This window comes from Desulfosporosinus youngiae DSM 17734 (assembly GCF_000244895.1).
Taxonomy (GTDB): Bacteria; Bacillota; Desulfitobacteriia; order Desulfitobacteriales; family Desulfitobacteriaceae; genus Desulfosporosinus; species Desulfosporosinus youngiae.
This window is the reverse complement of the sequence record NZ_CM001441.1, coordinates 2,497,149-2,554,819: the sequence shown is the minus strand read 5'-3', so window position 1 is coordinate 2,554,819 and position 57,671 is coordinate 2,497,149. Positions and strand designations below refer to the sequence as shown.

Here is a 57,671-nt window from a genome sequence, read left to right as displayed (position 1 = left end):
CTGAAACAGTCTTGCCAAGGCCTTTGGGGTATTGTTCTGTGACGAAAATAGGAATATCTAATTTCTTGGCAACGGAAATTAAGGTGTTGGTGTTTTGAATGACTTGTTCTCCGTACTTCATCACAGGAAGTAATTTCGCTTGAATATCGATGACCACTAGCACGACTTCGGCCTCATTTAGAACATATTTGTTCAAGGTTAACACTCCTCTCCAATATTATTCGGACATGATTCCTAAAGTATCATCGCTGCTAATCACTTGTGCTTCGAGATTATATTCAACACACCGGCGATTTCTCCTTCAAGCGCTTATTATTTCTTGTTAAACTTTTATTGCCTCCAGTAAGGCCTTGGCTTTTTGTTCAGTTTCTTCGAATTCAAATTCCAATTCAGATTCACAGGTGATCCCGCCGCCAACCCCCAAATGGTACAGCCCGTCTTTATAAACTGCGGTACGAATCACGATATTAAAATCACAGCTATTATCGAACGAAAGGTAACCGATCGCCCCGGTATAAAGCCCTCTGCGTGAATGTTCCACTTCATCAATGATTTCCATGGCTCTCCGTTTCGGTGCCCCGGTGATTGATCCGCCGGGGAACATGGCCAGCAAAAGATCCATCGAAGTCATACCTTCCTTTAGTTTTCCGACAATCGTCGACACCAGGTGGAATACCGTCGCATAGGCTTCAACATCGAACAACTGGGTAACTTCAACACTGCCCGGTTCACAGACCTTGTTCAGGTCGTTCCGCTCCAAATCAACGATCATCAATAATTCGCTTCGGTCTTTCGATGAATGCAACAACTCCGTCCGCAGGGCGTCATCTTCTTCCGGGGTTTCCCCTCTTCTTCTGGTCCCTTTGATGGGGCGTGTCTCCGCAATCCCGTCCCTTAATTTTAAAAACCGCTCCGGCGAAGAACAAACAATCTTAAAATCCCCGAAATTCAGATAGCCGCTAAAGGGTGCGGGGTTGTTCTTATGGAGCCGTAAAAATACCTCATAGGGCTGCATCTGACTTTCCATGATGATTTGACGGGTCATATTGGCTATATAGATATCCCCTTCAACAATATAGTTAATGACCGTGTTGATGGCCTCGTAGTATTGCTCTTTCTCGAAGTCAGAACGAAGGTTAAAACCTCCTTTTTTCAGCTTAGCCGGTGATAGGTTCGTTGGGCAGGAATAAAGTCTTTCTTCGAGCTCCTTTTCCAAAGCGCCCAGACTGTCTTCCCCGTGATACAAAGGGTGGGCGGCAGTCAGATAAATTGTTCTGTTCCTGTGGTCCTCGATAATAAAGTGCTCATAAAAGATAAATAGTCCTTCCGGAATATCAACATCTTTAAGATGGCGGGATGAGACGCCCTTCGGCCTCAACCCGAAATCATAGGCCAGATAACCGATGGCTCCTGAAAGCAGCGGCAGCGCCGTGGGATTCTCTTCCTCATGAACCTTTAAATACTTGGAAATATAGTCGGCAAAGCTCCCCTCCTGAAAGACACTGTTGACAAACAGTTCACCGTTTCTGTCCTCAACCTTAAGATAAGGATGGATGCCGATAATCGAATAATTTCCGTACCTATTTTCCAAAGAAGAATCCAGGAACACGGTATCTTCTTCGTCAGAATAACAGGAATAGATGTCAACAGCAGGATAGTAGCGGCTCCACTCCTTGTAGTCGGCCATCCTCTCTCCTCCTTTTTTCAGCAATCTTTACAAAATTCTTAAGTACCTCATAGCCATATTGGGTCAAAATTGCCTCAGGATGAAACTGTACCCCGAATATCGGCAGCTCCTTATGGGATATGGCCATGATGGCTCCGTCGTCAGCCCTGGCATCAACCTGCAAACAATCCGGCAAAAAATCCTCTGCTATAACTAAGGAATGATAACGGGTCACTTCAAATTTATCCGGAAGCCCCTGTAAAACACCTGTATTGTAATTGTTGATCCCGGTGATTTTCCCATGCATTGGCCGAAGACCCTTGCTGACTTTGGCTCCGAATGTATACCCAATCAGCTGATGACCAAGGCAAACTCCTAAAATAGGAAGGCGCTTGCCAAAAGCACGAAGCAGGGCAGCCGAATGTTCACAGTCTTCGGGACGCTTGGGGCCGGGAGAAAAGATGATTCCCTCGAGGTTTTCAATTTGTTCTATATAATCTGATGTAGCTTTGTCACTGGGAATAACTTGAACAGAGCAATTCAGCACTTCAAAATAGGCCTTTAGGTTATAAACAAATGAGTCATAATGATCAATAATTAAATACATTTTGCTCCCCTTTCTTAGACCCTATCCGAAATTTCAGGAATAAAAAAACCGAAAACACTAACAGAATTTCTGTTATTGTTTTCGGCAGTCTTCCAATTGAATTGGGCACACCCTTAATATTAAATTTGACTTAATTATAATAAAATTCATTCATTTGTCAAGCTGTTAGTTGACTAACCACGGCAGCGGCTCCTTCATCTTCCAAAGGTGAGCTGGTTGCATATTTTACAATCTATGGATATAATATTAAATAAGGACTGACATGTTGCATGCACGCCAGCCCGGCAGATTGTCTAACCGAACGGTTAGCCGGATTTACGGGTTATAAGAAATAACCGCAAACCTTGCCAGGGGCGGTTATTTCTTTTTTATGATCATAACAATTCACTGGCTTCAGGCCGCCTCATAACACGAGGCGGCCTGTTTTGTTCCTCACAACAATGTGTATAGGGGCGTCATTTTATCAAAAAAAAGTTAGTCTGCTATCTGAAGCAATATATTAGGATCTTTGATCTTGCTGTCCTCAGCCAGGAAAACAATTTTGGAGATTATTTCGGCAGTTTTCGGATCATCATCAAGAAAGGGGAGAAAGATACGCCCTCTGTGTTGGGAGTGGACGGGCAGGATATGCACAGCTCCGCCGGCCATTTTATGGACAACAGCACTGCCCAGGTGGACTGTATACTGGCCAAGTGTCCCCTTAATGAAGGCATGGGAGCCTTTTAATTCCACATTGGTCAGTTTTAGTAATCTCAGCATTTCCGCTACAATGACCCTGCGCATTTCGATGGTCGACAGGCTGGCTTCAGGGTCTACCCCTCCGACGTGAGCCACACTGACTACGAGATCCACATCCCGCATGACCTCGGAAAAGATTATTTCAGGAATTTCTGTAACCGGTAAGCCCTTGCCGGTTTTTCTGTCCCAGAAGGCTATGCCTTCAATGGTCGGAGCCTCAACCTCAGCGGGAGAAAACCAGTCGGCCATGGCATAGATTTGGGCGATGATATTTTCCTTGTAAAAGACCTTTTGCAGACCTTCTTCGTAGCTGACCGTCCAACCTCTGCCTCTCAGGAGCGCAGCCGCCTTTTTCGGCTGAATTTGATGACCGTCATACCTGTGGGACAGGGTACGACCCTCCAGCTCATCTCTATTCGGTTGATAGAGTTCTCTGAATACCTGCTTAAAGGGTTGGACAATCCTGCGGTCATAAATATCCTTTTGGTAGGCAGCCCATTCCTTACTTGCGTAAAGGTGAACAGGGTGAGCTATCAGGCATTCATCCTCCTGTCGCAGCTGATAGCTTTGGTTTTGGGTATCAACCAGGGCATTATTTCTGAAAAAGCCCAGTTTATGGCCACACTGAAAAACAAGGTTCTGCAAAAGGGGATAGATAATCGGATTTTGAGCAAGATTTTGCAGCTCCTCTGCCGTAAACCTATCCCCGGCTTCCATCCCTTTCTCCAGAGATAACCTGGCTCGGGCAAATTGATCCTTGAGTGATTTTTGGACCGCTTTTATCTCCTTAACATAGTCATGATTCTTTAACTTAGCCGGAACATCCTTCAGGACTTTGCCGCCTTTCACAGCGCCGATTGAAGCTCTGCCCAATTCGTCAATAATAATCTTAAGTTCGATATCCTCAACAGCTACAGGTTCCAGATAGCTGGCAATGTCTTTGAGCTTTTCTGTTTCCATAGACCAGATAAATCTGGTTGAGTCTTGAAAGCCTGCATTCCGCGCCAAATTCTCCAAGGCAATGGAGACTGCTTTTCCTTCACTTTCCCGCCGCTGCGCCCCGAACTGCTTGCTCTCTTTCAGAAACAACTGCAAGAACTCATACCGGTTCAGCAATTCAGTTTTGTCACCGCTCAGTGGTATGAGGCCATAACAGAGCACATAATCCTTGTTGCGTTTTTCCCTGATGACTTGTTCTGCGTCTTGGACATCGATTCGCCCTAAAACAGCATCGGCAAAAAGCTGGGCACGTTTGTGCTGTCCCCCTCCGATATATTTGGCACTGTCATAAACAATTTTAAAACGCTTTTCACCCAGGGCGGCATAAGCCTCCTTAAACCAGACAATATCAAAGGCCCCGTCTTTAAAATCCTGGGGGGACACCGGGGAATAACGGGCCACCAAGGTTTCTTTCTCCGCTGAGAAGGTTTCGTTAACATGAGCATGGAAATACCAACAGGCTGATTTAAGCCCCGGCCAATCCAGATACTTCTCTACAATATCCAGCCATTGGGGCGCATACATCCCGGCATCAATCAATTGCTTCTCCGTTACCTTAACATCCTTAAGCAGCTCGCTCAGGGTGCTTTCATCCTCACCGTCCTCCGGATACAGGCATCTCAGCAGGTGACTGAAAATCTCCTTTTTGGTGCTGTCACCCCCCACGGAATTGTACCCTCTTACATAAGTATCCTTTTCAGCTCCTACCAGGATATCCACAAAGAACCTGGTACCGGAGCAATGATCTATTTTGGCGGCCAGATGGCTGACTTCAGTGGTCATATCCCCTCGTTTTAATTCAAGGCCAACGATCCGTTCAATAACCTTCTGACCGACTTCATTAAGCTTGAGACAGCCGGCCAGGTCTTTATGCCCGCCTCGTTTACTATTAGTCAGACTGTTTAAATTTTCGCCGCTTAAAGGCCTGCCGCAAAACTCGGCGTATAATTCATTCTCATCCACTAGTCCCAGAGTGAAAGCTTTTTCAAATTCGGCCAATTGCAGTGAGGCCGGTGATTTGAAACCTGAAGCTTTATACAAGGCATACCTGATTTGAAAACCGTCCCGGAAGCTTTGTTCATTGTAAATATTCGCGCTCAAATTATGATGCCAGAAGGAAATCTCCTGGGCATTGACCAGGCAGGAAGAATGTCTTCCATAATAATAAAAGGATCCTTTGTTACTCCTCTTTTCATAATCTTCCGCGAAACGATGGACCGGAGTCTCTTGATAAATATAGGCGGTCATCTCCCGGCAGAGCGGAAATACCTCCTCTGGGGCCTGCTCACTGAGCAACGCAGAAAGAATACTCCGAATATGACCCAGGTAGGGTATTTTCTTGAAAATCCCCTCTATTTTCTGATGATTTACGGCGAACAAATCAGCCATCAGCTTTTCAAACCACTCTCGCTGTTTTTGCTGAAACGAGTTGCGCATAAGATAATGAAATAAGAGGGCCAATAATCTTTGGGCTGTCAGATGATTATCTTGAGCTGCCTCCCTCCACACTTTCGGAAGGGGATAATCATCAAGGGTAAAAACTCCTTTAACACGGCATTTAAAACTTCTGAGATCGTATAGACCGCCGAGCACCACTTTGGTCATTGACCCATTCCAGTCTTCAACCTCATATTCATAATCCTTATGCTGATCAATCAGACCACTTAGAGCCAGGAGGATCTCTTCGATTTCCTCATAGGTTAAAGAAAGAATATCCTTAGCTGAGAAGCCTTCGGAACAGCTTATTTCTGGCAGAGAAATCTCCTGGGTTGGCTTATAGAGTCCGAAGCCATTGGCTGCTGTATAAACAGGTTGAGCATGGTTGGTTATTTTGTCAGCCAGAACCTTGGTTTTCTGAGATGTTCCGGCCAGCACTCCGGCCATCACGCGGCAATCCGGCAGTATTTCCTTGTAGGTTGGATCATTTTCAACGGCTGAGATCATGTCCAGGGCTGCCAGGTGTTTATTCTCATTTCTGTCATCAACCAATCGTTGGATACTCCCTAATAAGTCTGAGGGAGAACGGCGTAACAACAGGGAAATCGCGTTTTTCCTCAAGTCGCCTGATTTATAGTGCAGTAAATCTTCGATGATTCGGTAATCCTTCTGGGCAAGTTCCAATTCTTTAACTATTTCAAGAGCGGTTGTTCTTACATAGGAGCTTTTATCCCCCATCAGCTCGACAAGCGCTGTTTTTTGTTTGCTTGTGCGGGGAGTTTTCAAAAAGGCCTGCAGGAATTCCCGGCGGGTATCGGGACTCATTTTATCCCGGTAATCGAGGATTAAGTCAACCTTTTCAGCTGACGTTTCAGGGGCAAAGGCCAGCAGCATCTTGGCAATTATTTCATCAGATGATGTGCTAATCCGGCACCAGGGAAAAAGGCTCTCCCTGAAGACCAGCCCTTGGCGGGGAAGGTTATCCAGCATAGTTTTCAGCTTGTCGAATAATTTCTCCCGACTGACAATACTCCCGATTCTATCATATTTGACGAGTCCGGCCTGATATTCCGGGTTCAAAGATCTTAGGCCCAGATCAGGGAAAAGATTGCCGAGTACCCAGCATTTTACCTCTTCCTCCGGATCATCCAGCAGCGGTGCAGCAAGTCCATGCTGTAAAAGGGGAGAATTTGTCTGTCCTAAAAAGAAGAGGGCGGCCATTCTTTTATACTTTTCCGGTGCACTGAGCAGAGGTTTCAGGCAGCTCTCGATGAAGCCTACTTCCTCAAAGGCCAGGGCCCAGAGCCCCATAAAAATAAGCAGGGCGTCGCTGCCCGTCAGGCATTCCTCCCGATAAGCCTCTTCGGTCAGACATCGGTAAGCGGCTACCAAACACTTTTTAATGACAGCAGGTTTCTGAGCCCCAATGCCAAGTCCCGTCCAAACATCAAAAGCCCGAACAACCGAAGAAAAGCGGGCCAGATCATGATCGAGAATGATTTTTAGAATATACAGGAAGCCTCCCTTAGATCCTTCGTCCATTTTTTCAACTATAGACTGGCGCAGTCCCTCTTGCAATTTAGCCGCCAGAAGCAGGTCTCCAACCCACTTGTGTGCTTGACTGCTGTGGCTCATAAGCAATCCCTTAATCATTTCATGAGTCATAAGACCTGTGTTGTTATCGCCAAACACAATATCCTGAAGCCAATCAAGCACCCCTTGATTGCCCTCATCTATTTCCAGTGCCAGCAGGTCAGCGATGACCGGATTGTTGGCAAAGACATTGTTTTTTTGAGTGAAGTAGCGCTCATAGGTAAAATCATTAGCGACCAGATCAATCATACAATCCAGCTTTCTTACATTGGCAGAAAGATAGTGCACTTGGAATGATTGGGTCCGGAAGGAACGCCGGTCATATCCTGATGAATAGATATAGTCGGGACCCCTGTCCCAAATTTTTTTAAACTTCCCGGCCCATTCCTTTCCCAGAAGCTTTACTAAAACTTTAAATTCGCCCGCGGAAAAAATACTGGCAATCTGTTCAGTGTCTGCCTGCCATAATAGTTTCTGAAGTTCATTCAACTTTTTATCCGCTACATGATGGGTATTTATATTAGTACGGAAGCAGGCTAAGATGGCCTTAAACAGTTCATTATTTCTGCCCAAAAACAAACTCAGTTGAGAGTCTAGCCTGGCAAGGTACTTTTGCTTGGCTTCATTGTTGGTTATGTAATACATTTTTCAAATCACCTCACCACATTCTGCCGGCAAGCATTGTGAACCGGATAAAGGTCAGGACATCCCCTTCATTTAAGGAAAGCATCTCATCAAGCTCTGAAATTTCTTTTTCATCGCTAAATACCCGATAGATACCGTCCTCAAAGGCTGTAAGAGCTGCAGCGATTGCTTTTGTCACATCGGCCTGCTGACTGTTCTTAGGTTCGCCAAAGCCAACCTTGCCGGTTTCCGCCTGATTCTCTATCTCCTCAGACGATAGATAGTTCATGATCCAAGGCTCGCGAGCTTTGTTATTGTACTCAACAACATTAATCTGTACAATCCCGGAGATAAGTTCTCGTAAGTTGAGGGGGACCTTTGGCAAAACCAGCTCTTTTTTCGTAATATAGTCTTTACGTTTCCCCGCCTGCTTAATAGAAATAAAAATTCTCCTCTTTGTCATCCTTCATCTTTACCTTACTTTACTCTTCCACATCTTTTTTGAATCTCCTTATGAGCAGTTCAATATTTTCGCTATTGCTTTGGATTTCATGCAAAGCCTGTCCATTATAATTTATACAAGTATAATTTGGCTCCTATTTATATTCTATCACTCGTATTTATATAATCCTTGAACGGCTTGTGTTTTATAACACAGTCAATAACTCACTGAATCGTGCGGCTGACGCTGCGAAAACCTTGAAATCCGTAAATATATAAGGAAAATATATTATTTAATCCAAAAAGATTAAAAACTATGTAAAATGGTACCAGTCAGCTTTTAAATCTGATTGGCACCTAGTTCATCCTATTGTTTAAAAACTTGATCGATGAGCAAATCCGGCATAATTACAGTTCCGCCAAGAATATACTTCATCTTCATCATCCCTTTGTTATAGTTGATATCATTGATAATATCCTTGCTGGTCGCGCCGGAAAGGAGAAGCACCGGATGCTGTCCTATTGCTGCAAGGGCTGACCCAGATAGTGCATCCGGGAAGGATTCGCCATTAGCTAAGAAGGTGACCGAATAATCGAAGCTGAATTTTTTGAACACCTCCTGATTCGTATCATAGAGAGTCTCACCAGAGACCCGCTCCGGGGCCGGAAGATCATAAGTTGCAGGACTATTAATTACGGCCGTTCCCCCGATAATATAGGCTTTGTTCACGCCATTATTTCTGACATAATCGAGAATAGGTGCAGGTAAAGCATTCCGTCTTGTCAGTAATATCGGACTCCTTTGGCTGGCTGCATAGGAAGCAATGGACAAGGCATCCGGAAAACTTTCTCCTGAGACAACAAAAACCTGCTCACTCGGACCGAGATAATCTGCGACAGCAGCCGAGGTATCATACTGGGTTGTACCCGCTAAACGTACCACTTGAATATTTCTTGACTTAAGATTCTCTTCAATATGGCCGGACACGACTCCCGTACCTCCGACGATAAACACTCTTTTTACTCCGAGACGTGTTATTTCTGCCTCTGCTGTTGGAGATAAGGTGTTTTGATCTGTTAAAAGAATCGGAGCCCGAAACTTTGCCGCTAAGGGTGTTGAACATAACGCATCGGGAAAGTTTCCTCCATAGACAAGCACAGCATAATCCGATTGCTGCCATCCTTTTTTGGCAATTTCAGTACTTGTTGCATAACGGTCTATACCGCCTAACCTGTTAAACTCTCGATCTGTGTTAAAGGTTAAGGTATACATTGACTTACTGTTTACACCGGTATATCCCACCACAGCGTTCTCGGGAACGGTAAGAGTGTATTGGGTATTGTAATCCAGCTCACTTTTCGGTGTTATCAATAAGGTTCTATTAACTAACTGCACATCTATCGGAACCTGAACCGTTCCGGTTTGGAGTTTAATACCTGACAAATTGTTGCCTGGGAATACCATTTGTGAAAACTCGACAGCAACGGGATAATTAGTAGGAAGGTCACTGGAGTTTTCAGGAGGAAACCCTGCGACTGCCTCCGGTTGTTCGGCTGCTTGTGATACCAGAGGCAGCTTTTCGACATAGTGCCCGGTTAGGGAAAAACTTTTATTCGTATTCTGAGAAATTGAAATCAATTTACCCTTTTGAATTGATATCCCACGAATCGTGTCAGTGGACGTAAGTGAACTAAGTTTCTTCAGGGATTGATTAAATAAGGCATCATAATCATAGACATCGATATTTGTATCCGAAGTCTGAACAAAAAACTTTTGATTGGTTATATCAAAGGCTGCACGAGTTATATCCTGAATGTCTCTCAATTTATTCAGCTTAGAATCCAGGATAGCATCGTAGCTCAGTACATACTGTCCGTCAGGTGAAACACCCGTTACCCCAGTGACTATATCCATAACTTTGATGGTGTCAAATTGCCCATGGTTCAAAGTAATGATGTTAGTAGCCATGGAATAACCATTCACATAAAGCTGGTTAGTTACCGGATTTAGAGTCATGGAGTAAATGCCGTAATTCTGGTCAAAGGTGGCAACCCTACGTTTGGTTGCCTCTGAATAACTGCTGATTTTAGCAGAATTGTGAGTACCGCCGAGAATATAGATGTAACCATCGGTACTCACAGCAATATCGAGCGGATCTGCCTCTAATTGGATCTCGTCCGAGATTGTGAAAGTATCCGTGTTAATTATCTCTACCAGACCTGGCGGAGGTTCAATGGGGTTCCAGTCTTGATGAGGTCCTTTAAATAAGGTAACGTAGAGCTTGTTATTAGCAAGAGCCAGCTTTTCCGGTTGTGCTGAAAACTCCAGACTTTTAACAACGTGAGTTTCGTAATTTAAGGAATACAATCTGCGGTTGTTTGCATCAGTCATATAGACTATAGGCTGGTCAGGACTATAAATAAAAGCAGTAGGTTTGAAATCGATAGGAATGGGAGGAAAATCATTATATTCCGGGTTGGATACATAGGCTGCCGGAGCTGCCAGTATTTCCAGTTGGTGCTGACCTGTTTTAGTTTTGGTCAAAGCAATGAGCCGGTTCCTTTGAAAATTAAGCTCTTGAATAGTCCCGCTGGTGTTAAGCAGGGCATAGTTTTTAAAGCTCATAAAACCACTATTATTGCTCTCATAGTCCTTGCCATAAGCTTTAATAATATTCCGTTCGGCTGCGTAAAAATTAGTGCTGATCGGATCAAAAGCAACATCACTCAACATATACCCCAGCTTGGTCACTAAATTAAGACTAGCATCCATGACCTGCCCCGAAGTATCGAACACATATTGTCCATCCGGAGACGCTTTGATCCGAAAATTAGCAAAGGGCGGAGTGGGAATATAAATACCACTGCTTAAATCATAATCTGTATACGGGATACTCGTTTCTGGACCATAAAAAGAATTCATGAGAATACCCTGGAAGATATCAGCAACTATCGGCTGAGGCTTTGCTGCTTGTGGAATCAGATAAAGCCGACTTGATTGTTGATTTACAGCCAATGCTGAAGTTCCGAAAATTCCAGAGGCAAGCGTTATCCGCTCTTTTGTTGACAGAGAATAGGAGACATAGCCGCCATAATATGAAATAAAGATATAACTGTCTTTGACAGCGATGAAGAAGGGGTCAACGTCGATATTCAATTCATCAACTTGAGTAAAGGTATCCGTATCAATGATCGCAATTTTCCCTTTTGTGTCTGAATGATGAATTGAATCTGTAGAAAAGGCCACGAAGAGTTGCTTCTGGTCATAAGTCATCATTTTTGGTTTCAACTCAAAGGCGAGAGTTTTGGTTTCTTTGGTTTCTATATTGATGGCATAGAGTAACTTTTGATCTGGACATGTCAGGTAGACGATGGGCTGGATAGGGTCCATTAAACTGGTAAAGGGGGTGAAATCCAAAGGAATTGTATCTGCACTGTTGGTAGCTTGAGCAAAACCTATTTGAGAAAAAATGAGTAAAAAGGTAAGAAGAACAACGAAAAATGTTTTGAGGCGAAATTTCTGCATTCCTAACTCCCTTTCAATAAAAAATGCTACCTATTCATTCGTTAAAAAAAGAAAAAAGCCTGTAAAAGCTTTTTTCCAAATATCTCAAAATAATATTGAATGTATCTTTAGGAGATTAAAACTGCTTCACCTTAAAGATATTGGCAGGATTGATCGTTTCCAACCATACTGTTTTAACCTAATAAATAACCTTGCCCCCACCTCATAGCCAAACTATAAGGGAATTTTCACGTCTTTAGTCCCACCACGACACTTGCAAAGGATTTCTGTCCACTAATCGTTTATAAGTATACTTTGGGAAACCTACTAACAATCCACCGGTGACAACCATGTTTTCCGGCAGCTTCAAGATATTCAATAATGGCTTATAATTGCTGGATGCGCACCCTTCAAAGAATCCCGCCCAACATGTTCCCAATTCAATAGCCGGAGCGTAGAGTTCAGCGTAGGCAAGTGAAAAATGTGTATTATCCCGTCCACGGTGTCGAAAGTCCTTGGCAGTTATGGCCACAATCAGACATGGAGCGTTCCTTAATATAACGTCTTGGCCGGTTTGGCGATAAGTGTCCACCACTCCGCTATAATACTGTGCCCAGGCAGAGCCATTTTGTAATTGCTCTTCCATCCAATCAACTGTAACAGCCGTTATTTTGTGCAGCGTTTCAGCGTTATCAATGACGAGATAAGCAACACCCTGAGTGTTGCCTCCGCTTGGTGCCAAACGCGCGATATCGAGGAGCTGCACTATTTTTTCCCGTGGTACAGGATTTTCCTTGTAGCGGCGGATAGATCGCCGGGAGCGGAGAAAGCGGGCTGCAGTATCAGCGTCAAGGACAGGCATATTTTCAAGGGGCAACTGTTTGGCGAGTGGTGCCTTCACGTTATCCATTGCCGCCACAGGACACACAGCTACGCAGTGTCCACAGGCAAAACAATTCCGTTCTGTGGCCTGTGGTATTTGATTCTCCATAATGATACTTCCTGAGGGGCAGACTTCCGCACAGAGTCCACAGCGGCTACATTTCTCCTGGTTAACTTGAATCATATCCATATTCATCACTCCTACTTTCCACTTTTTCTGGTCTTCTACAAATTCTTCATACTACCAATAATTGTTGTGAAGGCCCTTGTTCTCGCTTTCATTAGCAAGGTCTATATATTGCTAATAGTATAAATATAACGCAAATTGATACTTTCTGCCCTAAAAAAATACCCCAAAAACATTCAAAAAATCTGTAGACCTCAAAGGAAGGCAGCTTCTCCCACAGGAGTAAACTCATCGCATGGAGAGGCGATAAAAGCCCACAAGCCGGTGCGGGGACACGTAGCCACGGGTTCACATCAGGTACTACCCTGAGGTTTGGCGGAGTCCCGTGCCGGTGAGTGGGCGAGCCTCGGAGTGCTGAGTTAACGGATGTGGGAGAAACTGCCCGACCCGAGAGACCTATTTTCACTCATCAGTGGTGCCGCACAGCGGCATGGGAATCTGATAACAAAACGGAAACCACTGAGCACTTGGCCTCAGTGGTTTTCGTTAATCTTTAGCAGTATAAACAGTTTCAAATCTTAGGACTGGTTTGCTTTAGCAGAAGCATTCTGATAACCGGAACCAGCCCGGTTCTTAATTGCAGAATCCAAATTCGGCCCTTGAAGAACGGTCCAGTAATATTTTGCCGCAATTGCGTAGGATGTAGCATTATTCTCTAACACCAAAGCATCCGCCGCATCTAAGAGTTTGCTATAGGTGTCAAGGATTTTCTGAGAGACGATCTCCTTATCCCCTGACGAGACCAATGGGCTATTATAAAAAGTATTATAAAATGCTAAAGCCTGTACATAATAATCCCCCCTGGGCTGCTGAGGGATTTCATAGTTATACCAGAAATCCCCGTTCATCAGCAATGACTCAGGATCAAAGGCCAGGTCCCCGCTGTGCAGGGGAGTTGGAGTGCTCCAGCAACTGGAGAGATTAGGCGGATCTGTAAGGGGCAACAGGGCTTTGGGAAGAATTGTGGCGCCTGGAGCGAAGGTAATAGCACTGTTGTATTTTTTGCCTAGAAGGCCAAATACCTTATCCTGATAGGCGTCCTGACCCGTATAGTAATTCGGGTTATTTTCTTTAGTCCAGGCATTGTAGGCCCAGACGGCGAAATACCAATTTTCTAAGACGTTGCGATTCCCGTCGCCAAGCTTGGGGTAGGCCCGGAACTTGTTATTGAGAATTTGACAGCCTACCTCAATATTATAATCCAGATCACTCTTCAGCCTGGCGACATCGTATTCGGGATAATTGGCCGGAGAAATCTGCATAATTCCTATGCCGCCGTCGGCAGATATGAAGGGTTGATCTGTCAAAGGCTGCCCTGTGGTTGGATCTGATTTGTATTGTTTCCATCCACTCTCCATCCAAGCAATGGCTTTAACCAGGGCAGGCGGAATATCATTTTGATTGGCTATATCCTCTAGCTTTTGGGCAATTATGGCGTTTTGTACACTTGTATCCTCTGCATTTACAAGATTACGCTGACTCTCCGTAACTACCGCTTCGCCTCCCAGCGCAGTGACAATACTGTTAACAGACATTCTGCTTTTCACGAAAGCACCGGCCGCAGGAGAATTAACGCCGTCAGTGAGGACTATGGCAGACTTAGTTTGAGCAGCCAGCGGTGCACCGGAAAGAGCATCAATACCCGTAACCCCATTGGCCAGGTATACCCGGTCAAACAAGAGGGAACCGGCGAAGTCTTTAATGACTTGATCATTGGTATCATAGGCTGTGATTCCTGAATGGCGGGTAGGCTTGGGAAGTTGATTTAATACAGTACTATTAATAACGCCGGTTCCGCCAATGACATCAGACGTTGTGATGCCTGGATTTTCCTTCAAGAATTCCTGAACAATCTCAGGAAGTTTCGCACTGTCCGTTAAAAGAATCGGTTGACTTGCCTGGGAAGCAATCGAGGCAATTGAGAGCGCGTCTTGGGTTAACCAGCCGTAGGCAACCGCAACCTTCGTCACCGGCGCGCCGAGGGTAACCATCAGTTGGGCGATCTTAACCGAGGTTTCAAAACGGTCAACTCCGCCAAGGGGTACAACCGTAATATTCATTGCTTTCAACTCATCCAGGACTCCTTGCCTGATCACCGCCGTTCCGCTGGTCACATAAACCTTGGTAAGGTTGAGTTTAACAAGTTCGTCTTTGGTAGCAGCGTCAAGTATGTTTCCAGCTCCGGTCAGAAGGATCGGCGCTTTTAAATAGTAGGCCAGCGGACCTGAGGTTAGGGCATCAACCACACCATAGGAAGTTGAGGAAGCAAGAATTGCGGTTCCTGTCCAACCTGTTTGATCAGCAATTCTGACTGCGGTTTGTTCAGCATTTGTACCTGCCAATCGAGTTGGAACCGTGTCGGAAGCAAATACGTTAAGGGGGACTATTGTCAATGCCATACTTGCCATAACCAGGGCAGCTAAGGCTTTTTTAAGTTTACTCATTATTATTTTTTCGCCTCGCGTCTCTTTAGATTTCTTTTTAACCATCGTACTTGAAGCATTCTACTGCCTATATTTTAGACTTAAGTAAATTTGACCTGATGACAATATTAGGGCTTACGTTTAGTATTCGTTGGCGTGATGAATTTTCCTGCTGGTAATATTTGTTTGGATTGAAATTATCTTCTCCGGCTATTTGGCTTCCTCCAGCAGCCGGTTAATCTCAATGGCCTTGGTAAGCAGGATTTAGTCCCAAAAAGAATGGCGGCCGCGAGGCCGCCTTATTACACCGTTATTATTTCTTTTCAACAGGCAGCCAGACTTCGCATCTGTAGTCCTCCGCCTGTTGATTCCCTTCAAAATAGACTTCGATATCAGGCGCATTGGCGTACTCGTAACCGGAATTGGGCAGCCATTCGCTCACAATACGCTTTTGCAGATTTTGTATGGCGCCGGGCATGGCTCCGATACATTCAAAGATAGCCCATGTGCATTCCGGGACATGATACTCCGCCATGTCTTCGGGCGTCTCCTGATCTGTAGCCACGGCAATGTAATAATCGAAGTCTTTGCCGTTCATGCAGGTGCTTACCCCAAGGATGCCCTTCGGCTCCCGGTTCATCAGGGTGCAGAGTCTCGGGATAACGCCGCTTTGCGCCGTCTTTTGCCAAAACAGCGGCACATTGGTGAAGCATTCTTCAATGTTCATGGCATAATGCTCTCTAACCCCTGCAATTCTGAAAGCACCCTTTTTCTCGATTCGGTAGTTCATCTCAGCCTCTCCTTTGATCGATATTTTAAAGCTGATGGGTGGATAGGCTTTCAGTCTAACCCCTTGTGCTCTGGCAGCAGACGGGGCTATGCCATGAACGCTCTGAAAAGCACGATTGAAAGCCGTCGGCGATTCATATCCATATTTGAGCGCAATGTTAATAATTTTTTCATCACTGGTTTGCAAATCGAACACCGCTCTGGTCATCTTCCGCCTGCGAAGATACTCTGAAAGAGGTATGTCCGCAAGATAAGAAAACATGCGCTGAAAATGAAACGACGAACAACGGGCGATCCGCGCGACGCGCTCCAGGTTGATTTCATCCTCCAGGTGTTCCTCCATGTAGTTTACCGCTTCATTCAGGCAACTGAGCCATTCCATACCATCACCTCTCAATGATCAAAGTATATTAAAATCCTTATTGGCCATCCTCTCTTTTCCTGCACCGATATCAGAGGTCTGCCGCATGGGATGCCATTATTACGTTACAACAAGATTAACCCGGGGAAACCATTTTGACTAACACGATTTCCGGTCGATTATAGAATCTTATGGGTAAAACGCTCTCCCCTAAACCACCGTTAACGATCATATTTGTAGACCCGGCTGTGAATTGGCCATAATCATATTTGGGAAAAAACCCCTGCCCGGGAGCAACAAGCGCACCAACAAGAGGAAGTCTGACTTGGCCGCCGTGAGTATGACCTGCTAATACTAATTGGATATTTGACATGGCTGCCGCTGGAAAAATATTAGGTGCATGAGCCAGCAAAACCCTTGGTTGAGAATCTGCCAGGCTATCAAGTGCTTCGTCCAAATTATCTCTGCGCAGATAAGGGTCATCGACCCCAACTATCCAAATATAAGAGTTGTCTTTTGCATACTTGAACTTCTTATTTTCCAGTATCTTTACTCCATAATCCTCCAATAAAGGCTTAATGCTGAAATCATGCCACCACTCATGATTCCCGGGCACAAAGAAAATAGGTTTGGAACTTAACCCTCTGACCAGCGACAAAGCGGGTTCTGCATCGGGATTATTTTTATCCATAACATCCCCGGTTATTGCTGCCATGTCGAAACTTTGACGGTTAATTATAGTTAATAGCTTTTCTTGTTTATCACCATATTGTTTGGCATGCAAATCTGTCAGATGGAGAATTGTAAAGCCCTCAAAGTCTTTAGGGAGATTATTAATGGCAATGGTATATTGTTTAATAGCAATCGAATGAAGATCATAGTAAAGATAGGCTGCCAACCCTATCCCGCGGAGAATAAATGCTCTGCGGGATATCCGCTTATTATCCAAAACAATCCTCCCTTCCAATTCTTGAGGTCCTCTGAGATAATCATCATTCAGGATAACCGATGCTCTACTGGGGACATTTTCGCCAAGCTGCCCTTAATTCCTCCCACTAACCACTCACCATAGTTTTCTTTTATCCTGTCCAGTTTGCAAATATGCCAATTTCAGTCATCAATCACCTGTCGTTTACACTAAAAAATTATTATTATAAAATAGGGAAAAATGTAATATGTTAGTGATCAGCCTATAAATTTCGAAAGGAATGAACCTTAATATGCAAATAAAGCATTCAGCTACTAATTTGGGGTTAGTGATTTCTTTAGGGGGAACTTTATTGGCCTTACCCTTTAGTAAAAAATATCATGCAGCCTTTGGCGTTATGCTAACAGCTTGGGCCGGAGTACATTCATGGCAGCATCGCAAGTATTTGGCCAAGCATCTCCGTAAGAACGTGAATGGAATTGGGAAAAAAACCACTGTTTCCTTGTTGTCCCAAAACCTGCAAGTGCTGCATTATCTGCCGGGCCGGGCAAGGCTTTATTCCCAGCAATTGCGCAATAATCCGGAGTATGCTCATCAGGTTCAGGAATACTTAAAATCCGTGACAGAAATCCATAATTTTTCAGTGAATCCAGCGACTGGTTCCATTCTGATTCAGTATTCGCCGGACAACCTGGGTAGTAATCCATTACTGTCAGAAGTGGAAACCTTAAAAGTTAGGAAATACGATAGGCGTAAATAATATTTTCAGCCATTCGGATTGATAACGATTATCGTTTACATCTAAGAGATATCATAGTAAAATAGAGAATAAGTAAGAAGTTTAGCAAAGTTTGCAACTAAACCAATTATTTTACAAAGAGGGAGGAAATCAATACATTGGCTGTTGATGAAAAGGTATGAATAAATACACATTGCTCAGCGGAGCACTTTTGGGGTTATTTTATGGGGCTAAAAGTCATAAAGGAAATGATCCCACCCTTTTTAATGGCTTCCCCGGTACTTTAGAAATAAAGCACGCTATACCGGGACGAATTCGCTTTTTTGCGCCTTCTTTGGTTCAGTTATCAAAGGGAAAAGAACTATTGGAAGAGCGAATGCAGGCAATTGAGGGGATAGAGCAAGTAAAAGTAAATACCATCAGTGGTTCAATAGTGGTACTCTACCGGGAAGAGAAGATTGAAAAAATACTAATCTTAGGAATCATCATCAAGTTGCTGGGATTAGAAAATAAACTCCAAACTAAAGAGGTTCCGCTGGTCAGGAAAGAAATCAGAAAATGGAATGAAGCCTTAAGTTATTCTTTATATGAAAAAACAAGAGGATTATTGGATGTCAAAGCAGCCCTCTCTCTGGTCTTTTTATTTTATGGAATTAAAGGATTATTCTTTTCCACTGAAATAGCGAAGGCCAACCCCTATAGCTTATTATACTGGGCGTACCGGTCTCTGGTATTGGAGGCTGACCATCAATGACCCTAATCGCCAATTTATATGACTATCTGATCAAAATACATATTGTGCATAGCATTCCAGGAAGATTGAGATTAGCCATACCCGCTATGAAGGAAATTCCCAAAGCCTGGCAAGTGGATTCTTTGGCAGTGACAGAGTTAATCGAAGCAATCCCGGGGGTCAAAGCAGCTTCTTACAATTATCTCACAGGCAGCGCTTTAATTACCTATGACGCCGCTCGCCTTGATGAAAAACAAATTATTACGTACTTAAAAAAAATGCTGAGAATCGTTGCGTCTCACAGAACCCAGCTAGCCAAAACAAAGGTAGAGGAACTGGACGAGGCGGTCTATAAAATGCGGGAAATCATCAAATTTGAGATGAGCTTATAGAGGAGAAAGGTGTAATGGCCATAAAAAAAGAACAGCCTTTAATCCAATGTGATATAGTGCACAGCATCCCGGGAAGAGTAAGGATTAAATGCAGAGCTCTAAAATACCTTCAGAAACAAACTTGGGATTTGGAAAAAAACTTAAATAACATCGCCATTATTAAGAAGGCCACGGTTAATACCATTACCGGAAATGTGTTGGTGTATTTTGATTCTACACTTGCAGACAGCGATGAAATCCTGGAAATCATTGAAACGGTCACCTATACCTATTCGTTGATAGCCCATAAAAATGAGCAAACCAAAAAAAGCGATGTCCCGGTTCAGGAACGAAGACTGCAGGAAGAGTCTTATCAGGATATCTTAGGCAGGATTGCCATCACAGGGGCGGGTTTCTTTGCGGCTAATTTAACCAAAGGTTATGTGCTGCTGCCGCAGCAAGGGCTGCTGTCACGTTTTACAACCCTTCCCGCCTTGCTTAGTTTAGGATTATCCAAATCTATTTTTAAAAGCGGTATGAAATCTCTGCTCGTCACGAAAAGACCCAATGCCGATACCCTGACCATGGCTTCCATTATCACCTCCCTTTTCTCCGGCAGCGGTGTATCCGCTTTAACCACGATCTTACTATCCGATGTCGCCGAACTGATCACTGCTTACACCATGAACCGGACGCGAAACGCCATTAAGGATATGATCGCAGTAGGAGAAACCTTTGTTTGGAAGAAATTAGACGATGATACCGTGGTACAGATTCCCTTATCCGAAATTAAAGTGGAGGATCTGGTCTTGGGGCAAACCGGCAATAAAATCAGCATTGATGGAATCATTGTCGAAGGCGAAGCCGTCATTGATCAGACGGCCATTACCGGGGAGTTTATGCCGGTGGTCAGAAAAAAAGGCGAGCGCGTCTTTGCCGGGACGGTGATTCAATCCGGAAATGTAACCGTCAAGGCGGAAAAAGTGGGTGACGATACGGCCGTTTCCAGGATTGTCAGTATGGTGGAAGACGCCGGCAATAATAAAGCGCAAATTCAGGTCTATGCCGACCGGTTTTCAGCTCATCTGATCCCCTTGAATTTTGCCCTGGCCGGTATCGTCTATCTGACAACGAAAAGTGTTGTCCGGGCTTTAAATATGCTGATTATCGACTATTCCTGCGGAGTGAGGCTTTCAACGGCTACAGCGCTGTCGGCGGCCATTCATACCGCCGCCAGGAACGGCATCCTCTTAAAAGGCGGCAATTTGATCGAAGCCATGGCAGAAGCCGATACCTTAATCCTGGATAAAACCGGCACAGTGACTGAAGGGAAGCCTAAAGTCACAAGCATCGTAACTAAGAAGAATGTATCGGGAGAAGAAGTACTCCGGCTTGCGGCAGCCGCAGAAGAAACTTCAGATCATCCCTTGGCCTATGCCATTTTATCCAAGGTACGCCGCTCCGGATTGACCATACCGGAGCATTCTGAAACCATTGTCCATATCGCCCGGGGGGTGGAGACAAAGGTCGATGCTAAATCCGTTCGGGTAGGGAATCGGAAATTCATGGAGGAAAACGGCATTTATATTTCCGAATTGGAAAAGGAGATCGCCCACTTAATTGATCGCGGAGAAAACCTGATTTTCGTCTCCCAGGCAGAGGAGCTGGTGGGTGTTTTAGGGGTACAGGATACCTTAAGGGCTAATATGAAAAAGGCCATCAACCGGCTGAGATATTTAGGCTTCGATGAGTTGAAACTGCTCACCGGTGATTTGGCAAACTCCGCAGAGATAGTAGCCCACAGCATGGCCATGGATGGCTTTGAATCAGAGCTGCTTCCGGAGGATAAGGCTAAGTATGTCCTTCAGGCTCAATCAAGGGGTTCAAGAGTCATCATGGTAGGCGACGGAATTAATGATGCGCCTGCTTTAGCCTATGCCGATGTGGGGGTTGCCATCGGCAATACGAGAACCGATATCGCCATCGAAGCGGCAGATGTCACCATAGCCAGTGATGACCCTTTATTGATTCCAAGTATGGTGAATATGTCCAGAAAAACCATGTCCATTGTCAAGCAAAACTTCGCAGTGACCATCGGCATCAATACCGTCGGGCTTATGCTGGGTGCCATCGGGATTCTGCCGGTCTTTTGGGGAGCGGTGCTTCACAACAGCACCACCATACTGGTTGTCTGTAACTCTGCCCGATTGCTGTTCCATAATTTTGAAAGAAATGTGAGTTGATGGTATGAGTTATCCGGTCATGAACATCATTCACCAATTGCCGGGAAGGGTTCGCCTTTCCTTATCCATGCCGCCCAGGAGAATTAAAAAGTTTGAAACGGAAGTCCTGGGACATAACGGCATACACAGTGTAAAATTCAGTCCTGTCACCCGATCCGTCCTGGTGTATTACAACCCCATTGAAATAGAAATGTCGGAAATTATTATCCGGATCGGTACAGCTTTGTCTATTGAATATAATATGTGCTCTGTTTATGTAGAAAATAAAAAGCAAAATGTGGGAGTAAGTCTCATCGATAATTATGCTCTCGTGGCCTTAATGGCCGCCTGGATCGGCAGAAGCAGCTGGGCTCCTTTGACCAATATCAGCAACCTGTTGGATTGGAATGCGGGAGTAAGCACCTTAGCAGCCGTCGTGAATCACGGAATTTCTGAAATTAAGCTTTCAGGCACCCCGGATCCTGAAGTAGTAACAGCCATCTATCTGGTTAATTCCATGCTGAAAAATCAATTCTTAGGGGCTTCAACCATCACCTGGATCTCGACGTTTATCAGACATCTGACCGGAGAGGAATCGGATCGGATCAGTATTCAAGCCTATCAAGCTTTCAGCCAGGAAGAGAACCGCATGTATTATGATGTAGCTGTGAAATCGGAAGAGACTCTCTATCATAAAAGTTTCATCAAAATCGCGGGGAATTTCTTGAGGAAGTATGTTGGTATTCGCAGCAGTATGAAGGTGACTTCTTTACTTAATCAAATAAAAAACGTCTCAAATAAACACGGAGATGCTCTGGAAGGCTTAACCAGCAATAAAGATATAATATTTTTAAGATTAGAATTCTGATCTTAAAATTTATTATAAATAAACGATTGAAATATTATTAAAAACGAGAGGAGGAAAGAATATGATCATAACCAGAACACATCTAACAGGCTTTGCAGTGGGAGTGGGAGTTTGCGCAGTAGGGTATTATCTTTATAAGAAAAATGAGGACAAGGTCGATCAGTTATTAAGAAATCAGGGAATCGACATTCCTGTGTCCGCTAAAAAGGACTATAATTCCATGACTTTAGAAGAATTAGTCGCTCAGAAAGAACGCATCGAAGATTTGATTGCTGAAAAAGAGATGATCAAAGATCAGCTTGCGGTCTCAACACCTATTGAATAGTATCCTCGGCTTAACAGCAAACGGTTAACCGAATAAAGTTATGACGATTTACGCAACAAAAGCCCTGAAACTGACTTAGTAAAATCAGCTTCAGGGCTTTTTCCAATATCGGATCACCCTGTTGCCGGGTCAGATTCGTCACCGGTGACGAATCTGAAGGACCGCCGCATCATAGCTCAATACATATTAGGTATGGCATCATTTGTAAAGTTCTCCTGTCTTGGAATTCCATCACTTGGATTTTACTTCACGCTTACGATACAGCAGGGTGCGGTGAACGCCTAGTCGCCGAGCCGCCTCGTCTACTCGTCCTCCACATTCTTCCAGAACCTGGTTTATATACTTCTCTTCCACGGCTTTCATAACAGTTTTCAAGGTCCCTTGATAAGCCATATTTATTTCCGAAAAACATTCTAACTCATACTCAAAATTCAAGATATCACTTGTTGAGGTAATGACTAATCTCTCGATAACATTACGCAATTCCCGGACATTCCCTGGCCAGCTATAGTTTAAAAACCCTTTCGTCGCTTGAATAGAAAAATTCTTCTTTAGAGAATATTTCCTATTCAATTCGTCTAAAAATTTATAGGCCAAGGCAAGAATGTCCTCAGGCCTTTCTTTCAAAGGCGGCAAATTAATAGGTATTACATTAAGGCGATAGTATAAGTCGCTTCTGAACAGTTTTTGCCCCATCATTACTTTTAAGTCCCGATTCGTCGCCGCAATGAATCGAATATCGGCCTTGTAAATAGTCGTATCTCCTAACCTTTGTATTTCACCGGATTCTAACACTCTTAGCAGTTTAGCCTGCATCGCCAGGGGCAGTTCGGCAATTTCGTCCAGAAACAACGTTCCTTTATCGGCAATTTCAAACAACCCCGGTTTTCCTTGCGGATTTGCACCTGTAAAGGCCCCCCGCACATAGCCGAAGAATTCTGACTCTAGCAATTCATGAGGAATTGCTGCACAATTTACCGGGATAAAAGGTTCTTTCGACCGCAGACTATTGCGATGGATATGCCTTGCCATGACTTCTTTACCCGTACCCGTTTCTCCGATCAACATAACAGTACTGTCCGTTTTCGCTATGACATTGCTGATTTTCATAATTTGCTGCATTTGCTGGCTCTCGACCACGAGCTCCTTATTCTCCAAGTCCACTTCACTCAAATACTCTACCGCTGTTTTGTATCGGTTCACAGCTATTCTCTCTTTTTCCAAAGCCGCAATATACTCGTCCACTAAATTTTTATCGCGGGCATTGGTGATCATCATAACAATATCGCCATTTCTATCCAGTAAGGGATTACTGGTAGCCATAAACTGAACTCCGGGTTTGTTTGTCACATTCCCTGATACAATAGAACGTGTTTTAATCGCCTTCAGGGTCGGGGACCAGTCATATACACCCTTTTCCAGCAAATCCTTGACATTGCACTTAATCAGTTCTTCAGCCTTACATCCCATGAACTTCTCTGTTCCTGCGTTCGCCAAAAGAATATTGCCAAATTTATCGGTAACAAATATCGCATCAGATGAATTATCAATAATCTGTTGTAGAAACTGTTGCTCAAGGGTTTTTCTTAATTCATCCTTATAAGCGTCTTGTCGATCAAGACTTTGTTTTTCAGATTCAGACGCCACTTTATCACCGTCCTTCAAAGTTTAACATAGGTATGACAAAGTCTGCCCACCAAAACCTTACTGCATGAGAATCTGCACTGACAGTCACTTTATAAATTGCAGTCTAATCCCTCAAAATTATCTGAAAATTTTTTATTAACACACTATTCTATTCGACATTTATAAACAAACACCTTCTCCAAAGCCACCCTTAAACGCTATTAGCCTTCCGGGAGTTAGAAGTTTTTCTACACCCCAAGAAGGCAAATATTCTAAATTATAGCATTAACCTGTTTCTGATTTCTAGGAACTCCCCTGAACTTCAGTTTAAACCCCATATTTGCCGTTTTCCGAAATGGCCGCAGCTATCTCCTGTCTCAGGGCCACTGTGTCCCTGATAGCATAATTAGTCAGCTTCCGCAGATTTTCCAGTAAGCCTGCCAACTCCTCGCCCTCGGCAAGAGCTGTCAAGGTTTCCTTTGCGGAATATTCCAAAAGCCCAACGGCAGCATTAATGTAAGCCCTTGCCATACTGAGCTTAAGCTTTGCCTTGACTCCGCCCTCATTAGCTACTGCCTTCTGGGCTCGGAGCCAAGCACTCTCTACTGCGAAAGCTCCTATAGCCAGATCAGCCAACCTGCCCAGGATTTCCTGTTGTTTCTGCAATTCCTTCCCATACTTCTCAAGTCCGGCACCTATGGTCAGCAAGAATATATCCTTTGCTGCCTGGACCAAACCGGCTTCCCCCTCTCTGACCAAGCTCCCGCCTGCCATTGCCCCTTTCAGCTTTTCAATGGCTTCCTGAAGAGGCAAATCCCCTTTTGCCGCCCGGCGCAGCAGGGTTGTGGGAACCAAAACCCGGTTTATCTCATTCGTCCCTTCAAAAATGCGATAAATTCTGGCATCTCTGTATAGCCTTTCGATGGTGTATTCAGCACTAAACCCATAACCGCCGTGAATTTGCACGCCTTCATCCACAGCATACGCCTGAACCTCTGTGGCGAAGATCTTGTTTACTGAGCATTCTAAGGCATATTCCTCAATCCCCTTGGCAGCGATTTGTCCCCCGTCAGCGCCTGTGGTATCCAGACTGTGCAGTATGTTTTCTAACAAGCCCCCAGTACGGTAGACCATGCTCTCGGCCACATAGATTTTAATGGCCATTTCGGCCAGTTTTTCCTTAATGAGACCAAAATTAGCAATAGGAGTGCCAAACTGCTTGCGCTCATTGGCATAGCTTGCCGCCAACTCCAGGGCAAACTTGGCATTGCCCAAAGCATTTGCAGCGAGTTTATAGCGGCCTAAGTTCAGGATATTAAAAGCCACCACATGCCCCCGACCGATTTCGAATAACAAGTTTTCTACGGGAACTTTGACATCTTCCAGGATGACCGACCTGGTGGAGGAACCTTTAATGCCCATTTTCTTTTCCTCAGCCCCGGTAGAAAGCCCCTCCGAATCTCCATCTACGATAAACGCCGTGAACTTATCCCCATCTAGTTTGGCGTAAACTATGAATATATCCGCTATAGCGGAATTTGTGATAAACTGTTTAGTCCCGTTTAGGATGTAATAGTTGCCATCGGGACTTAATTCTGCCCGGGTCTTAGCAGACAGGGCGTCCGAGCCCGCTCCCGGTTCAGTCAGCGCATAGGCCCCGATCTTTTCGCCAGTGACAATTCCAGGCAGATACTTTTTCTTTTGTTCATGGGTACCAAACATAACGATGGGCATACTGCCAATCCCGGTCTGGCCACCATGAGTCATGGCAAAGGAACCGGACCGCCCCATACACTCGGCTATGATCGTGGTACTGATTTTATCCATATTCATGCCGTCATAGTCTTCCGGAACATCTGCGCCGTTCAGCCCCAACTCTCCGGCTGCCTCCAGAAGCTCCCTGAGCAAACTATCCTTTTGGGCTTCCAGCTCATCCATTTGCGACAAAACCTTATCTGTCACGAATCCTGTCGTAGTCCGGTAAATCATTTTATGCTCAAGGGTAAAATCCTCAGGGGTAAAAATAGCTTGGGGGTTGGTTTGATCGAAGAGGAAACTCCCCCCTTTAGGTAAGCTTTTCATTTGATTCTCTCACTTCCTTCCAGACTATTTAAAAGTCTACTTGCCCATGAAGTTAGGTTTTCGCTTTTCCATAAAGGCCCCCAGGCCTTCTTGGCGGTCATCGCTGGCAAAGGCAGTGACAAAGCATTGAATTTCCAGAGTTAAAGCGGATGAGATATCCAGATTTACCCCTGTGTTGATGGCTGATTTAGCCATACACATAGCCACTGCAGGTTTTGCAGCCAGTTTTTGGGCAAGCTTCCGGGCTTCCTCCATAAGAGAATCAGCTGGTATCACTTTGTTTACCAAACCAAGGCTTAGCGCCGCAGAAGCATCGAAGATGTCACCCAAGAAAATCAGCTCCTTAGCTCTGGCTGCCCCAATCAGCCTCGGCAGACGCTGGGTGCCTCCAGCGCCGGGAATAATGCCCAAACCAATTTCAGGTTGCCCGAATTTGGCAGTATCGGCTGCCAAACGGAAGTCACAGCACAAAGCCAACTCACACCCGCCCCCTAAAGCCAGACCGCCAATGGCAGCAATAACCGGTTTTCCTAAATCTTCAATCTTCTCAAAGGCAACCCGGGAAGCCTGACAAAAGTTGTAAACTTCTACCGGGGTTAGGTTAGCCATTTCCGCAACATCGGCACCGGCTGCAAAGGCCTTGTTTCCTGCGCCAGTAATGATAACAGCTTTAACAGAAGCATCGGACTGCAGTTCATCTGCCGCCTGGCTCAGCTCCTTGAACACTTGACTGTTCAGAGGATTCATGGGAGGGCGGTTAAGGGTGATAGTGGCTACCCCGTTTTCTTTAATCAACTGAATTGCTTCATAAGTCATGAAATCATTTCCCTTTCTATACAATCTAGATCTGACATATTGAGGAAAGATTTACCCTCTGAGCCTTATTTTCGGTAGTCAAACCATCCGGCACCCGTCTTCTTGCCCAAGCGTCCGGCCCGTACCAAAGCCCTGATGGCCTGAGGAGGGTTCCATTTCATATCCTTTGATTCATTGAACAAATAATCTGCTACATGAACCGAGATTTCTACGCCGGTAAAGTCCATGAGTTCGAAGGGACCCATCGGATAGTTCAGCCCCAGTTTAACTGCTATATCCACATCCTCTGGAGTAGCTATTCCTTCTTCGACGATGCGAATAGCCTCCAAGAATTGAGGCATCATTATGCGGTTTACGATAAATCCAGGAGTGTCCTTCTTCACCACTACAGGGGTTTTTCCCAAAGCTTGAGCAACCTCAGAGGCTAACTTTACCGTCTCATCACTGGTGTAATAACCTCGGATGACTTCTAGCAAACGCATAATCAAGGGAGGATTAAAGAAGTGCAGACCAACCACTCTATCCGGGCGGTTAGTGGCTGAAGCTAACGTGGTGATTGACATGGAAGACGTATTAGAGCCAAAGATTGTTTCCGGGGCGCAAATCTTATCCAGTTTCTCAAAAGCACTCTTTTTAATTTCCAGATCTTCAAAAATAGCCTCAATTACCATATCGACAGCAGCAAAGTCCTCCATGTTGGTGGTTATAGTGATTCTCTTTAATACTGCCTCTTTTTCATCAACTGTCATTTTCTGCTTCTCGACGCTCTTATCCATGAAACCGGCTATACGCTTAACTGCACCTTCGACAAAGCGTTGTTCCACATCACAGAGTACCACCTCAAAACCCTTTACTGCTGCCAGGTGGGCGATTCCGCCACCCATTGAACCCGCACCTAAAACCCCAATTTTCTTAGTTGACATTATCCGTACCTCCTCTGTTTGGTCTTAAAGCCTTCTCAGTTTGAACCGACTAATTCTTGATTTTAGACTGAAGAATTCCGGCCAGTTTTCCCCATCTTTCCTGGAATATTTCTGGAGACATTGACTTTACCTCTTTAATAATCGGTTTGAAATCCATGGACCTTAAAATGTCTTTTTCCAGATCGACTCCAGGCGCAATTTCAATCAATTCCAAGCCCTCCGCCGTAAGTTGGAAAACGGCTCGTTCTGTGACGTATAAAACCGATTGACCATCCTTGGCGGCATACTTCCCACTGAAGGTGATTTGTTCCACATCGGATACAAACTTTTTCCTTTTTCCCTCTTTTACAATCGTCAACTTGCCATCGGCAATCTCCAATTCAGCCCCATCGGTAAAGGTTCCACAAAACACGACGTTTTTGGTATTTTGGGTTATGTTAATGAATCCGCCGGCACCTATCGGCCGTCCGGCAAACTGACTAACATTGACATTCCCAAACGCATCCACCTGACCCATTCCCAGAAATCCGATATCAAGTCCGCCTCCGTCATAATAATCGAACTGAAATGCCGTACCTATAATACTTTCCGCATTAACAGAATGGCCGAAATCCAAGCCTGGGGCCGGCATGCCGCCGATGGCGCCTGATTCCGTGGTTAAGCATACCTGATCTGCCACCTTTTCCTCTGCACACACTTTGGAAACCCCATCCGGCATCCCAATCCCTAAATTAACTACAACATCCGGCGATAATTCCATGGCCGCTCTTCTGCAAACAATCTTCCGATCATCCAGTTCCATCGCTTTGACCGACATCGAATCAACGGCTAGTTTTATCTCCCCTGTAAAGGCTGGGTTAAAATACGTACACATGGTTTGATAATGCCACTCCGGCTTTGCAACAACCACATAATCTACCAGTACACCCGGAATGCACACCTGCTTGGCGTGCAGCGATCCTGCTTTGACTAAATGTTCCACCTGAGCTATGACGATTCCGCCACAAGCTTTAGCTGCCATGGCCGCCGATAAACCCTCTACCGAAACCCCTTCCCGATAATCGGAGATATTACCACGTTCGTCCGCCACTGAACCCCGAACAAGCACAACGTCAAGTTTGGGAAGCTTGTAATAAAGCCACTCTTCGTTCTTAAACTCAATGAGTTCTACGAGATCCTCACTATCCTTGGCTTTTTGGTTAAGCTTACCCCCAACTATGCGAGGATCAATAAAAGTACCTAAGCCAACCTTGGACAAAATACCCGGGCGCTTACTGGCTATGTTGCGCGACATCGTCACGAACACACCCTGGGGCAGCGTATAGGCTTCTAGTTTATTATCCATGACGAGTTTGGTTATATCGGGTCCGGCAACTGCAAAATGTCCTGCTACCAATCTCTTCAAGAGTCCTTCAAGTCCGAAATGAGCAACTCCACGATCTTTGAAATTACCGACACCCGTTGCATAATAGAGCGTTAAATCGCGAGGATGGCCGGTTTCAAGAAAACTTTTTCTAATACCAACGGCCGCTTCTTCCGCAAAACCTCCCAATCCGAAGCCTGTCGTATAAATAGTGTCCCCGTCTTTTACATAATTCCGCACTTCGTCAGATTTGATAACCTTGGGCATAGCTTCCCTTCCTTTCCCGCTCTTTCAATCAGCAAAACAGTTTCTTGACTCTGATCCCTTCTCCCGTTTCTATTAAGAAACCTTGATAACTAAGGCAGCACCGGTGTCGCCGGCAGCGCATCCTGTGAATAGACCATAACCGCCACCAAGAATCGCCAGCTCTTCAATCATTTCGATAATGGTCCGAGCGGCAGTAGGTGCCTGAGGATGCCCGTAAACAAGTGAGCAGCCGTAATTATTCATCATCATGACATCAATACCCATCTCGTTAGCCATGTACAAATCGTTGGCCGTAAATGGATTGTGAGATTTGATCGCTTTTACATCCTTGATACCGATCCCGGCCTTTTCCAACGCCATTCTTGCGGCAGGAACTACAGCCATAGCCATATGCGCCTGTTCAGCACGGGCATAGCCATAGGATAGGATCTGAACTTCCAGGTTTTTATCCGTACTCAGTTCCCGAGCCTTATCTCTGGTGGTGACAATCAACCCGCAATTGCCATCCGCCGGATGGGTTTGAGCACCAAAGGAGTGTACCCCTCCTGGGATAACCGGTTTTAAGGCAGTCAAACTCTCCAGCGTTGTGGGGGTCACGCCTTCATCCGTTTCCACGACTCCTGTTTTCTTTTTGCTGATTTTATATTCCGCTGGAATCATATAACGTTTTTGGAAAGCCCGCTCATTCGCCAAAGCAGCCTGATATTGCTCATAACGTCTCGCCGTAACCCGGTCAACGTCTTCTTTAGTGATTCCACCAGCCTTATTGACCACGTTTTCGGCAGTTTGAATCATGGCAACTCCTCTCCAAGGACCACCGTCAAAGTTATCCATCAGCCAGCTTTCCGAAATCAGTTCACCCCCAGGGCCCTTGGGATTAGGCCAGACTGTGAAGGGGCCATTGGAACAACGGTCTGTGAGCAAGCAAAATGAGGTTTCATAAAGGCCTGTCTCGATAGCTGACGCCGCTTGATTTAAAACCGTTGTGGAAGTAGAGCAGGCCTGAGTAATATGCATACCAGGGATATCCGGAGCACCCATTAGTGAGGCCGCCCAAGGAGCATCGTAAAACGTATAAATTTGTCCGATGGTTTTACCAAAAACCAGATATTCGAATAACTTGGGATCAATGGCCTTGCTTGCCAGCCATTTTTTAGCGGTTGAGGCTGCCAGTTCGACAGCATGTTCATTTTGCAGACTCCCCTGCCAACGGGCAAAGGGTGTACTGTAGTAACCACCATAAGGAATAAACGCTTTTGAATACATTTGGATACCCTCCTTTATTTTGAAACCAAAAACTCGCGGATACTTCTAGCCGGGTTTACTTCTATCCTCCTTTATCACTGTAAGTTCCCTCTGACCGTACATATAAGCAAGATCCATACCAAATCGGCCAATATTATACGAATAATTATCAAAATAGTCTGAGAAGCCCGAATTTACCTGGCAATTAGTAAATTCGGGCTTCCGTTATAGCTATTAAAGTCCTGATTTTTTCCAAATCTTTCATCATTAATTCTCAATAATAGTCGCATACGCACTACAACTTGATTGTGTTTTTGCGACATTTGCTTAAGTCATCTCAGAGCTATCTCTTCAAAGTTGGAAGCTGTCAATTGGTCGATACACCTTTTGATTCTGCCAGGTTCACCTGCTCGGAAGTTGACTTGTAAAAAGGAACCTTTCCCATAAACCAAACATTGAAAACTACGGGAATAGCCACCCAGAACAACCAAACTAAGGGTTTGTTGGCATGATTAGAAAGCTCAGGCATTAGTCCAAGTAACGGCAGACAGACCATGTAATAGACAAAATACTGGACCGCAGCAAGGGCGAAAACTATCACGGTCCGAACAATCCAACCAACAGCGCTTCCCCATTTCTGCGGCCAGTTGTCAAAATAATGGTTCCAGATCAGGAACGGAAATAAGGTGAACCCAGCCATAGAGGCGATATGATAATAGCGCCATACTAAGGAGGCGGGGCCATCAGAAGCCTGCGGATTTACTGCCCCCCATACTGCACCCATTCCAAACATCAAAATTTTAACGGTCAAGTAGGCTATAGCAATCAGTGAAACTAAGCCAACCAGCCCGCTCCAAGGCTGTTTTTTGATAAGGTGAAACGGTTTTCCTGACCAGATATTCGCAGTCATCAAAAGATACATTGCCATCCATTGCCAAATCGCAACGACATAGTTTAAGTGCGCAACACCATCAATTCCCCCCCACCAAGGAGCCGCAGCAGCTAGAGGTTGCTTTAACACTACACTTACGTAGAAGGGGTATATAAGCGTTCCATAGGCCAAAAGCGTCACGACTGTGGTGATCCCCCACTCCGCCAAACCTAAAGCAGGCTGGGTCAGTTTTCCTCCCCAAGGCCATTTTTTAAAGAGAATCGTCCAGAACATATAGGTGAAAAACCCTATTAAAACGAACATGGTAAGCGCCCCACCCGTGTATTCTCTGGCGACTTCTTCAGTTATACCCCGTACTGTTAAAGCCTCAACACTCCAAAGAGGAAGTATGAGTTTTCCCAAAAAACCTTGAAAGACACCATAAATAATTATATAGGTTGCTGCGATATTAATCCCCAACATTACAATTCCGCGTTTCACGGGTTCTAACTTAGCAATCGGCCAATTTCCAAAAAGAATATGCTGCCAGACACCTATCAAAACCATCCAGGCTAAAAATTCAAGAATTGGGTGTTCATAGTATTTAAAAATTCCCTGGGGAGATCCAAAGATGTACCACGTTATCAAGCTGAAAATTCCTATTGAAGCCGTTGCAATAAGACCGGTTAAGGGCTGCCCCCAGCGAGGGTGTGAAGCGTGATTTGACATTGACATTCCTCCTCATATTTATCCACTTTCCGAGACACCTCTAAACCCTTTCAACCTATCCCCCTCTCTTTCATTTTTAGATGAGTCAACCTCTGAGTGGAAAATATACGCAAGATTCATACCAAATGGCTCGTTATTAAAATAATAGATTTTCCTCAAATCAGATAAGCCCGAATTCACTAAATAATTAGTAAACTCGGGCTTATCTGATAGCTGTGAATTAACTGGTCTTACCTGATATTTAATAGTATCTCCCTTAAAATAGTCGCATAATTACTACACCTTGATTGTGTAGATGCGACAATGCTTTATCCTTTCAAAACCTCACTCACGTTTTTGCGGTAAGCTATAAAAACCCAGCTTTTCATGGAAGTGGGTCGTAATCCCTTTGTGCCTTTTGGAGACCTCGTAGGCGCAAAGCAGAACCTGGTTTCTTAAAGAGCCGCCTAACCCCCCAGGTACACGGGCAACGATCTCTATGATCAACGGTAAGTTTAAGTGGAGCCCAAAAGAGCGGCGGCCGCGTGGCCGCCTCAGGCTATTATGACTCCTTACGGGAGATTGTAATATTCTTCTCATTGCCACCTGCTGCAGCAGACAAAAATACCATGGCAGCGCGGTAGGGCGACGGGATCTACTGGTATCACCTTCTCTAAAATTTTTATTCTGCCCGCTTCAATTTTCCGGGGACTTTGAGCAATTCAGCCTTTTCCAGCTGCCCGCCGCAGGTATAATAGTAACCATTGTCCTCCCACTCGAGCATGTATTTGACACCCGCCAATTCGACCTTGATGAGGCCCCCTGTTGTTTTCCTGCCGTCAAACTCAATTTCTACGGGTTCGGTGCTTGAATTTGGAGGCAGATTAGTATGCGGCACCGGCCCTTGGGTGACAATCAACAACGGGTTCTGCTCACCGAGGACGGAATACATGCTGAGCAGAGCACCTTTCCCCTCTTTTATTTCAATCCATTGGTGTTTGATCTTATAATTCTGACCAGGCAAACTATAGGGGGCCTGATGTAAACGCTCTGCTGCCTCAGTCAGCGTTATATCCTGAGGAAGATTGAGGACTTGACTGTTTTCCTCCTCGATGGTTACCCCTTCAGGAAGATCCAGTTCAAACAGGGAATCAGGCAGTCCCTGATTGAGACGGAGCTCCCTCACTTCCCGGCGGTTAACCAGTTCTCCTTTAACATTATAATATTCCGTTCGTATTGGCATCCAGGTTTCTTTGTCCATCCAGTGATGAGTATTCATTTCCCCCAGCCCGGGAACTTGTTCACTGAATTGGACATGAAGAACAGGCCGGCCTTGCAGGTATTCCGTACCTAATATCCGGCTGGATTTATTCTCGGCCATGGCCTTGAGGCTGTCCGGAAAATTAAAGTTGCCGCGTTCTCTGTATTCCTGGCTTAAGATAAGTTTTCTGACCTGGCGCTTATCGGCAAGCCAACTCAGCATAATTCCGTCTTTCATAATGACGGTTATGGGACCCGTTGACGCACTGTCCCCGTCTGTCCGATAGCTATCAGGCTTCTTGAACCAAATATGAGAGGTCATGGTGGTTGGTTTTCCCTGCTCAAAGAAAGTAGCATCCACGATTTCCTCGTAATCCTCTGTTTTCTCTATCACCGCCTGCACCTTATCCTTAATCTCGGCTACGGAAAGGGTAATTTTTCCGGTCAGTGAATGCAGAAATGTCAAAAAGTCCTTTTGCTTTTTCATTTCCTCTTGCCAGGCAGGGTTTTGCGACAGTTCTTGTTCAAAGGTATTTCTGGCTGCTGCCTCCATGGTTCCTTCCAAATAGTCACAAATCCGGTCTTTTATATCTGATGGCTCTAGCGTCATGTCTATTCGCTCCTTTGGCTTTTTTCTATACTGTTTCAGCGTTTCCTGCAGACGGGCCCGGGCCCGGAATAACCGCGACTTGACCGTTCCCAGGGGAAGATTGTATTCAACAGCTGCTTCCTGTAAATTCAATCCTCTTAGATCAATATCAAGCAGGATTTGCTGTTGTTCCAGAGGAAGCCCTTTAATCGCCTGCCCCATTTCCAACTTCAGCGTGACAGCATCCTCGACAGACAGTTCCCCGGTGTTCAGCAGTTCCGGTGTTATCCCCGGCATTACCCTGCTGCTGAAACGCAGCAACAGGTATACTTCGTTGGTTAATATCCGCCGCCACCAACCGGTAAAGGCACCGTCATCTTTTAAGCCTGACAGGTTATTAAAAACCTTAAGCATCGTGTTTTGCACGGCATCCAGGGCCAGATCCTTATCTCTCAGCAGGCAGAAGGCCTGTTTCGAAGCCTGGGGATAGATTTCCCGGATTAATACTTCCCAAGCGTCAAGGTCACCCTGCCGGGCCTTCCCAATCAGATCTTTTTTCACGCTTTGATCCTCACCTCAACTATTTCAATTTCAATTCGAAATGCATTTCAGTACTTAGGATTCATAAGGAGGCTAAAAAGTTCCACTGTTTTTAAATATTATGAACCTTGTCCAGTCATTTATAATCAGATCAAGACAGCAGAGCGAACCACTATACCAGATAAGTACTTATTCGTTTATACCGGTATTCCATAATCTGTTTATTTTTGAAGGTGTTTGACTTGAAGGTTTTCCTCACATTAAATATAATGGTGTGTAACCATCAACTTAATATTGGGTAATAGTTTTACTTTTCTGATGGTCTCGTTGCTTATACCTACATATGTATTTGCCCTACGCGAATTGAATATCATATTTATTAATGAAAGTGGGCAAGAGTACTTTTATGAATGAATTACACCTCTATTCTCTTGAAGGTCTCTTTTATGAGTTTAGCCAACCGGATCTAAACAGCTTACGACTGGAACCACTCGACAACGCCGTCCCTGATAGTTTACGCCGTGCAAACGGCCTATTCTGGGCTCAACACTTAAAAGCCGCATCCATTCACAATTTGTTGAATATTTTGGCAAATAAGCATCATAATCTGCCGGTAGATATTGTTCAATATGCTGCCATCCTAGAAAAACCGCAGTTGTTTGTCGAAAGGTGTCAGCTGGCAATTCATCAGATTGTGAATCAGGCAACGGACGTGCGCGATTATTTTGGCGCTCTTGAAACCCTTTCGATTCTCTGCAAAATGTATTCTGAATTGATCTATTTTCCGCATACCCTGACTATTTCGGACGGATTCGCTTTAAATCAAACATCCTCCCAGGAAATGCTGGCAAACTGTATGATACCATCCCAGAATCCCTATCTGAAGTTTTTGGAAGAAGAAGTATTCCCGGTAATTCTGTCCAATAATCCAGATTTAGTTTGGTTGCATGGACGTATCACAATGTCAACCATGGCCATGGCTGTTTACATCAAAAAAAATAAGCCGACTGCTCACATTTCGGTCGTAAATCATTCTTCAGAATATTATTCCCTGAATAAAATAACCTCCCATCTTATGGGGAATCAAACTTTGTTTTCCATCATCGACAGCATTGTTCTGGAGGAAACGAATCCAACCATGGTAAAACTCCGTCAAGCGTTAGCAAAGGGACAGTCTTTAGAATTTATTAAGAATCTAATATTTGTTGACCATAATTCAGGGCATATCCATCAAAATCCATATTCCAGCTTGTCTTCAGTAACATTTGACGATTATTTAAATACCCGCCCCCGCTCTCTTCCAAACAATGCCACTCACATTGACCCCTATGAGATATTGTCCGCAAAGCTTTTTCCCGAGATAATATGTCCATGGCGCCAATGTACATTTTGCGGTATTAATTCAAAATACCATGTCGAAGGAAATCACCGCTTTGAAGTCAATATTGACGAAAAACTTGACAAGATAGAACACCTTCTGCAAGAAGGGCGGAAGTACTTTTGGTTTATCGATGAGGCTATTCCACCGTCACTTCTTGCCGAGTTTGCCAAAGGCTTACTCCGCCGGAAAATTAATATTTTCTGGCAGGTCCGTTCTCGTTTCGATGGGGATTTCAATCTTGAATTATGTGAATTGTTGTATGCCTCCGGGCTGCGCGAAATACGTTTCGGGCTAGAGTCTGCATCTTCTTCCGTACTTCGCAGCATGAACAAATTCTCAGCCGGCTTTGAACTGGATACTGTGGAGCATATCGTAGCTATTTTTCACTCTGCGGGGATATCCGTGCATTGTCCCCTCATCATAGGCTTCCCGGGGGAAACACCACTACAGCGTAAAGAGACTTACCATTTCCTGACCCATCTTAAACGGAAGTATCAGAACTTCACCTTCAATATTAACATTCTCGAAATGGATGTATCCTCCAATCTTTATCTTCATTTTGAAGAATTCGAAATTACCGCCTTGAAATTACCCTGCTCCTCTCGCTATTTTCTGGGCAATTCGGTAGAGGCCTGGGGAATGCAAGAAGGGTGGTTTGATAAATCTGCTTTGTTAAAAGAGCAAAATAACGTTATGCGAGGGCTGATGTATCCATGGATGCCCCCTGATGCCATTATTCCTGTAAATATTTTTTATCGGCTTAGTGAAACCATACGGGCAACCCTAATCTGGAAGACAAACTCAACAGACAGCCCTTTAATTAAAAACTTTGACATACAAATAAAGCTGTATATTCCTAAGTGGGTTACGAGCTTTTTATTCCGTGGAATTCACCTTTTGTTTCATTTATGCTATTATATTAGTATTCAGGTCTCTCCTGCCTTAGCGGAATTATTATCAGCATTTAATGTACCTCAACAGGCAGATTTGGCAATTCGAAATTTTTTAAGACAAAATAAGCTTAACGAGCAATATTTCCCGAAGCTAACGGAACTTGTCCGTATGCTTTATATGAACGGGTTTTTAGTATCTGATGAAAGCGAGTGTACCAAATGAAGTTTGAACATTATTTACCGGGCAATGAAAGCTGCAACTTACAAAAAGATTTGTTTTGGGTTCGCACGAAATTACCTCTTCAGACGACTTCAGCGTTTACTCCATATGATAACCGGGAGCAACTTTCACCGATTTCACCTTTAAGAGGGTCTGCCATTGGTGGCGGCGGTGGTGGTGGCGGTGGCGGTCGTCCTTAAAATACCTAATAATTTATTCAACTATGTTTTATAAGCCGGTCAATAAATCATGATTTATTGACCGGCTTTATTGTTTTCGAAATCTACAACAGACTCGGAAATATACTTATTATACAGTTCAACGATATATTCTGATTTCCCCAGTTCTCCAATAAAATAATCAGGACGTCCTGCCTTAAAGGCGGAAATGATATTACTGAGCATGATATTTGCTCGAGTGTTATATATTGGTGCATCTATTTCACCAACTACCTGTTCCACATAAATTTTATACTGCGATGCAAAATAAGGCCTGAATCTCTTCAATGAATGGGTAAGTCTACCAAAAACTAACTCTGCATAGGCCTGCAAATGCCTTGACTCTATGTCATTTGATAAAGTTTCTCTGTCTCTTGACGAGGCTTGCCGGCGGCCCACTGGAACTGCATAAATATGCAGCATGCCGGGACAGCCTACGCTGCCTATCATCAGCAAACTGCCTCCGCGCCAGTTTTCGTCATCAGGAAACGAAATAGCCACTCCCTCCTGTCCCACCAAAAAAGTAACGCCTTGCTTTCCTTCAGGCGGCAGATTATTTCCCTTTTCCTCTTGTAGTGGGCCTACCGTCCGGCAGATTATTTCTGACAATAGCCTGTGTGAAATAATTGGACATTCTACAAAAAAATGATTCTGCCCTGCCGCTAAACTAATCCTATTTATCCAGTCCTCATCTTCCCCCCGGTTTCCGGCTAATCCATTTAAAAACCCGGGGAATAGCCATACTTTCTCAGAGGGTATGTGATAACTTAAATTTTGTTCCTGTAGATATTCCATAAGCATCTTGATATTGTTTATAGAATAATCCATGGTCGAATCAGAATCTATGATATTTTCCCACACACCAACCACAGAGTCTTCTATTCTGCCGTTATTTAACTCCGCGCATTTGATGATTCTGTATATTCCGTTCTCAAACCAAAAGGTATGATATATGAATCCCGGCTTTATATCAGTATCCGTATCATCCGGTATAAATAATCTGCTGTTGCCTGAAAGAGTTGTCCGCAAGAATCCCCAACCAGCCCTTTCGTCCATTCCATAAAGCTTACATATATCCAGATAGTTTTTATAGGACATTACAGTGCGTGATTCAAGCACATCCTCAACATGACGCATTGCATTCTGCCAAGGGCGGGGAATCTTTTGCGTATAATATCCCAATTCGGAGACTTCTTCCGCCAAAGTTTTGCCTAAATTTTCGATAGTACCTGAAATATCCGGGCCATCCTCCTCTTGATCCGGATCCTCTTCCGTTTCTAAGAGAATTACTTTTTCCACTATTTTTAAAAATATTGACGTTTTCAACAATGGCAGACTAAGGCTCGCTCTATTTTTGGGCGCGTAATTAAGAACGTATATAATGGTCGAATTGGGGGAATAGGCCTCTACCAACTTAGACCAATACTGAGCACGCTGAAATAATAAATCAGTTTTACGCGCGTCCAGAACAATCACATATACACTTGTCTGGGGCAGGAACAACGGATGGACCAGTTGCATTGCAGCATAGCCGCTCAACTCAATAATATGGATGTCAGCATTATTGCTAATATAGGCTTCTCCGTTGCTCTTTTTAAAAGGAGCGGCCATTTCCCAAAACAGGCTCTTTTCCTTAATGAAATGTAAGCCATAAGCTTTATTGATTTCATCCTCATCAATATCCAGCAACCGTTCAATAATATTTGTTTTTCCTACACCGACGTCCCCCAGGAAAATAACGTTACCCCGATGGAGTGGCATTTTGTCAGAAGCTCCATAATAGGCCTGCAAAAATTCGGGATCATTCAGGGTTAGGTAACGCACATCCATATCGGCAATCCGCAATCCACCCACATAAACTTCACATCTATCTTGACTATCTTGATCATCATAATCCCTATCTGATTTAAATTTATCATAAAACTTGACCTTTTCTCTCGTTGCAAGTTCTTGGGGAAAAGTGTCCAGTTTGAGTTGAGTCAGCCCCAAATATTTTAGATTAGTGAGTTTAGTTATCCACTCCCGCAGCTTGGTAATCTTTGTATTCCCAATATCCAAATATTTCAGGGTCTTGATGCAGACCATCTCTTCAGGTAGTTCTTTGATTGCCGTTAGAGAGATATCCAGCGTTTCAAGATGCTCCAAAGCCCCGACGCCTTTCAGCTCTTCTATATTACAACTTCTCATATGAAACTGTTTTAATGATGCTGGGATATAGCATCCCGGTACATTCTTAATCACAGTATTGGACATATTCAAGGTTTCAAGCTTAGGGAATGAAATTTTTGGTAGAGAAGATATTTTGCTGGAGCTGAGATTAAGAGACTTCAGGTTAGATAGTACCTTTTTTATACCTTGCTGTTCATCTGAATTTGTATTTTCATCGAAAAAACGTTCAAATCTACTGGAAGATACGTCTAAATGCTCCAGTTTTATTAAATCCTTAAAGCCTGAAGGCAATCTTTGAAACGGCACATGATTGATGTTTAGAGTAGTCAATTTTTTCAACTGGGAAAGATTGATCCTGTCTACCAGATTCGGATCATTGCTAATAGCGTCAAGGATCAAGGTTTCTAAACTTGTCATCTTCACCAAAGTTTTAAAGAACTCAGGCCCCAGTTCAATTCGGCTCACTACCAGTTTTTCCAAATTAGGTAATTTGGCCAAAACAGGGATTGCCTTCCTCTCTAGTTCGCTAACTCCGCTAATCTCTAATTCCATTATTCCGGCGTTTTTTCTAAATCCTGTGATTAACTTAAACCAACTGGCACTAATCCGTTGTATATCTTTAATGGCAATGGAGGAAAGTCCGGGAAGCCGGCTCAATTCCTTAAAACCCGATGCAGAAGGCTGTTGTTGGTTTAGACCGATTATTGTTAATTTTTTTATGCTATTTAGTGCAGCAATTTGCTTAAACACCTTGTTATCAACCTGGAACTTTTCAATTGTTAAATCCCATATGGATTGTTCGTATTCTTTGAGTTCGTCCAGTAGTGATTTATTTCTCAGCTCAATAATCTGTAGTCGTCGATCCTTAGGATAGAAGTATGCCGCCCCAGCTTTTCCCACTCTTAAACCATCCAGTATTTCCTGCGTAAGCTCACTGCCCATAGTCACTTCCTCCAAGGTTTATTTGTTGTTGTCTGAAACTTTGTTCCATACCCATAATGCGCACTTGATTCAGCCATTGATACACTTGAGAAGACTTGAACACTAACTGTCCTCGGTCGTCCCTGGCGTTTTCCAAGGCACAGGCCATCAAGGCATATTCATTCTCCAGATCCGTATCAAAAACACCCTGATCATCGGTATTGATGGAGACAAATATTTGAGCGCATTTTTCATTGTTTCTCAAGCCTGCATCATTCAACTCTAAAATCGGATGCTTATCATATCGTTTATAAGTACTTATCAGATAATTAGAGGAAGGGTTAGTTTCAATCGCAATCCCCAGTCGGGCAATCTCCTTCTGCATCTCGGCCTGGATGGATATTACCGCACTCATGTAGTCCTCAGTCACATCAAACTCATCAATTTTATTCCCGTCTGTTTTTACCCCCCAATTGTAATGGTAGTAATGCATCAATTGTCTTGCCCTGGGATTACTCTCCCGAACCAGCCGACAATAAGGCGAGGTATGCAAATTTTCCGCCCTATTGTCTTTCAACATCGATTGAGTTGCATCACCCTCGAAACCATGTAAGTAATATTCCGGACGATCCCCCCGCAAAAGCCACGCCTCAAAATATGTGTCAATGGAAATTTCCCGCTCAGATCCGGGAATATTTTTATAGTAAATGTGATTCATCTGCCGGTGATACATCTCAACCAATTGACTTCGGATGCTCTGATTACCGATATCATAGCTTTCCAGTTGTTTATACATCCATACACAATTGTCCAAGATGTCCTGACGCGGCAGATATAGTTTTTTATTTTTAAACCGGTACCACTCAGTTACACCAATTCCCAAGGCTAAAGCATGTCCTAAGCGATCACCGTGCCGCAGCTCAAGAAAACGAACAGCCTCATCAATTGCCCTCAGCCCATCGGCAATATCCAGAAAGTCTTCTCCCACATGAAAGGTTATACGTAAAACCGGCAAAGATCTATTCGAACGGGGAAACCCGTCCCTTTGACAGGCCGCCGCACGCGCATATCTGAACTCCGGAGCAAACACTTCCGGCCGGCAGCCAATTTCCTGGTTGCAGGCATCTATCCCGTAAACCCTGCGCACCATTGGGTCATTGCGTTGAAACAACTCTACAATGCTTCGGATCTGAGGCTGCACCTTATAAGATCGGAAATAATAGTGGCGGCATTTCATGATCTCCATCATCATGTCCTTCTTACACCGTTCGTCCCCTTCTTTAACTAAGTGCAATACAAAATAAGCCCGTTCATCATAGACCGAATCACCGGCAGGTTTCCCGGCAGCTAAAATACGCTTGATATACCTTTCGCCCTTTGATTCACTTGCTGCAACCGGGATACATTTTTGGTAGTTTGTCAATGACTTATGCAATTGGGCAGGAGATTCCTTTGGCGTAATCCGAACCTCTAAGTTCTTGACCGATTTGTTTTCTAAGGCTGACGAAAAAGCCAGACGCACTAATGCTTCAGCATATTCCGGGTACTTTTCCAGAAAAATTTCCTTCCGATCCTGGTAGAGCATAAAATTATGGAACCCCACAGCGTGATTGCATTGAACCAGTTCTCCTCTCATACGGATGAAAACCAGCAAATACGTATAAAACCAATCCAAATAAGGTTTGATCTCCCCATCTTTGTCATAAATAGCCCGGAACATCAGATATAGAAAGCGGTGTTCACCTGCAATCGGTGCATACGCATCGTCGGATTCAGCATTTTTCACAGTATCAGTTATATAATCCAAGGATCCCAAGTTGAGCATGCGTTCAACATCTATTCTGCGCTGTAAATCTGCCACCGGAGGCAATAGCCCTTTTGGGTTCGTCCATCGACTTATATTTGTTTTTTCCTCATCAATACTTTTACTTCCGATTCCCCTTAAGCGCCTCCAAAGGAATAACCGTATTTCCGCAGCCAAACAAACGAAATCATGTAATTCCAGAGCTTCATCTCCTGAAGGCACCGGATAAAAAAGCCGCTTCATTTTTTCATTTTTGAAACCCTCTTTGTTATTCCTTTTGTCAATATGGTTCATCAGACAAACCCACGACAGCAAAAAGGCCGGAGCCGAACCCTTTAAATGGAAATGGTTTTCCGCGATTCCTTGAGTTAACATATTGCGCAAGCGGAGATTATCGGTTTTAGCGTAGGGACTGAAGGCAAAATTGTTCCTTTGAAAGCGATTTTGCAGGTCCTGGTCGGCAAGATAGGCACAAATAAACACCGATTGGCCGATCTGATGGACTGCATTACGCCAATGTACCATCTTATCGTGGGCACAACAAGCGGATGCACCGTCCATACGCAGTGCGCTGTTGGCAACTAACCGGATCAGAGAATAGATCCCGCACTTTCCCCAGCGCAGTTCTTTCACCTCATTGGCCAGACGGCTATAAATGTTGTCCGCTTCGTTTTCGGAGTATTGTCTGAATTCATTCAAGAAGGCGACTCTAAAACTTTGACGATCACACAGACTTAAATAGCTCGGTTGTCTGGAATGACCTGTCTCCGTCAACCGGGAATTATTCATGACTTCACAAATCGACATGCGCCGCAACAATATTGAGAGCCCATAAGCAAAAGTTTGTTCCATTCCCTCACTCCCGACCTTGCAATAACCAATCAAAGGGGCGTTTTTCGTCTGTGTTCTCATTGTACATTTTGACATGCTCGAGACTTAAAATACATTTCAGGTATTGAGTAAGTTCTTTCTTCCTTTTGCCGATCATCTCATCCGGTACACTATTAAACAATGCCGTTCTTTCGAGTATCTTGCCATAGGCATTCATTACAGCCCGGGAGAAATTAAAATACCCTTTGAGTTTTCCTATAGTTCCTACAGAGGACCTTTCAATGATATATTTTTCGCTTATCATTGTGGCGGCAAGAGCATCCAATATCTCGACGCTCTCAAAATGCAAGATGCCGGCAAACAGCTTGCTGCGAAGACTTTTATAGCAAGTTATCAGTTCACTTTTTTTATCTGCGGCTTGACCGGCAGGTATGGTTACCTGCCACAACATACGGCTAATCGTTTTTTCCGGATCCAGCAGATTATGGACGAAAGCCATCCAGTTAAACGAGACATATAAAGGACTTCCTTCTTTATTTTCTTTATTTTTATCAATATCAAGCGGCTGAAGCCGCATTTTGAGATAGGGTTCGTTTAGCGTATGCATATGCAGGTCTCTGGATTTGATTCTGCCAAATGTCGTCACAAAAAAGCTCAGCCATACTGCCTGGGCAAGACTCATTGCTCCGGTCTCAAGATTATCCGATTTATTTACTTCCGCATCAAGCAACGATTTAATAGTCCTGCTTCCTTCTTCCACTACTAAAGTTACGTTAGATGCATCAATGTTTATCATTGTGCTTTCAAGACCATCATATGTAAGCTTTTGCGCAGGATTATATATAAGACCGTTCAAGAGATTGGCCATCTGCCTGTAATAGTCATCCTTAATTTTTTTTGTCCCTTCTGTCTTTTCTGATTTATCAAGCATCATAATATTGCGACGTTGACGTTTCATGCGAATCGAATATAAAAGCTTAATTGCTGCCGTAAAGTGGCGGATCCCTTCACTGGAGTCGTACATCTGCATCACATGCAATAAATAGAGTACATCTCCAAGACTGATATTCTCCTGCAGAGTTCCAGTTTCAATGATGCGCAAGGCAGACTGGTCATTGCCAAACAATCCGCAATATTCCGGCCCTTTATGACGTGAAGTAAGGCGTATATTTTTTGAAATACCATACTTATCCAAGCTTCTTGCCAGATATCCATTGATACCCTCATTGGGATGTCTGGCAAAGCTCCTGATGATATTTGCCATCTCCCGCGGAACAGAATTTGAAGTCACACTGTCAAGCAGCCAAACTTCCAGCGCATCCAAATTATCAAGCCATATTTTACTATCAGAGATTTTATTGTTATCTTCAATCAAGACGGGAAGGTTTTCGAAAAAATCAATTGACTGGTGCAGAGCCCTTAAATTAAGGGGTATAATGGGGTGCGCGCCATTTTCATTTTTGACCAGGACAATTTCCGTCCTGGTATAGATCAGTTCGAAAAAATAGTCTACCAGCTTCCGTTTGCCTGCCAATGACTTATACTTTCCTTTAGTCGTCTTTGTAATAATCGGTATGTTTCCCAAGGTTTGCATTTCAAGCTTAGGCAGCATGATGCGGCGTTGGGCAGGAATTAACTTTTGGATATATTTCATTGCCATTTCGGCAGGGTGAGCATCAAGTAATTCCTTCTTCTCGTTATGCAGTTCTTTAAACAAGGTGATAAATTTCTGTTCAAGGGCATCAGAAAGCTGTTCCAGTTTTACAGCAACCGGAATAACCACATTGGAAAGCATAAGAAAACTTCGAATTTCTTCCACCATTTCATAACCATGTTCAATATTTGTATCCAAATCGTCAATCGGGATAAATAAAAATGAATACTTGGCTCTTTCGGGACCTGCAATGATTTGGAGATATATATCCACCAATTCTTTAATACTGTCCCGGAGCCGTGTAGTTTTCGCCAGCATACTTAAATGTTCTAAATCATCGGAATTCTCTTTTAAGGTTTCCTTTAAGGACAGATAGCGTACCCGGATTGCCTGATGTACTTTTTCACAAGCTTCTATAGCCTTTCGGATAATATTATCATCAAGATCGTTTCCACCTTCACGAACACATTTTTGAACATAGTCTTGAACTTCCCGGAAAATCTTTGATACTATTGCGCCAATAATTGTTTCATCTTCCGATAGCCTGGACGGATCTATGACCGGAAGTGTATAAAAATAGTAATGCATTTCTTTCTCTGAATACCGGGCAATTTTCAGGTTTCCTGTCACCAAGAATTTGACAAAGGAGACCATTGCGGTACTTTTACCGGTACCTCGATCTCCTACAAAGGCAATTATTGTGTTAAGCTTATCGGAGATTACTCTGCTTTCGTCCCAACTGTTGGCATTTTCCCTCCAACGTGCATTAGAACCTGAACATGCTTCAGAACAAGTATGGTCGGAAGAATCCCTATCTTTCACGATCATTCTCAGACACTTCAGGGCATCTTTATACGCATTCTTAAACAAGGACTCTTCATAATTTTTATAGTCTTCTGCCGTAACCCCATACGAATTTGCTGTCGAAAAATCAATACAGTCCATAATTATCTACCTCATTTTAAAGCTAAATATTGTAAATTATTATAACATAATTTTCTAAATCTAAGGTATATTCTCATAATATTTTATGTCTTATAAGCTCAACATGTCGGGTTTTGAAAGGCGGCAGCATCATTCATCTTGATGATGTCGGTGGTGCGATCGCCTTTCAAATACTCCTGATTTGTTAGATATAGTAGTATCGTTCTGCTATGAAAATGCCTTGGAAGAAATATCTAGTCCTATCTTGATGAATAGCAATGGATATTATTTCAATTTTAAGATTATTTAATCGATTATAATATTGAAATTAATAAAGACGAGGCGGAAAGGCTTTCCGCCAATATTCACGCTTCCACTCCGGACAATGTTAAAGCGGCCATGGGAAATAAACTGGGCGCTGATTTTTCTTCGGTTCGTTTTCATACCGACGCCGGTTCCGCCGCAAAGGCTGACGCCATGGTCGCCCACACCTATACGGCAGGAAATGACGTCTACTTTGGCTCCGGCGGCTTCGAGGCTTCCGCCGCCGCCCACGAACTGGTACATACCGTGCAGCAGGGTGCCGTGGACGGCGTTGGCGTGAGTGTGTATAAAGACGCCAAGAAGGCCCACGAACAGCGGCACTTTGGCCGAGCAGCTGATTAAAGGTTCAGGCCTGAAGAAAACGAAAGACGGCAACTACAGTGAGACGGCTGTCGGACGCAAGCTTTATTCCAGAGACGGCAAGGATCTTGACGAGATGCATCAAGAACGCGAGCTGGCGCTTGGCTCCGGCATTCAAGCCACGCTGCGCAAACAACGGGAAGCAGAAAAAGCGAAAGCAGCCAAAAAGGCTGCCGCGGCTGCTCAGAGAACTGCGGCAACGCCGGGGCCGGCAGCACAGACAACACCGGCACCGGTGCCCGCGACTCCGACGCCGCTAAAAGTGCAGCAGGACGCCGTCAAACAAAAGTTGGAAGAAGAGGCAAAAAGAACGCCGCTAAAAAAGGAGCCTAGAACTAATATAATTATTGAATCAATATAATTTTCGAACCAGAATTAAGCGGAGAGAAGGCGCAAATGTGACTGGCCATGAATTAGTAAGTCCGTATACGGAAGCCTTGGATGCCGAAATGAAGAAGGCTCGGTTATGATACCTTCCGGCGCGCGGATGAAAACGGAATTGAATATGTCTGCTTTCTTTTGCCCGTCAACGATAGCGATGAAGAAGTATTCACCGAGTTAAGCGTTTTCGGGATGACTGAGTATTCTTTCTGCATGCAATTATATTCCACTGTGACCGGTAAGTTCGGGAAGAGATCAACTCCCGGTTACCGGACATCCTGGACTACATCAGCGCGGATATGGAAGACACAGACGACGCATCCGATGGCACATAGAACGGCCTAAAAAGACTTCTGCATAATATTTAATAAAATGGAAGTGATCAAGAGCCGCGTGAAACAATATACACGCGGCTCTTATGTCTTATAAAGAGGAACTGATTGGCCGGATTCCTGGATCACGCCGGACTGTTCAAAAATAATCAGGTATTGAATCTATCGAACAGTTCAAAAGTTCATTCCAGCTAACATCATTACAATATACCATGCAGACGCTTTTTTCGTATCTTTGAAGATGCGGAGGCAATATTTTAAACTTAAATTGTTTATAGAATTCAGGATTTATATCCGAAAATAAAAAAATGAAGGAGCCTTCTTCTTTTTGTAAGCAGTTTTTTAACAGTTCCGTGGCATAACCTTGACCGGCGTAAATTTTTGGTGTTAATACAGAGCCAATACCATATGCTTTTTTTCCAGCAATATCCTTCAGTTTTAACATTATCAGAGAGCTGACAATTTCGTTACCGACATCCAGGACATACCTTGTCCCATACGCATCTTCCTTGGCATTATCGCTGCAATATTGTTCAAAGGTCCTATGTTTGCTCCACTCCTTGTACCCTTCACTGAAAATAAAATTTATCTCCTGAGGCAGCGCCTGTCTGAAAATCATCTTAATAATCCCCTTTTTGGCATAGTTTTCCTGCCGCTGCGGCGTAGACTATCGAAATAGTCTTTACAACTCCAGACTATTCTAGTAGTATATACTCATACTATTAGAATAGTCTGGAGGTTTTTAGTTTGGCATCTCTAAAGCTTTTTGACAGCGAACTCAAGATCATGGACATTGTGTGGGATAAGGAGCCGGTATCGGCCAAAGAAATTTCTCTTATCGCTGCTGAAACAATCGGCTGGAATAAGAATACAACCTATACGATTATTAAAAAACTGATGGAGAAAAATGCCCTTCAACGGACTGAACCGAATTTTATCTGTACTTCCCTTATCCAAAAAGCAGAGGTACGAAAGGCTGAAACCCAAAGCCTTATCGACAAGTTATATAACGGCTCTAAAAAAGCCTTTTTCGCCTCCTTCATAGAAAATGACCTTACTGAGGATGAGCTGGAGATGTTGAAAAAACTGGTAGAAAAGAGGTAGGCCATGCTCTCTGAACTGTTTTATTGGGTACTTAACATGAGTATCCTCGGCAGTGTTGCCGGATTGCTTGTTTTGTTACTGAGCAAGCTTAAAATTCTGCCAAGTTTTGCAGTCTATGTCCTATGGCTTCTTCCTCTGATCAGGTTCTGGCTGCCTTTTGGAATTGCTAATCAATACAGCTTGCTAAACTTAATTTCTAAATTCACCACCAAAACAGTGCTTATCCGCCAGGAACTGCCTCAGATCACAGCCACCAATAGTATCATGGCTGCCAAAAACTATTTCCCTCTCGAATACAAAACCGACCTGCTTAAAAACGTGCTTAATGTGGCTTCGCTGATTTGGATTATCGTTTCCTGTGCTGTCATGCTAATCTTGGCGCTGCTCTACTTCTTTAGCAAATCAGAGTTGAAGACGGCGCAGCTTATAAGCGGCAATATTTATCAATCGGATAAAATTACCGCTCCGGCTGTCTATGGTATTATTCAGCCCAAAATCATTGTCCCTGCCCAAATAGCTGCCGGGGATCTGGACTATATCCTGCTCCATGAACAGGTGCATATTGCACGCCGGGACAATCTATTTCGGGCCATAGCCTTGCTGACAGCCTGCGTTCATTGGTTCAATCCCCTATCCTGGGTATTCTTAAAGTACTTTTTTGCCGATATGGAGCTGGCCTGCGATGCCAAGGTTATCAAAAATCTCAATGAACGGCAGACCAAGGAGTATGCCCGCGCCCTACTCACCTGCGCTTCCGGCAAAGCTTTCTTCGCATCGCCATTTGGCGGGACCCAAACGAAGCTGCGCATTGAAACGATCTTATCCTATAAAAAGCTTACGCTCTTTTCTTCACTCTGCTTTGCTGCCTTGGTAATCTCTATTGCTGTCATCATAATCACCAACGCCACTGTTTAGGAGGTGCTGCTTTGAAACGTGTTTTCTTAATCATGCTGATTTTTTTCTTGCTGCTGACAGGTTGTACACCGATCAGCAACAACAGGCTTAAGGTAGACAATGTTACTATAGGCTATGGCTTTTCCAGTTATGCAATGTTTGGAGCAGATCAAAGGATCGTCGATAACTTGCTTAGTCACTTCAACTCTCTCAGCTTTGAAAGAACCTCTCAGCAAATGGATCCGGCAACTGCCTTTCATGTCTATTTTTCCTATAAGGGGAAGGGGGTTAAAAGCTTCTGGGTTGATAAGTACGGAGTGTTTTGGCTTGACGGTAAGACAGAATGCTTCAAGGTCTCTTCCGGGGGCTTAAACTATCAATACCTAAAAGCTGTGTATGAAGATAGCCAAAACATCTCAGCCAGGCAAGCCGTTCAAGGCCGTGTCAGGGGTGAACATTTATGAGCTATAAAAAATTCTATTTCCTTTCCCTGTTTATCCTTTTATTGGCCTCTGTTTACCCCCTATACATGGGGGTTGTAACCCTAGGCAATTATTTAGAACATGGTTTTATCAATGCAGCGGATTATCAGAAATATATTATTCCTTACACCCCTATATGTATTGCCTTAATTGCTTCCGCCGCACTCATGCCGCTGATTTTTAAGCTGTGCAAAAGCTACACTCTGCCGGTGGTTTCAATTTTGGGAATTCTATTATTCCTGGTTTTTGAATTTGGTTTTGAACAAATCAAAGTAATTGAAGGCTATGTGGAAATGCCCCTTGAATCCTGGCAATTAAGCTTGTGCATGGCAACCCCGGAGGTTCTCCGCTCGGTCGGCCAACCTATCTATGCAGCGAATAATCCAGCTTTTAAATTTCACTTTTACCTTATTGCTATTGTCATGATACTGGCAGCGCTGAATGTAATCCATGGTTTTGGAAAAATGATCCGAGAACGGAACTTTTCCAGAAAGCGTCCGCTGATTGCTCAAGGGGTTTCTGCTCTGTTGTTGATTAGTCTTTGTATTTTCGCCTGTTTTACCGCTTTTTACAGAAACGGCACCCTCCATATTCCCTCTTTATCTGCCCTGCTAATGGCTGGATTCTTTACAGTGTTCGGCATTACCGCCGGCATTTATACCGGCTCGCTGTTTTATGGAAGAAGCCCGCTGTTCGCCAAGACCATACCTGCTTTATCTGCTTCCTTGACAACATTCCTCATGTATGTGGGGGAACTGGTACTGATGGATGGGGTTCTCTTTATCTACGGCCAGGGGTTCTTCTTTGCATCCTTAGAGATAATTCCCTTATCCCCTGCCGACCTTCTGGTTATTCTGGGCTCCGGTGTTATTACCTATATCCTTATGCATACGCTAATTCAATATAGTAAAGAATAATGGAGGCTTTCGCATCAACACGCGAAGCCTCCTTTTACTTATAACTTTTATGTTTGACATCAATCCCTCGCTGCTGCCTATTAAACTTCTTCAAGAAATTCAACCTGAATCTTACCTTCCAGCAGGTCTTCAAACTTTTGGGCTGCTTCCTTAAAATAAGCTGAACTCCCATGGGCTTTGAAGGCTTCTTTATCCTTGTACTTTTCAAAGAAGACGATTTTAGTTGGGTCATTCTTTACCACATGGGGTATGTACATCAAACAGTCCTTTTCCTTAGAAAGAACTTCCTTGGCCAATTGAGTACAAATTTCGGTCACTTCCACCTCTTTGCCATGTTTTACTTTTAAGGTTGCCAGTAACGTCAACAATTCCAACCAACTCCTTTATTTTTGTACTCGGAACGCTGTGTAATCACCTTCGGTCAAAGTCATTGATTATGGTTATATCTTTAATAACTATATTCAACGCATAATCAATTTCTCCTTTAAGCGATTACTTCGATCATTGGCAAAGGTTCCATCGGCCTTTTGAAAATAGGCAACTGTACAGGCAAAAATTCAGGTACGCCAAAGTCTTAAGGTCAGACAACGAAGACTTCCTCCTCCGGCTAATAAGGCATCGGGGTGAAATTCAATAATCTGTACCCCCCGTTGTTTTAAGGTCTCTTTAGTCTGACGGTTAAGTGCCAGATCATAGTGAATAAGGACCTTAGGTTCTAAGACAACAAAGCTGCAGCCCCAATTTTGTTGCTCTTCATTATCTATTTCCACAAGTTCCATATTTCGCTTTCCTAAAAATGTCCTTAGGTCAATTTCAAGCCGCTTCTGTCTGGTAATTAAATAGGTTCTAAGAAATGCTGGGGGAAAATACAGGGCCAAGTCTTCACTAATTCTGTTGAAAATCATATCCGCATGCATAAACCTTCGTGCCTGCGGTACCTCAACATAAATCACTTCTTCGAAAATATCCAGGGCTTTGGTAAAGAATTTCTCAATTGTACTGGGCTTATGCCGTTCAGTATCCACGATAATTAAGGTATCAGGGGACAAAACTAAGCAGCCTTCAAACTGCTCATGGGTTTCAAATTCATGAAAGATAGGTATGCCGATAGCTTGGAGAACCTCCTTAACAACCTGCTCCTCCCCCGCCCTGGTACCCGGACACATTTCAGATAAAATAGCCCCTTTACTCGTGACGACGGCTGTGTCGTGCAGATATGGCAAATTCGGGAGTTTGGCAAGTAAGTCCTTTGTGTGGTGTACAAAGTCTCTGACAAAGAGCACCTCTACTCCGTGTGCTTGCAACAACTGAGCATATTTTTTATGCTCAATTAAGTATTGATCTACCTTCGGAACATAATTAAATAAGTGATACTTGTAGTTTGATTGATTAATGGTTGCCAGCGATTCAACAGGGTCATGAAGTAAGACCTTTCTTAATCTTCCCAGTTTCTCAATTCCGTAGCTTGGTTGTATCCTGCTCATTTTTCACACCCTATTTCAACGTTTTTGTTGACATTATTATTTGTTTCCGGCATTAATCACATACCTATATAACAGGACACTGAAAAAATCCAGACCCAAAAGTACTAACCTTATTATTAAGAGCGCCAGTCAGTTTATCTATCTGAGCGGCGCTCTTGCAGCCAATTATCTAACCGTATCTAAATCCGATTAAAACAGGATACACTAATCCCAAGCCTAATTATCTGAAAATTTTGTTAAAATTTTCTTTACTTATACTATATTCTAGTTTATAATTATTACAACATTAACATTATTATCTTAGCATCTATTTATTTTAGTTTCTCTCGTATAACAAACCATTTTATGCCGAATCCGGTAGACTTAATAATTTACAGTGTCAACCATACAAATATTAGAGGAGGGGATTTTATGACATCCTATTTTGAAGCTGTAAAAACACTCTTTAGGGATCGGAAAGTGGCCTTTTTAGTGATCATCTTCACTGCAGCCAGAGTAATTTATGGATGGTCGTGGGTAGAATCTGCTTCCCACAAGTTAGGTTGGTTTTCTGATGGCAAACTTAATTCAGCCGGGAGAATTGAAAGTCTCATTACTAATATAGCAGGTCCAAATGTATCTAATTTTGATCCTCTTTACATTAACAAAGGATTTTCTTGGGTTGCACAAACTATTTTTCTGGGCACTCCAGGATTGACAGATACCTTAGTCGTCATTATTGAACTATTAGTGGGCCTATCAATGCTGCTGGGGTTCCGGATAGTCTGGTTTGCTCTTCTGGCAATGTTTATGAATGTGCAGTTCCTGGCCAGTGGATCATTTAATAATTTTGGCTATATTTGGACTAACCTGGCATTTTTGAAATTCGCTCAATATGCTGAGCTTCTGGGAGTAGGCGGCTTCCTGAAATATAAACAAAATCCTTCTCACTGTCTTGTACCCTCTTCTATTCCCGACGGGAGGAACTAGTTCCCAAACAAGAGATCGGACAATTTGACGCCCCTGCATCGGGGCGTCACTTATTACAAAGGGTCCATATCTGCCTTTTTCCTCAGATACACTCATCTCCACCATTACTCTATAACTTCTGCATGTCATTGGTTTACTTTCTCCGCATCAGGTTTATTTCGGCTTAGATTCAGGAATCTGAATAGGTATCTCAAATTTGTTTCCGTGCTCATCTTGATAAATAATCTTCGTCAATTTCTGTTCGCTTGGATCAACCTGCATAGGCGCAAGGCTGGCTTTAAAGATACCGGGTTCAATAGTTCTGCCATCCTTTTTGGCCATCAGCTGCAGGCCGCGCAGGTTTTGAATATACCAACTATCAAACGAAAGCTGTTGGGCACTATATACCTTGCCGCTGCTGCCAACTGTCCCTACGACTCTGCCTTTAGGAATAAACACTTGATCGTTTCCCTGAATATTCTCTAAGGTAAGGGAAACCGCGTAGTATTTGTCAGGTTTAGTTTCATCATAGGGATTATACCCCCACCCTCCGTTAGAAGTGCTTAAGGGCCACACTTCGCTGACAGTTAAAGTCCAGCCATCATCCCGTATCAATTTGTCAGGTTCAATTCGCACCGCCTGTGGATTATATTCAGGAGGAACATAGGTCTCATACCAGGGAACTACGTTGGTGTCATTAAATACCTGGCCCGCTTGATTAACATATAATCTGGTCTTATCGGTTAAAACAAATTCCCAGGAGGGTTGGAGGATAGAATAAGGTGTCAGCATACTTGGTTCGTTATAGGACGGCAATAGACTATAATCTGATGGGAATGGACTGGATTCATTCAGTACACTATGAAAAATAAGCCTGGGCGACGGAGGTTTTTCAATTCCTTTTTCTTGTTTAAGAATTTTCATTGCCTCATCAGCATCAATCTCCAATAGCTTTTCACGCGGCGAAAAGGTAACTCCATTAATCATTTCAACACGTTCATTGACAACAGGACATACAACACTGGCTCCGACAAACCTTTCTCCCTGGAGATAGGGAACAATATAATAATCGTCTAAAAAGGCTCCGTCATAGGATTTAACAAAGATCGGTTTGACGGGCAGGTATCCTTCCGCTTGTTGCTTCTTTTCAGCCACTCCATCTTTATCAGGTGCCCGGTCAAGGCCGCCAAGCATCCAGCCATAGGTACTGCTGGCAATATCTTTCTCTGTAGAATAGTCATATCCGCCTTGATAGTTCGTTCTGGCATATTCCACTAGGTCCTGATTAAGCTGGATCGGTTCCAAAGAGTTAGCTGAAACAACCGGGCTGTAACTCTGGTCAACCTCAGAGACATCAGCCGTCGTTGCTTTGGCGTTGGTCATTGTTGCAATTGACAAAGCAACGACAACTCCAACAGCTAAGACCGCCCACCTTAAAGGTATTTTTCCATAGTCTTTTATCATCCGGATTCTCCTCCTTATTTGTGAGCTTGTACCCGACAAATTTGCTAAGCTAACAATTCCCGGGAGTTTCATGTTCTTCTCTGCCAGCTTAATGAGTGTGTAGGCGTACTCCTTAACTGAAGCGCCCCCAATATGTTCAAGGGTTATCGCATCACATGCGATTTCCTGGTCTTCCCGCAGTTTATAAAATGCGTACCAAAGTATTGGATTAAACCAATGGATAATAAGCAATCCCTGGGCCAACCAATTCACTGCTATATCTTTTCGCTTTAAATGTAATAATTCGTGCACAAAAACATACTTAATTTGCTCCTGGTTAAACTCTTCCGAAAAACCTGTTGGTATCAACACCTTCGGACAGAACAGTCCATAAAGTAATGGACTGGTTATTGCCCCGGTTTGAACCAAAGAGACCTTAGCCTTAATATGCAGTTTGGTTTTAACCTCTGCAAAGGCCCCCAGCAGCTTTTCATCAAGCACAGCCCGATCTTGTATACTATGCTTAAATCGTCTGTTGACCAATCCAGTCGCCGCAATAAAAACCATAATCCCTATAAGCCATACAAAGCAAAACAGTTTATGGATAAACATGGGGGCGGCAATTATATCAGGTGATTTATTCTTATTAGCTAATGTATTCGTTGTATCCGCGTTCTGAAATCCGGCAGTCTGATCTGACCGGTAGTCCGTTTCTTCAGAAAATAATCCGTCATTCTTTGCGCCAGGATGTGAAAACACTTCTGTATTTTTAGGCAAAGAACTGGTTCGCGGCATCTCTAAATTAGAAAGGTTGTAGAGACTAAATGAACTTTGAGGTGCCCAAGGCAACAGAAGACTGACCAACACAATCGACCATAATAAATAATGTACCCGCCCGCTGATTTTATGCTTAAGCACAAATTTCACTAATAACAAGAGGACAATTAATAGGCTTGCCTTTGCCGAAGTCTGCCAGACCCAATCAAAAAGACGCAGATAATCGATGTGTCCTGAGGGCAAGGTTACCCCTTCCTTTCCTCAATGATCCGTTTTAGTTCTTCAATTTCGTCTTGAGAAAGTTTTTCCTCCTTAAGAAAAGCCACCAACATAGGTTGAAGGGTTCCGCCAAACATCCGTTTCACAAAGGAATTGGTCTCTGACTTAATGCACTCAGCCTGATCGACCAAGGGATAGTAACGATATTGCCGGCCTTCTTCCTTATATCCCAAAGCCTTTTTCTTGACCAGCCTATTGATTAAGGTTTTAATCGTATTTGGCTTCCAATCTGCTACGCCGGTTAAAGCATCCACAATCTCGTTTGCTGTACAGGGGGAAGACTTTAGCCAGACTATCTTCATTACTTCCCACTCCGCCTCAGATATCTTCGGTATTTCAGACATATTGTTCTCCTTTATGTAAATATGATTACGTTTGTAATTATTATTACAGATGTAATAGTATTTGTCAAACAAAAACCAGCTCTGAAAAAGGATCTTAAATAACAAAAGCAAATCGTATATTAGTTTATAATCTCTCCAAACTAATATACGATTGAATATTACCACAATAACAATTATAATCGGGAATCATACATCTTAACTCCGCAAAGACTAAAGCATAACCCTTTAAAGAAAACTTGGCTGGCGCTAAGCCGCAGGCGCGGCGGCAGCCTTAGTTGCACTTATGCTTGGACGAAGACACTGTCTTCGCACGGGTTAAACCTTCTTGCAGTATAATAACGTAAGTTTTATACTTTCTGACAGTACAAGAAAGGACGTGATCAATTTGACTCATTGGCGTAGCGGTACACAACCACTCTTTTATCCTTTGAATCCCAAAGACCCGCGTAATCTGGCCCAAAAAACTAAAGATTTGCCCTCACTGCCTAAAGTTTATCAAGATTTCTACAGGGAAGTAACCCGTTTCCTTCCTCTCCAACGGGTCTTTATCGACCCCTTTTTCACCTTAGGCTATGGCATTGATGCCAGCTTTTATCGCTTAATCCCGAAGGTCGTGGTTAAAGTCGTCAATAATGAAGAAATGTCGGCGATTTTAAAAATTGCGCAAACTCTACATACACCGGTTACCTTCCGCTGTGCCGGGACCAGTTTATCGGGGCAGGCTTTGACGGATTCTGTCCTGCTGGTGGTCCAGGGAGCATGGCGGCACTATGAGGTTCATGAAGACGGCAAGGCCATCTCCCTGGAACCAGGTATCCTGGGCGTCGAGGCCAACCGCTACTTAAGATCTTACCGCCGCAAAATCGGACCGGACCCGGCCTCCATTGATCACTGCATGATTGGGGGGATCGCAGCCAACAATGCCAGTGGTATGTGCTGCGGTACTGCCGATAACAGCTATAAAACTGTGCAAGATATGCAAATTATTTTCGATGACGGAACCCTGCTTGACACAGCAAATCCTGCCTCTTGCCGTGATTTTTTGCAAAGCAAGCCGGATCTTATCCGCCAAGTCGAGCTGATTCGGGACGAGCTTAAGGCCGATCCGGAGCTTACCGCACTGATCAAAAAGAAGTATAAAATCAAGAATACGACAGGCTATAGTATCAATGCCTTTGTGGACTTTGAGGATCCCCTTGAAATTATCAAGCATGTCCTGATCGGTTCGGAAGGGACTTTAGGGTTTATCTCGCGGATCACCTATAAAACGGTCATTGAACACGACCATAAAGCCTCGGCCTTAATCATTTATCCTGATATGGACCATGCCTGCCGCGCCGTTATGAAGCTTAACCGGGATTTAGTATCCGCTGCGGAAATGATGGACCGGGTTTCCCTTAAGACCATGGAAGACGAGCCCGGGATGCCCGCTTATCTAAAAACTCTCTCAGAAACAGCAACAGCACTCCTGGTGGAGGTCAGGGCCGAAAACCGGGAGCTTCTGGAACAACGGATTCAAGATGTTAAATTACAGCTGGAGAGCGTACCGACGGTTTTACCCATCGATTTTACCTCCGTAAAATCCGAGTATGAAACTTACTGGAAAATTCGCAAAGGAATTTTTCCGGCCGTGGGCGGAATCCGGGAACAAGGGACTGCCGTGATTATCGAAGATGTGGCCTTTCCCTTGGAACGATTAGCAGAGGCCACCATCGATCTGCGCTCCATCCTTAATAAATTCGGTTACCACGATGCTATTATCTATGGACATGCTTTAGATGGAAACTGGCACTTTATCTTTACCCAGAAGTTTGAGACCGAGGAAGAAATCAATCAGTATTCGGGACTGATGAAGGAAG

The 57,671-nt window shown here is 43.9% G+C and carries 42 protein-coding genes (2 of these 42 cut by a window edge); 16 read left to right on the top strand and 26 right to left on the bottom strand.

Features of this window, described 5'->3' with window-relative positions:
* The 10 genes from DESYODRAFT_RS11775 to DESYODRAFT_RS11730 all read right to left on the bottom strand — a co-directional run.
* A protein-coding gene (locus DESYODRAFT_RS11775) for a hydrolase (protein ID WP_007783252.1) crosses the window boundary here: on the bottom strand, positions 1–196 show its start. The gene continues 353 nt to the left of window position 1, outside the view; only the first 196 of its 549 coding nucleotides appear in the window; the start codon lies at positions 194–196; the stop codon falls past the left edge of the window.
* A gap of 126 nt (positions 197–322) precedes the next feature.
* Positions 323–1,687 carry an aminodeoxychorismate synthase component I gene (pabB, locus tag DESYODRAFT_RS11770; protein WP_007783250.1) on the bottom strand — a complete coding sequence of 455 codons (1,365 nt, stop codon included), beginning with the start codon at positions 1,685–1,687 and terminating at the stop codon, positions 323–325.
* Positions 1,644–2,273 carry an anthranilate synthase component II gene (locus DESYODRAFT_RS11765; protein ID WP_007783248.1) on the bottom strand — a complete coding sequence of 210 codons (630 nt, stop codon included), beginning with the start codon at positions 2,271–2,273 and terminating at the stop codon, positions 1,644–1,646. The genes pabB and DESYODRAFT_RS11765 overlap by 44 nt, the downstream gene beginning before the upstream one ends.
* A 474-nt stretch (positions 2,274–2,747) precedes the next feature.
* Positions 2,748–7,685: a DUF4132 domain-containing protein gene (locus DESYODRAFT_RS11760; RefSeq protein WP_007783247.1), complete on the bottom strand. Its 4,938-nt coding sequence runs from the start codon at positions 7,683–7,685 to the stop codon at positions 2,748–2,750.
* A gap of 13 nt (positions 7,686–7,698) precedes the next feature.
* Complete coding sequence (locus DESYODRAFT_RS11755) at positions 7,699–8,127, bottom strand: hypothetical protein (RefSeq protein WP_007783245.1); 429 nt, start codon at positions 8,125–8,127, stop codon at positions 7,699–7,701.
* Positions 8,128–8,472: 345 nt separating this feature from the next.
* On the bottom strand, positions 8,473–11,631 hold the full coding sequence (locus tag DESYODRAFT_RS26640; protein WP_007783242.1) for a cell wall-binding repeat-containing protein: 3,159 nt from the start codon (positions 11,629–11,631) through the stop codon (positions 8,473–8,475).
* 235 nt (positions 11,632–11,866) lie between these two features.
* Entirely contained in the window at positions 11,867–12,682 is an 816-nt protein-coding gene (locus DESYODRAFT_RS11745; RefSeq protein ID WP_007783241.1) for a nitroreductase family protein, read from the bottom strand.
* Between the two features lie 515 nt (positions 12,683–13,197).
* Entirely contained in the window at positions 13,198–15,123 is a 1,926-nt protein-coding gene (locus DESYODRAFT_RS11740; RefSeq protein WP_042339649.1) for a cell wall-binding repeat-containing protein, read from the bottom strand.
* A 292-nt stretch (positions 15,124–15,415) separates the two neighbouring features.
* Positions 15,416–16,273 (bottom strand): AraC family transcriptional regulator, encoded by an 858-nt coding sequence (locus tag DESYODRAFT_RS11735; RefSeq protein WP_007783238.1) that lies wholly within the window; start codon positions 16,271–16,273, stop codon positions 15,416–15,418.
* Between the two features lie 115 nt (positions 16,274–16,388).
* Positions 16,389–17,201: a metallophosphoesterase gene (locus tag DESYODRAFT_RS11730; protein WP_007783236.1), complete on the bottom strand. Its 813-nt coding sequence runs from the start codon at positions 17,199–17,201 to the stop codon at positions 16,389–16,391.
* 331 nt (positions 17,202–17,532) lie between these two features.
* On the opposite strand from DESYODRAFT_RS11730, the gene DESYODRAFT_RS11725 reads away from it, so the two are divergent.
* The 6 genes from DESYODRAFT_RS11725 to DESYODRAFT_RS11700 all read left to right on the top strand — a co-directional run bounded on the left by DESYODRAFT_RS11725 (position 17,533) and on the right by DESYODRAFT_RS11700 (position 22,438).
* On the top strand, positions 17,533–17,940 hold the full coding sequence (locus DESYODRAFT_RS11725) for an HMA2 domain-containing protein (RefSeq protein WP_207636370.1): 408 nt from the start codon (positions 17,533–17,535) through the stop codon (positions 17,938–17,940).
* Positions 17,941–18,097: 157 nt separating this feature from the next.
* A complete protein-coding gene (locus DESYODRAFT_RS11720) occupies positions 18,098–18,673 on the top strand; it encodes an HMA2 domain-containing protein (protein WP_042338464.1) in 576 nt (191 codons plus the stop codon).
* Positions 18,670–19,044, top strand: coding sequence for an HMA2 domain-containing protein (locus DESYODRAFT_RS11715; RefSeq protein WP_007783233.1), 375 nt, complete (start codon positions 18,670–18,672; stop codon positions 19,042–19,044). The genes DESYODRAFT_RS11720 and DESYODRAFT_RS11715 overlap by 4 nt, the downstream gene beginning before the upstream one ends.
* A 14-nt stretch (positions 19,045–19,058) precedes the next feature.
* Entirely contained in the window at positions 19,059–21,266 is a 2,208-nt protein-coding gene (locus DESYODRAFT_RS11710) for a heavy metal translocating P-type ATPase (RefSeq protein WP_007783232.1), read from the top strand.
* 19 nt (positions 21,267–21,285) lie between these two features.
* Positions 21,286–22,113, top strand: a complete 828-nt coding sequence (locus DESYODRAFT_RS11705) for a hypothetical protein (protein ID WP_169315921.1) — start codon at positions 21,286–21,288, stop codon at positions 22,111–22,113.
* 61 nt (positions 22,114–22,174) lie between these two features.
* Positions 22,175–22,438, top strand: coding sequence for a hypothetical protein (locus tag DESYODRAFT_RS11700; protein ID WP_007783230.1), 264 nt, complete (start codon positions 22,175–22,177; stop codon positions 22,436–22,438).
* Between the two features lie 231 nt (positions 22,439–22,669).
* On the opposite strand, the gene DESYODRAFT_RS11695 is transcribed toward DESYODRAFT_RS11700, so the two are convergent.
* The 8 genes from DESYODRAFT_RS11695 to DESYODRAFT_RS11660 all read right to left on the bottom strand — a co-directional run bounded on the left by DESYODRAFT_RS11695 (position 22,670) and on the right by DESYODRAFT_RS11660 (position 34,749).
* Positions 22,670–24,085, bottom strand: a complete 1,416-nt coding sequence (locus DESYODRAFT_RS11695; RefSeq protein WP_007783228.1) for a sigma-54 interaction domain-containing protein — start codon at positions 24,083–24,085, stop codon at positions 22,670–22,672.
* A 306-nt stretch (positions 24,086–24,391) separates the two neighbouring features.
* Positions 24,392–26,146 (bottom strand): acyl-CoA dehydrogenase family protein, encoded by a 1,755-nt coding sequence (locus tag DESYODRAFT_RS11690; RefSeq protein WP_007783227.1) that lies wholly within the window; start codon positions 26,144–26,146, stop codon positions 24,392–24,394.
* A 36-nt stretch (positions 26,147–26,182) separates the two neighbouring features.
* Positions 26,183–26,962 carry an enoyl-CoA hydratase-related protein gene (locus DESYODRAFT_RS11685; protein ID WP_007783226.1) on the bottom strand — a complete coding sequence of 260 codons (780 nt, stop codon included), beginning with the start codon at positions 26,960–26,962 and terminating at the stop codon, positions 26,183–26,185.
* Positions 26,963–27,027: 65 nt separating this feature from the next.
* Positions 27,028–27,885, bottom strand: a complete 858-nt coding sequence (locus tag DESYODRAFT_RS11680) for a 3-hydroxyacyl-CoA dehydrogenase family protein (protein ID WP_007783224.1) — start codon at positions 27,883–27,885, stop codon at positions 27,028–27,030.
* A gap of 49 nt (positions 27,886–27,934) precedes the next feature.
* Positions 27,935–29,515: an acyl CoA:acetate/3-ketoacid CoA transferase gene (locus tag DESYODRAFT_RS11675; RefSeq protein WP_007783222.1), complete on the bottom strand. Its 1,581-nt coding sequence runs from the start codon at positions 29,513–29,515 to the stop codon at positions 27,935–27,937.
* Between the two features lie 72 nt (positions 29,516–29,587).
* A complete protein-coding gene (locus tag DESYODRAFT_RS11670) occupies positions 29,588–30,781 on the bottom strand; it encodes a thiolase family protein (protein ID WP_007783221.1) in 1,194 nt (397 codons plus the stop codon).
* Positions 30,782–31,127: 346 nt separating this feature from the next.
* Positions 31,128–32,360, bottom strand: a complete 1,233-nt coding sequence (locus DESYODRAFT_RS11665; RefSeq protein WP_007783219.1) for a hypothetical protein — start codon at positions 32,358–32,360, stop codon at positions 31,128–31,130.
* A 661-nt stretch (positions 32,361–33,021) separates the two neighbouring features.
* Positions 33,022–34,749: a sigma-70 family RNA polymerase sigma factor gene (locus tag DESYODRAFT_RS11660; RefSeq protein WP_007783216.1), complete on the bottom strand. Its 1,728-nt coding sequence runs from the start codon at positions 34,747–34,749 to the stop codon at positions 33,022–33,024.
* Between the two features lie 385 nt (positions 34,750–35,134).
* Between DESYODRAFT_RS11660 and DESYODRAFT_RS11655 the strand changes: the two genes are divergently transcribed.
* The gene (locus tag DESYODRAFT_RS11655) at positions 35,135–37,225 is read left to right on the top strand and encodes a B12-binding domain-containing radical SAM protein (protein WP_007783214.1); all 2,091 of its coding nucleotides are present in this window, start codon (positions 35,135–35,137) and stop codon (positions 37,223–37,225) included.
* Complete coding sequence (locus tag DESYODRAFT_RS28170) at positions 37,222–37,422, top strand: hypothetical protein (RefSeq protein WP_007783212.1); 201 nt, start codon at positions 37,222–37,224, stop codon at positions 37,420–37,422. The genes DESYODRAFT_RS11655 and DESYODRAFT_RS28170 overlap by 4 nt, the downstream gene beginning before the upstream one ends.
* A 54-nt stretch (positions 37,423–37,476) precedes the next feature.
* Here DESYODRAFT_RS28170 and DESYODRAFT_RS11650 read toward each other — a convergent pair whose 3' ends face one another.
* From DESYODRAFT_RS11650 to DESYODRAFT_RS11640, 3 genes are read right to left on the bottom strand one after another with little or no spacing between them, the layout of a single operon-like run.
* Positions 37,477–40,551: a leucine-rich repeat domain-containing protein gene (locus DESYODRAFT_RS11650; RefSeq protein ID WP_007783210.1), complete on the bottom strand. Its 3,075-nt coding sequence runs from the start codon at positions 40,549–40,551 to the stop codon at positions 37,477–37,479.
* Positions 40,541–43,186, bottom strand: a complete 2,646-nt coding sequence (locus tag DESYODRAFT_RS11645) for an adenosine deaminase (RefSeq protein WP_007783208.1) — start codon at positions 43,184–43,186, stop codon at positions 40,541–40,543. Before DESYODRAFT_RS11645 ends, DESYODRAFT_RS11650 begins: the two co-directional genes overlap by 11 nt.
* Positions 43,187–43,190: 4 nt before the next feature.
* Entirely contained in the window at positions 43,191–45,764 is a 2,574-nt protein-coding gene (locus tag DESYODRAFT_RS11640) for a hypothetical protein (protein WP_007783207.1), read from the bottom strand.
* Between the two features lie 378 nt (positions 45,765–46,142).
* On the opposite strand from DESYODRAFT_RS11640, the gene DESYODRAFT_RS29960 reads away from it, so the two are divergent.
* Positions 46,143–46,409, top strand: coding sequence for an eCIS core domain-containing protein (locus DESYODRAFT_RS29960; protein ID WP_052315260.1), 267 nt, complete (start codon positions 46,143–46,145; stop codon positions 46,407–46,409).
* The gene (locus tag DESYODRAFT_RS11630; RefSeq protein ID WP_157137168.1) at positions 46,348–46,788 is read left to right on the top strand and encodes a hypothetical protein; all 441 of its coding nucleotides are present in this window, start codon (positions 46,348–46,350) and stop codon (positions 46,786–46,788) included. Before DESYODRAFT_RS29960 ends, DESYODRAFT_RS11630 begins: the two co-directional genes overlap by 62 nt.
* Positions 46,789–47,279: 491 nt before the next feature.
* Here DESYODRAFT_RS11630 and DESYODRAFT_RS11625 read toward each other — a convergent pair whose 3' ends face one another.
* Positions 47,280–47,759, bottom strand: a complete 480-nt coding sequence (locus tag DESYODRAFT_RS11625) for a GNAT family N-acetyltransferase (protein ID WP_007783204.1) — start codon at positions 47,757–47,759, stop codon at positions 47,280–47,282.
* Between the two features lie 128 nt (positions 47,760–47,887).
* Here DESYODRAFT_RS11625 and DESYODRAFT_RS11620 point away from each other — a divergent pair, with 128 nt between their 5' ends.
* From DESYODRAFT_RS11620 to DESYODRAFT_RS11605, 4 genes are read left to right on the top strand one after another with little or no spacing between them, the layout of a single operon-like run.
* On the top strand, positions 47,888–48,244 hold the full coding sequence (locus tag DESYODRAFT_RS11620; RefSeq protein WP_007783202.1) for a BlaI/MecI/CopY family transcriptional regulator: 357 nt from the start codon (positions 47,888–47,890) through the stop codon (positions 48,242–48,244).
* 3 nt (positions 48,245–48,247) lie between these two features.
* A complete protein-coding gene (locus tag DESYODRAFT_RS11615) occupies positions 48,248–49,159 on the top strand; it encodes a M56 family metallopeptidase (RefSeq protein WP_007783201.1) in 912 nt (303 codons plus the stop codon).
* 11 nt (positions 49,160–49,170) lie between these two features.
* Positions 49,171–49,602: a hypothetical protein gene (locus DESYODRAFT_RS11610; RefSeq protein ID WP_007783200.1), complete on the top strand. Its 432-nt coding sequence runs from the start codon at positions 49,171–49,173 to the stop codon at positions 49,600–49,602.
* Positions 49,599–50,537 (top strand): hypothetical protein, encoded by a 939-nt coding sequence (locus DESYODRAFT_RS11605; RefSeq protein WP_007783199.1) that lies wholly within the window; start codon positions 49,599–49,601, stop codon positions 50,535–50,537. Before DESYODRAFT_RS11610 ends, DESYODRAFT_RS11605 begins: the two co-directional genes overlap by 4 nt.
* An 80-nt stretch (positions 50,538–50,617) precedes the next feature.
* Here DESYODRAFT_RS11605 and DESYODRAFT_RS11600 read toward each other — a convergent pair whose 3' ends face one another.
* Together DESYODRAFT_RS11600 and DESYODRAFT_RS11595 are read right to left on the bottom strand one after the other, a co-directional pair.
* Positions 50,618–50,905, bottom strand: coding sequence for a putative quinol monooxygenase (locus tag DESYODRAFT_RS11600; RefSeq protein ID WP_007783198.1), 288 nt, complete (start codon positions 50,903–50,905; stop codon positions 50,618–50,620).
* Between the two features lie 189 nt (positions 50,906–51,094).
* Positions 51,095–52,021 carry a dimethylarginine dimethylaminohydrolase family protein gene (locus tag DESYODRAFT_RS11595; protein ID WP_007783197.1) on the bottom strand — a complete coding sequence of 309 codons (927 nt, stop codon included), beginning with the start codon at positions 52,019–52,021 and terminating at the stop codon, positions 51,095–51,097.
* A 411-nt stretch (positions 52,022–52,432) separates the two neighbouring features.
* Between DESYODRAFT_RS11595 and DESYODRAFT_RS11590 the strand changes: the two genes are divergently transcribed.
* Positions 52,433–52,990 carry a hypothetical protein gene (locus tag DESYODRAFT_RS11590; protein WP_007783196.1) on the top strand — a complete coding sequence of 186 codons (558 nt, stop codon included), beginning with the start codon at positions 52,433–52,435 and terminating at the stop codon, positions 52,988–52,990.
* 153 nt (positions 52,991–53,143) lie between these two features.
* Here the strand turns inward: DESYODRAFT_RS11590 and DESYODRAFT_RS11585 are convergent, their stop codons facing one another.
* Entirely contained in the window at positions 53,144–55,432 is a 2,289-nt protein-coding gene (locus tag DESYODRAFT_RS11585; RefSeq protein ID WP_007783194.1) for a M56 family metallopeptidase, read from the bottom strand.
* A gap of 2 nt (positions 55,433–55,434) precedes the next feature.
* Entirely contained in the window at positions 55,435–55,812 is a 378-nt protein-coding gene (locus DESYODRAFT_RS11580) for a BlaI/MecI/CopY family transcriptional regulator (RefSeq protein WP_007783192.1), read from the bottom strand.
* A gap of 385 nt (positions 55,813–56,197) precedes the next feature.
* Here DESYODRAFT_RS11580 and DESYODRAFT_RS11575 point away from each other — a divergent pair, with 385 nt between their 5' ends.
* Positions 56,198–57,671, top strand: partial view of an FAD-binding and (Fe-S)-binding domain-containing protein gene (locus DESYODRAFT_RS11575; protein WP_007783190.1) — the 5' portion only. Its footprint extends 1,490 nt past the window's final position; the window shows 1,474 of its 2,964 coding nt (coding positions 1–1,474); it begins with the start codon at positions 56,198–56,200; its stop codon lies beyond the right edge, outside the window.

Excerpts from the sequence above, each read along its gene's own strand:
- pabB (WP_007783250.1), bottom strand. The coding sequence starts at position 1,687 with ATGGCCGACTACAAGGAGTGGAGCCGCTACTATCCTGCTGTTGACATC.
- DESYODRAFT_RS11765 (WP_007783248.1), bottom strand. The coding sequence starts at position 2,273 with ATGTATTTAATTATTGATCATTATGACTCATTTGTTTATAACCTAAAG.
- DESYODRAFT_RS11760 (WP_007783247.1), bottom strand. The coding sequence starts at position 7,685 with ATGTATTACATAACCAACAATGAAGCCAAGCAAAAGTACCTTGCCAGG.
- DESYODRAFT_RS11755 (WP_007783245.1), bottom strand. The coding sequence starts at position 8,127 with ATGACAAAGAGGAGAATTTTTATTTCTATTAAGCAGGCGGGGAAACGT.
- DESYODRAFT_RS26640 (WP_007783242.1), bottom strand. The coding sequence starts at position 11,631 with ATGCAGAAATTTCGCCTCAAAACATTTTTCGTTGTTCTTCTTACCTTT.
- DESYODRAFT_RS11745 (WP_007783241.1), bottom strand. The coding sequence starts at position 12,682 with ATGGATATGATTCAAGTTAACCAGGAGAAATGTAGCCGCTGTGGACTC.
- DESYODRAFT_RS11740 (WP_042339649.1), bottom strand. The coding sequence starts at position 15,123 with ATGAGTAAACTTAAAAAAGCCTTAGCTGCCCTGGTTATGGCAAGTATG.
- DESYODRAFT_RS11735 (WP_007783238.1), bottom strand. The coding sequence starts at position 16,273 with ATGGAATGGCTCAGTTGCCTGAATGAAGCGGTAAACTACATGGAGGAA.
- DESYODRAFT_RS11720 (WP_042338464.1), top strand. The coding sequence starts at position 18,098 with ATGAATAAATACACATTGCTCAGCGGAGCACTTTTGGGGTTATTTTAT.
- DESYODRAFT_RS11715 (WP_007783233.1), top strand. The coding sequence starts at position 18,670 with ATGACCCTAATCGCCAATTTATATGACTATCTGATCAAAATACATATT.
- DESYODRAFT_RS11710 (WP_007783232.1), top strand. The coding sequence starts at position 19,059 with ATGGCCATAAAAAAAGAACAGCCTTTAATCCAATGTGATATAGTGCAC.
- DESYODRAFT_RS11705 (WP_169315921.1), top strand. The coding sequence starts at position 21,286 with ATGAACATCATTCACCAATTGCCGGGAAGGGTTCGCCTTTCCTTATCC.
- DESYODRAFT_RS11700 (WP_007783230.1), top strand. The coding sequence starts at position 22,175 with ATGATCATAACCAGAACACATCTAACAGGCTTTGCAGTGGGAGTGGGA.
- DESYODRAFT_RS11690 (WP_007783227.1), bottom strand. The coding sequence starts at position 26,146 with ATGAAAAGCTTACCTAAAGGGGGGAGTTTCCTCTTCGATCAAACCAAC.
- DESYODRAFT_RS11685 (WP_007783226.1), bottom strand. The coding sequence starts at position 26,962 with ATGACTTATGAAGCAATTCAGTTGATTAAAGAAAACGGGGTAGCCACT.
- DESYODRAFT_RS11680 (WP_007783224.1), bottom strand. The coding sequence starts at position 27,885 with ATGTCAACTAAGAAAATTGGGGTTTTAGGTGCGGGTTCAATGGGTGGC.
- DESYODRAFT_RS11675 (WP_007783222.1), bottom strand. The coding sequence starts at position 29,515 with ATGCCCAAGGTTATCAAATCTGACGAAGTGCGGAATTATGTAAAAGAC.
- DESYODRAFT_RS11670 (WP_007783221.1), bottom strand. The coding sequence starts at position 30,781 with ATGTATTCAAAAGCGTTTATTCCTTATGGTGGTTACTACAGTACACCC.
- DESYODRAFT_RS11665 (WP_007783219.1), bottom strand. The coding sequence starts at position 32,360 with ATGTCAAATCACGCTTCACACCCTCGCTGGGGGCAGCCCTTAACCGGT.
- DESYODRAFT_RS11655 (WP_007783214.1), top strand. The coding sequence starts at position 35,135 with ATGAATGAATTACACCTCTATTCTCTTGAAGGTCTCTTTTATGAGTTT.
- DESYODRAFT_RS28170 (WP_007783212.1), top strand. The coding sequence starts at position 37,222 with ATGAAGTTTGAACATTATTTACCGGGCAATGAAAGCTGCAACTTACAA.
- DESYODRAFT_RS11650 (WP_007783210.1), bottom strand. The coding sequence starts at position 40,551 with ATGGGCAGTGAGCTTACGCAGGAAATACTGGATGGTTTAAGAGTGGGA.
- DESYODRAFT_RS11645 (WP_007783208.1), bottom strand. The coding sequence starts at position 43,186 with ATGGAACAAACTTTTGCTTATGGGCTCTCAATATTGTTGCGGCGCATG.
- DESYODRAFT_RS11640 (WP_007783207.1), bottom strand. The coding sequence starts at position 45,764 with ATGGACTGTATTGATTTTTCGACAGCAAATTCGTATGGGGTTACGGCA.
- DESYODRAFT_RS29960 (WP_052315260.1), top strand. The coding sequence starts at position 46,143 with ATGGGAAATAAACTGGGCGCTGATTTTTCTTCGGTTCGTTTTCATACC.
- DESYODRAFT_RS11625 (WP_007783204.1), bottom strand. The coding sequence starts at position 47,759 with ATGATTTTCAGACAGGCGCTGCCTCAGGAGATAAATTTTATTTTCAGT.
- DESYODRAFT_RS11615 (WP_007783201.1), top strand. The coding sequence starts at position 48,248 with ATGCTCTCTGAACTGTTTTATTGGGTACTTAACATGAGTATCCTCGGC.
- DESYODRAFT_RS11605 (WP_007783199.1), top strand. The coding sequence starts at position 49,599 with ATGAGCTATAAAAAATTCTATTTCCTTTCCCTGTTTATCCTTTTATTG.
- DESYODRAFT_RS11595 (WP_007783197.1), bottom strand. The coding sequence starts at position 52,021 with ATGAGCAGGATACAACCAAGCTACGGAATTGAGAAACTGGGAAGATTA.
- DESYODRAFT_RS11590 (WP_007783196.1), top strand. The coding sequence starts at position 52,433 with ATGACATCCTATTTTGAAGCTGTAAAAACACTCTTTAGGGATCGGAAA.
- DESYODRAFT_RS11580 (WP_007783192.1), bottom strand. The coding sequence starts at position 55,812 with ATGTCTGAAATACCGAAGATATCTGAGGCGGAGTGGGAAGTAATGAAG.